Raw genomic sequence first — 57,671 nt, forward strand, 5'->3', positions numbered from 1 at the left:
CTAGCTTCACTGGTAATTGATCGTCGTAAAAAATTATCTCAAATGTAGCTTTAGACTTACTCCGTTATTCCAGTTTTATGGAAAGTTACGCTTTTTTTTAAAGTCACCCTGTATCGATGCCGATAGTTACAAGAAGTAGCTAAACATTAGATTAAGGCTGATCCCTGTTCAGCCCAACAGGTGAGCAAGAATGCATCCAGGACTCCCAGAGCAGCAGTTACCCTGCCAGCACAAGCAATTGTCGAATTATTTTTGCCGGATAGTGAGTTTTTTCATTCTTTTCTTTTTACTCGCCAGTCAAAGCCTGCTTGCTAGCGAGCAGCTGGAAAAGAAAGTAGTCGGAAAAGTGAATAATGATGCAGAACAAAAATTGGAACAGGGTTCATCGACTGCTCTCAATCCAGAACCATTGAAACAAACTTTGGAAAGAAAGGCTCTAGACACAGATACCAGCATGAAAATCAAAATGCTGGTTGAAGCTAACAAGCGCTACTTTGAGTATTTGGAAGCCTCGAGACTGACACATTTACAATGGCCAGACAACAATCTACCAGTCTCTGTGGCTCTACTTCCAATAGTCAATTACTCAGGTATACCAATCGAAAAACGAGAGGCTTCAGTTGACTACTTTGATTACGGCAAAATTCCAGCAGAAATTCATCAACTGTTTGCAGACAACTTGATTGCCAGTCGCTTCTTCAGTTTAGACAAAACAGATCCTGATTATTATATTCAACTGATTATCGACGAATATCGCACCGTTTATCCCTATTCGCCAGACGACAAGTGGTGGCAGAAAAAAAGAGATGAAGTAGACCGAGCTTTCACCGAAGCAAAACCAGCCAACATAAAGTTATCAGTGAAGCTAGTTTCGGCAAATAAACATATTAAACCCTGGGTGGATTCTGTAAAAGTTCGCCTTTCTCACTGCGATCTTAACTCAGTTCCGCAACCACTCACTCAAATGAGCAATCAAAATCTGGCTCTTAGAAACTACCTGACCACTACAACAGGCCAGTCTTTTTTAGCAGCCAGTAACTTTCTAATTTCAAAAGCAATAGAGCGAGTTAAAGCCCAACCAGCTTTCGCGAAAGTAGTATCCAAGTATGGCAATGAAATCACCATACTTAGCGAGCAACACCGCTTTTCCCCGGGAGATAAATTAAAGCTCCACTACCTGAACCACGATGGTCAGCAAATAGCGAAAAGTTTTGGTGAAATAATGGTAATAAAAAGTGAGGGCAATGAATCCTTAACCTACCCTGTCTCCTTGCGCGGTGACCATATAAAAGTGGGTGACCTGGTTTCATTTCGTTCCACTTCGCAACACCACTCTTTGCCGGAGCCGTTTTTTGAATCAACCGGTGAATGTGCGCCAGTAAGCGTTGCACAAGTTAGTGATTAGTAGAAAACACGCTAGCTACAAACAGGACAAGCCGGGCGTGGTTTAAAGCGGATTTCTCTCCAGCTCATATCCATCCCGTCAAAAAGCATTAATCGGCCAGTTACCGTGTGACCAGTTCCCGAAATTAGTTTTATCGCTTCCATCGCCTGCATTGACCCGATAACGCCGACTAACGGGGCAACAACACCGTTCTGCGTACAAGTTTGATCATTAAATGCATCCTCCTCATACAGACACCGATAACAGGGCGTCCCCTGTTCATAGGTATATGTAGAAAGTTGACCTTCCCAACGTATAGCTGCGCCTGAAACCAGTGGCACTCTATAGTTATGGCAGATCCTGTTCAACATAAAACGCGTTGAGAAATTGTCACAACAATCAATCACGACATTGGCTTGCTCAATAAGCGTGCTCATTTCTTCTTCGCCTGGACGATAATTGATAATATTTATTCGGGTTTCCGGGTTTAGACTTAGCGCTGTAATTTTGGCTGACTCAACTTTATCTTTTCCGATGCTTTCAAACTGATGAATAATCTGACGCTGTAGATTCGAGAGATCAACCTTATCGTCATCTATAAGTGTCAACTCGCCAACACCAGCCGCAGCAAGATACATAGCGACAGGAGCACCAAGGCCGCCTAGTCCGATAATCAGAAGATGGGAATTTAACAGCGCTTCCTGACCCGCAATATCGATTTGCGGCAGCATAATTTGTCGACTGTATTTCAGAAGCTGTTCATCTGTAAGCATAAGTACTATCCAGAATAGTCATTATCTATATGTCGCAGGATTGTAACACACCACAAGTTACCCGATCTTGATTCCCGTAATCTTTAACTGTTTCTATTTGTTCGAAATTTGCATCGGCAAATATCCGGGCTACAGCTTGTGCCTGATCATAACCGTGCTCCACCATCAAGGCGCCACCTTTCTTCAAATAATTGCCAGCATGCTTTGCAATATGTCGAATATCATCCAGTCCATTTCCTTCAGCGACTAGCGCACTAGTTGGCTCATATCTGAGATCGCCTCGAGACAGGTGTGGATCTCCAGCGGCAACGTAAGGAGGATTGGAAACAATCAGGTCAAACGAAGATGAATGGCGGGTGCTTTTTGCCACAAAATTTTCCAAATTTGAATACCAGTTACTTTGGAAAAAATTGACGTTTTTAATTCCATTTCTTTCACTGTTCCGTTTAGCCAAAGCAACAGCATGTGAACTATAGTCACAACCGTAAACAAAGTCGGAGCTTCTTTCCGCGGCAATAGCGAGAGCGATAGCTCCGGTTCCTGTACCAAGGTCTAGAATAGTCGCTTGTGATTTGTTATTTAAATATGCTAATGCACGTTCAACTAAAAGCTCTGTTTCAGGACGGGGAATCAGAGTAGAAGGTTCGGTTTCAAGGAGCAAAGTCCAAAAAGCTTTTTCGCCTGTAATATAGGCTACAGGCTCCCCACTTTGCCTACGCATGATCAGACTTTTGAATTCTTCAAGTTGCTCGAGATTGAGCTCTGACTCCGGCCAGGTTTTTAACCAGGTCAAATTTTTCTGTAAAATAAATGAGAGTAAATAACTTGCATCGACAACTGCGTCACTTTTTGAATAGCTTTCTTCTATTTCAGATTGAAGCAGCTGAGCCTCAGCCCAGGCTAAAGACTCTTTGATACTATTTTTCATTTGAATCCAGCGGCTGAAAAGTCTCCAAACAAAATCGTCGCGGTCGGCAAAGACACATGGCTAACTTTTGATCATAATAGGCGGCTTCATTAACAAAAGCGACACAGGCTTCCTCACCATGATAATAAATTGATTCACCAGCGAAAGAGTTAAACAGGCTGTCACCTTCTTTAACTGGTAAAAAATCATTTCCGATCAATTCTGGCGCAATCATTGCGCTGATGTTGCCTTCTTCATCTTGTGGAAAATAGATCCTGTCAAAATAAGTCATTATCTCAAGCGTGGAGGGAAGTTCAAAATGCTCCCCACGATTATATGCCCGGATAAACCTTAACGTCTGTTCAATTGCCGTTTGTGTCTTCTGGTAGATTTGAAAGTCTATCGTCCCTTGAGCAATGGGACCAACTTCAATCACGATACCTTTGTCGGCAATGGAACATAAAAAATGGTGATCGGTCATTAGTTCGGTTTCAGAAGTTATTACAGCTTCAGGAATTTGTTGCTTAAGAAACGCCGCCAGAGACAGGTGAAAAGCATCCTGCTTGATCAACACAATATTGGTTTTCATATTGGCGGTGCTGGTGTGAAGATCGATTATAAAATCGACCCTCGCCTCCCCCTTCGGGCCCAGCATTTGATTGAGCTGCTTCGCAAGACTTTGTTCGTGAGATTTAAGAGAAGGGTTGTTTAAATCCGATATTTTAAAACAGCGGTTCAGATCAACATCCAGATAGCGACGATTGGCTTTCACCGCCTCACTATTGGCAATCATTAGCTCAATTTGGAATTCGGGATACTCCAGGATTTTTTGAGACTTCTGCCAATGGTGAATAAGGTGAACCCCGGTGAGTTCATTTCCATGAGTCCCGCCGACCAGCGCGATAGCACCAACTTTATTACTCATAGCTCTCACCAAAAGCTGTTAGATTACTTTTAAACCAGTAGGCCCCTGACAAACAATTCGACTAATTCTGCTCTGACAAACTGGCTAACTGATCAGCCTGATATTCATTAACCAGAGGCTCGACTACCTGAGCCAGGTCTCCCTGCATAATTTCATCCAGTTTATAAAGAGTCAGGTTAATTCGATGATCGGTCATTCGCCCTTGCGGAAAGTTATAGGTTCGAATTCTTTCTGAACGGTCACCACTTCCCACCAGGCTTTTACGCGCCTCAGATTGTTCTTCATGTGCAGCGGCTTCCTGTGCTGCCAATAAGCGTGACTTAAGCACACTCATCGCCTGAGCCTTGTTCTTATGCTGAGAACGAGCATCCTGGCACTCTACTACCATACCTGTTGGTAAGTGGGTAATCCGGATAGCTGAATCAGTTTTGTTAACGTGCTGGCCTCCTGCACCAGAGGCACGGAAAGTATCAATCCTTAGATCCGCAGGATTAAGCTCAATTTCATCTAACTCATCAGCTTCGGGCATTACCGCCACCGTGCAGGCGGAGGTATGAATTCTCCCCTGAGACTCAGTTTCAGGTACCCTTTGAACACGATGAGCACCTGATTCAAACTTCAGTTTTGAATACACGCTATCACCGGCAATACGACAAATAATTTCTTTATAGCCACCTTGTTCACTGGGGCTTTCATTCATGACTTCAATTTGCCAGCGATTCTTCTCCGCAAAACGGCTATACATTCTGAACAGGTCTCCAACAAAAAGAGCTGCCTCGTCCCCACCGGTACCGGCACGGATTTCCAGAAAAATATTTTTATCGTCATTGGGATCTTTGGGAAGCAGCAGTTTTTGCAATTCCATTTCGGCCGGCTCAACCAGCTTTTTGTTTTCTTTGAAGTCTTCTTCGGCCATTTCTCGCATATCCGGATCCGAATCTTTCAGCATTTCTTCAGCGGTCGCCAGATCTTCAATTATCTGCTTATAGCGGCTGTAAGCAGCAACGACCTCTTCCAGTTGCGCGTATTCTTTGGAAAGCTCTCGGAACTTTTGCTGATCGCTGATTGTTTCAGGATCCCCCAACAAATGACCTACTTCTTCGTGTCTTTCTGTTAGACCATCCAGTTTTCTTACTATCGACTCTTTCATTCTAAACCTTCTAAAACGACGAAGAACCAGAAAAACGTTTATATTCAATTGGTTAGTTTGAAAACTCTGTCGTTTGCCAAGCATGCTATTAGGTTTCTCAGCCCAAATACGACTTTGCTAATTTTTCTGGTTTCTGAAATTTGGCGCTATTTTAACTTAATCGTCACTATTTGGCTTTAAAGAAAAAGCATCAGCAATGATTTCTAGCGCTTCCTGATTGTGTGACTCGCCAGCCTGACGTATCAAACGGCTTGGAGAATGCATAAATTTTTGCATCAATCGATTGGCCAGCTCGGTCATCACTTTCTCCGGACTATCCGAATTTTCAAGCTTTGCCAAAGAGCGGCTTAGTTCGCTGGCCTTAATATCATCGTACTGAGCACGAAATTCTTTCATCAGAGATACGGTGGACAGCGACTTAAGCCAGTTTAAATACTTATGGCAATGAACAGCGATTATATCTCTGGCTTCATTTGCGGCCTCTTCACGAACCTTAAGGTTCTCTTTGATTACATCTTGCATATCATCGACTGTGTACAGATAAATATCCCTTAAATCTGCAACTTCAGGCTCAATATCTCTGGGAACAGCCAAATCCACCATAAAAACCGGCCGGTGTTTACGCTGCTTTATGGCTTTCTCCATCAAACCTTTACCAATAATTGGGACCGGGCTTGCTGTCGAGCTGATAATAATATCGGCATCGGCCACCAGCTCGGGCAGTGATGTCAATCCATGCGCAGTTGCACCAAACTCGTCCGCCAGTTTCTGGGCACGCTCGACCGTACGGTTAGCAACTTTCATCTGGGTAACGCCCTGACGCGACAGATGGCGCGCGGCGAGCTCAATCGTCTCCCCGGCACCAATAAATAATGCCTTAATAGGGGCAAATTCGGCAAATATTCGCTTTGCCAGAGTAACTGCTGCATAGGCAACCGACACAGCACTTTCACCAATCTGGGTATCTGTTCTTACTTGCTTTGCTAATGAAAAGGTTTGCTGAAATAGCCGGTTAAGGTAAAGCCCCATGGTACCTGCATGGTTTGCATAACCATAGGCATCTTTCACCTGTCCTAAAATTTGCGGCTCTCCCAACACCATAGAATCCAGCCCACAAGCCACCCCCATAATATGCTCAATAGCCCTGTCACCTGAATGTAAATAACTGAAATCTTTCAAGTTATCAATACTGAGTCCGTGATGTTGGGCGAGCCAGTCTGAAATTCTTGCCGCCTTGGCTTCCAATGCTTGAGAGTCTTTCTGGCTATGCGGGCAACGGTAGATTATTTCCATTCGATTGCAGGTAGAAATAATCGCGACTTCATCTAGCCCGGCTTCTGACTTGAGCGCACACAGGCTTTCGCTCATTTTATCTGGCGAAAAGGCAACCTTCTCCCTGACTTCTACAGGTGCTGTCTTATGGTTAATCCCGAAAATAGAAACCGGCATAATTGAAATTTATCGATTTTGGAACAAATTATAGTTGTGAGAGTCTACCGATTCCGGTAGAAATAGGTATTGATTGTTATCAAGTGACGGAGTCGGTAACATGGAAACCTTCAATAAATGCTATGATAGCCAGATGAATTTTTGGCGGATTATATCAGACCCGTCTATAAATGCGGAATCGAAATAACACTTGATTTAAAAAGCCAAGGCTAAACGGTCGCTTGCAATGTGGCTGTAGTGACACTAGAACGATGCTCGCTACTTGCGAAACTCAGTAGCCGCTTTAGAAATCAGGTTTTGCAATATAAGAGGCCATTTTGACTCTAAGTTCAATGACTAAGTCCAATATTCAGAGTAAATCAGTACGGCAAATGAGCATGCTTTCGAGCAATCCCCATTATAAGTATTCAAATTTAAGGCTTGCCTGCACGGGGTTGGCCCTGTTGTTGCTTTCCGCCTGTGCGGGCCAATCGGGTGAGACCTTTCAGGCCAAACATCAAGCTTATCAGCTTTCCAGTCCATCAAGTCTGACTGCCAAACAGCGGGCTGATTTATACCAGGCGATTATGGCTGCAGATATGGCGACCTTTAAGCAAGACTACCTGACTGCGACTCGCTACTTCCTTTATGCGGCCAGTATTTCCAAGGAAAAAGAACTCATTCAAAGAAGTATTGAGTCTGCCAGAAATGCTGATGATCCTTTAGGACTGGAGCAAGCGGCGCAAATCTGGCTGGAATTAGAGCCTAATAGTCAACAGGCAAAAACTGTTTTACTGGAAGCTCAGCTTAGCCTGGGAAATACCAGCGCAGCTATCGAAACAACTTTAGAAATATTCGCACAACTCGAAAATGAAGAAGAAAAATATGACTTTTTGAAAATTAACGCGATGGGGCACGCCCCAAGAACAACTAACAGCTACTTGCGTGAATTATTTAATGCTCTTCCAGATAGTACGGCAATTATTACCGCGCATGCCAAGTTCATATTTGATTTGACCCAACAAAACCCAAAAGCCGCTAGCTTATTAGAACGAGGGCGTTTATTGGTAGAACGAGCATTATCACTCGATCCCGGCTTTTTTCCAGCAATCCAGCTAAAATCCCATATTCTTTATCAACTAAGGCAGGATCAGGAAGCAGTCGACTTTCTCAAACAGATTTACCTCGCAAACCCTGAGAACAACAGAATCTCGCATATGCTAGGACAACTTTATTATGACCTGCGCAACTTTCAGGCTAGTGCCAATCATTTTACTGGTTGGCTAAAGGAGCACCCTGAAGATATTGAAGCGCGTTATTATGAAGCTGCCAGTTACTACGCTCTGGGGCAATACCATTTAAGTCTGTCTGGATTTAAAAAGTTACTTGATAAAGGCTTTCGTCCAAATACTGTTGCCTTTTATTGCGGCGATTCAGCACATAAAGCGGAGAATATTGAGCTAGCATTAGATTGTTATTCAAAAGTCGGACAAAGTGAGTTTTTTATAAAGGCAAAAATTCAAACCGCCTCGATTCTGGCGCAAACCGGTAAGGTTGAACAAGCACTAGCCTCATTAAAAGTTGATTCTCAATTAGAAGAAGATGATCAGGTCAAGCTACTCGGTGCGGAAATCAACTTACTCAATCGTTTTCAGTCAAAGGATGACGCCAAAGCCAAACTGGAAACGGCGCTTAAGAACTATCCGGATAACCTGTCTCTTTTACTGAAAAAGATCGAGCTTTACGAGTTAACGCAAGCCCCGAAAAAACTCTATCAGTTGCTCAATCAGGTCAGAGATCTGGTTGAAGCCGGTCCAGAACTCGACCGTTTTGATCTGGCCTCTGCCGCACTATTAAAAAATAACGAACATTATCAACTGGCAATTAACTGGCTCGACCGAGCCATTGAAGAAAAACCGGAAGATAAAGACTTACTATATACTCGAGCCATCTACAAAGAGTCTCTTGCTCTTTATGATGAAATGATCCAGGAATTCAAGTATCTGTTAACACTGTTTCCCGATGACTTAAATATTAAAAACGCGCTAGGCTATACACTGGCCGATACAGGCAAAGATCTCGACTACGCACAAGAGCTTATCGACAGTGCTTTTGAAGGCTTGCCTGACAATGCTGCCGTAATTGACAGTAAAGGCTGGTTGGCTTACCGAAAAGGTGAGTTTGAAATCGCCGAGCAGTTTTTGGTTAAAGCGTTCAAAATGGCACCAAGTGCAGAAGGTGCTGCCCATCTGGGTGAAGTTTTCTGGAAAACAGGCAAGGTTGAATTCGCTAAAGGCGTATGGCGAAAAGGGCTTTCCCTGGATAAAGACAACCGAGTCCTGAACGAAACTCTGGAACGACTGAATATTAATCTGGAATAATTTTTGTTATCTCTCACACATTATTAATAGATTAAGCTCGAACATCAGGCACCACAAATGGACGGAGATCATTCAGTGATGCCGCTATTTTGCTCTTATTAAGGAATTCTTTTGAAATTACCCCTGAATATTTTCCATTTTTTTCTGTCCGTGTGTTTAATACTGATTAGCGGCTGTACACCCAGATCGTCAGTTTATACTGCTGGAATTACACCACTTTCCTCAATAAATCATTGGCAAGTGAAAGCACGAGTTGCGATAAGAACGGAAGAAGAAAGTGTTTCAGCGACTCTAGACTGGAAACAGGCAGCGAGGGATTTTGACTTTCATATCTACGGGATGTTCGGTGCTACCTACGCACACCTGATACAAGAAGGCCATAGTGCAACTTTGAAACTCCCTGAAGAGAAAATATTTAACCATCGGGATGCACAGGTTTTACTCGATGAAATATTAGGCTGGGACTTCCCCATTGACGCCCTTTCATACTGGATTAAAGGCCTGCCTTCTGGAATGAAAAATGAGTCAATAAAGCGAGACGAAGAACAGCACCTTGCTTCTGCCGAATTGAATGGATGGAGAGTAGATTTCAGCCGCTACCAAACCTATTCGGGATATCAGATGCCTAAAATAATCAAAGCCAGTCATCCTCAACTAACCTTAAAGATAGTCGTAAAAGATTGGGAATTTCTTCCTGAAGGCAAACTCTGATAAACCTTAATAGAGAAATGACAATATCGAAAGTTTGAACAAGAAAAATGTAGAGCCAAACGTGGATACCTATTTAAACAATAGTAAAAATGAACAAAGCAGCTATTGGCCGTGTCCGGCTAAACTCAATCTTTTTCTGCACTTTACCGGGCAAAGAAGTGATGGCTATCACGAGTTGCAGAGTGTCTTTCAGTTACTTGATTTTGGTGATCAATTAAAAGTTAACCCAAGAACGGATGGTAAAATAACGTTCGACTGCAATATTGAGGAACTTAAAGGTGATGATAATTTAGTTGTACAAGCGGCCAAAAAGTTGCAATCGATAATTTCGCAAAATTATTCTAAAGGCAAAATGACGTTACCGGGAGCTGATTTATATTTAGAAAAAAGACTTCCTGCCGGCGGTGGTATTGGAGGGGGTAGCTCAGACTGTGCAACAGCACTTGTTGCGCTTAATCACATTTGGCAACTGGAACTCAATCTGGATACCCTGGCCGAAATAGGGCTTTCTCTCGGTGCAGACGTCCCTATATTTGTTCGCGGAAGAACGGCATTTGTCGAAGGTATTGGCGAAAAAATCACCCCCTTCGAGATGCCGGAAATCTGGTATCTGGTTGTGTACCCTGGTTGTCATGTAACCACTTCGAAAATTTTTTCAAATCCCTTATTGACAAGAAATAGCAAAGCCATCACAATACGCGACCTCAACGCACTGGAGCTTCCTTTCAAAGGAAAGAACAGTATGCAGACTTTAGTCTGCAGCGACTATCCAGCGGTGAAATCTGCGCTTGATTGGCTAAATCAGTTTAGTAATCATGCAAGAATGACCGGAAGTGGAAGTTGTTTGTTTTTAGCCTTTGACAAAGAGCAAGAAATGCGTAAAATAGCGTCCCGTTGTGAGTGGTCACACTTTGTGGCTAAAGGAGTTAATATTTCTCCACTTCACAAACGGCTTTTAGAGTTAATCGGTAACGGTTAAAATTAAAAGCAAAGGATGCCAGATAGACTAGAATGAACTAGAATATCTGATACTCAACAGGGGTATCGCCAAGCGGTAAGGCAACGGGTTTTGATCCCGTCATTCGTTGGTTCAAATCCAGCTACCCCTGCCATTTTCTTTGTTTGTTTAACATCTTAAGCAAACCAGATAAAAATCCATTTCGCATAATTCAAAAATCTGATGGCCAACGTAAAATTTCGCTTTAACAAAAATAATAAAGCAGCATTTGCCATCCTGATATATTATTTCTATTCTTTTATTCCAAGCTTTAAGACAATTGGGGTCAAATAATGTCTGATATGATGCTTTTTAGCGGAAACGCTACACCAGAACTCGCTCAAAAGATTGCGAACTACCTGGATATTGATATGGGTAAAGCCAAAGTCGGTCGCTTTAGCGATGGCGAGGTTGCAGTTGAGATTCTGGAAAATGTTCGTGGAATGGACGTTTTCATTGTTCAATCTACCTGTGCCCCTACCAACGAAAGCTTGATGGAGCTGGTTGTGATGGCCGATGCATTGCGCAGAGCTTCAGCCGGCAGAATCACGGCGGTTGTCCCCTATTTTGGTTACGCCCGTCAGGATAGACGAGTCCGTAGTGCCCGGGTACCGATTAGTGCCAAAGTTGTGGCTGATATGATGGCTGTGGTTGGTATTAACCGTGTTTTGACGGTCGACCTGCATGCGGATCAAATCCAGGGATTCTTCGATATTCCGGTTGACAATGTTTACGCAACACCAGTGTTGATTGAACACATTCAGCGAAACTGGTCAGGCGATGAAATAGTGGTTTCTCCTGATGTTGGTGGTGTTGTTCGCGCTCGAGCCGTGGCAAAACGTATGAATGATGCCGAACTGGCTATTATCGACAAGCGCCGTCCGGAAGCGAATAAATCTGAAGTTATGCATATTATCGGTGATGTAGAAGGCAGAGACTGCATCATTCTGGACGATATGGTCGATACCGCGGGAACTTTATGTACTGCAGCTGGAGCACTCAAAGCTAATGGCGCTAAAAGCGTTTCAGCCTATGCCACCCACGCCGTACTTTCAGGTAAGGCAATAGAAAACATTAATAATTCAGTCCTCGACAGACTAGTCATCACTGATACTATCCCGCTTAGCGATGAAGCGAAAAACTGTGATCGTATCACTGTGTTAACTTTGTCAGAAATGCTCGGTGAATCAATTCGACGTGTCAATGAGGAAGAATCTCTTAGCTCAATGTTCATGGACTAGCCAGTTGGGCATATAAAAAGATACTGCAAACCAGTAATTTGACAGCCTATCGGCTGAAAAAGGGTGCCAACAGGCGCCCTTTTTCGTATTAATAGCCCGATTTATCCTATTAACATACAGAATTTTTGCTTTTCACAGGCTGCGACTTGCGCCGAGGCCCGTCTCTGCCTTATAATTCGCCGCCCTTTTTTATCAAGGGACGAAGGCTTTTACTATTTTGGGACTTATTTGTCTCTGTCGAGGCCTGGTATCACTCCCTGTCTGGTCGCGGTCAGGGTTAAATTAATTTTTTGGAGTAATCGAAAATGAGCGATTCATTTGAATTGAATGTTGAACTTCGAGAAGATATGGGGAAAGGTGCGAGCCGCCGCCTACGTCGTCTTGAAGATAAAATCCCGGGTATCATATACGGCGGTGGCAAAAAGCCTCAGCCTATCAGCATTAACCACCCAGAGATCATTAAGCACCTTGAAGAAGAAGCTTTCTACTCTCACATTTTGACCCTTAAAGTTGGTTCAAAATCTGAAAAAGTTATCTTGAAAGACCTTCAGCGTCACCCTTTCAAGCCAAAAGTTACTCACGCTGACTTTATGCGTGTTAAGGCAACAGAAAAACTTCACACTTCGGTTCCTCTTCATTTCTTGAATGAAGATGGCTGCCCAGGTAAGAAAGCTGGCGGTATTATCAGCCACGCAATCACTTCGGTTGAAGTAGCTTGTTTACCAAAAGACCTTCCAGAATTCCTGGAAGTAGATTTGGGTGCGCTGGAACTTGACCAGGTTGTTCATTTATCAGACATTCAGCTACCGAAAGGTGTTGAAATTGTTGAGTTGACTCACGGTGAAGACCACGATCAGGCGATTGTTACAATCCACAAAGGTCGTGCAGCCAAGTCTGCAGACGACGAAGCTGGTGAAGAAGCTGCTGAGTAATCAGTAATCTGCTTTGCACAAAGCTGCAATCGGAACGCTCCTTTTGAGGATGATAGTTCGGGTTGCAGCTTCTTTGTTTTAGCGCTTAATAAAATTGGCTAGAACAATAAAAACAAACGATACAAATATGAGTAAACGCCCATAAGAGTGGATAGTTGAGATGATTAAGCTGATTGTAGGACTGGGAAACCCTGGCCCCGAGTACGCCAAAACCAGGCATAATGCAGGCGTCTGGTATGTCGAAGAAATCGCACGTGCTTATTCAATTGACCTTTCTCTTGAAACCAAGTTTTTTGGCCATACCGGCCGCGGCTTAATTGATGGTAAAGATTGCCGGCTACTCATCCCAAACACCTTTATGAATCTAAGTGGAAAAGCCGTTGGCGCTTTGGCCACTTTCTACAAGATTCTACCTGATGAAATTTTGGTAGCACATGATGAACTGGATATTGATCCTGGAACTGTCAAATTAAAAAAAGGTGGTGGTCATGGTGGTCACAACGGACTAAGAGATATCATTAAATCTCTTGCCAACAACAAAGAATTTTATCGATTGAGAATTGGTATTGGTCATCCTGGAAACAAAAATCAGGTCTCCAATTATGTTCTCGGCAAAGCGCCCGCCGATGAGCAACGCGCTATTGAAGAAAGTATTGACGAAGCCTTAAGACATACGGGCGATATATTGCGCGGTGAGCACAACAAAGTGATGCAGACCATGCATGCGTTTAAAGCATAAGTAACTATTTGCTTCTTCCATTTCTGTGAAATGGGAAAAGTTAAACTGAATTTTGGAGAAATCAAATGGGTATCAAATGTGGCATAGTTGGCCTACCAAATGTAGGTAAGTCAACACTATTCAACGCGCTAACGGATGCAGGTATCGACGCGCAGAATTACCCTTTCTGTACTATCGAACCGAATACTGGCGTAGTGCCTGTGCCTGACGTTCGTCTGGATAAACTCGCTGCAATTGTTAACCCCGAAAAAGTTTTACCAACCACAATGGAGTTTGTTGATATTGCGGGTCTGGTAAAAGGCGCTTCAAAAGGTGAAGGACTGGGAAATCAATTCCTGGCAAATATTCGTGAAACCGATGCGATCGCTCATGTTGTTCGTTGCTTCGAGAACGATGATGTTATTCATGTCGAAAACAAAATTGATCCACTGGACGATATTGAAGTAATCAACACGGAACTGGCATTGGCGGATCTGGAGTCGGTAGAAAAACGAATCCAGAAAAATATTCGTGTTGCCAAGAGTGGAGACAAAGAAGCAAAAGCTTTATTAGAAATTCTGGAAAAGTGTCGCGCACTGCTCGAAGATGGTCAACCAATTCGTTCGGGCGATTGGGATAAAGACGAAGCGAAGCAAATAAAAGGTATGCAGTTCATTACAAGCAAGCCAACCATGTATATCGCCAACGTTAGCGAAGATGGCTTCGAGAATAATCCTTATCTGGATAAGGTTACTGAACTGGCAAAAAATGAAAATGCCAGCGTTGTCGCAGTTTGTGCTTCGATGGAATCAGAAATCGCCGGGCTGGAAGCTGACGAGCAATTAGAATTTCTGGCAGAAATGGGATTGGAAGAACCGGGGTTGAACCGAGTCATTCGTGCCGGCTATGAATTATTAAACCTGCAAACTTATTTTACTGCTGGCGTTAAGGAAGTTCGCGCCTGGACAGTCAAGGTAGGGGCTACCGCGCCGCAAGCAGCCGGGGTCATACATACCGACTTTGAAAAAGGTTTTATTCGCGCCGAGACAGTAAGCTACAATGATTTTATCGAATATAATGGCGAGGCCGGAGCGAAAGAAGCGGGCAAATGGCGCCTTGAAGGAAAAGACTATATTGTCAAAGATGGTGATGTAGTTCACTTCCGCTTCAACGTTTAACAACCGATTAAACACTCAAAAAAGCCCTGTAAAACAGGGCTTTTTTTCTGTCAAACCTGAGCAATCTTAACTAAGCGTTAAACTGTTTAGTCCAGTCAATCTCTCCTGTTCCAACTTTCGGAGAACCACCGCAAAGATGTCAACTTAATTCTAGCGGTAAAACCACACATGCAACCTTATTGCGAATCATTTGCATTATCATAATCATTTACATATAATGCCGCGCGTTAAAATCAATTAATTTGTACTAAGGGAATACCTCAATGTCTCAACGAACCAATCTACTCGCACTTGCAACAAGCCTGATTATCGGCTCCACCACCCAACCTTTAATGGCTGGTGAAAACCTGCTTGGAACTGTTCAAGGTGCAGAAACACTTCCTGAAGGCGCTTATGAACTCTATCAAAAAGTAACTATTCGCTCTGACAAAGGGCAAGGTGACTATCGCGCAACCAACTATGAAACCGAATTAGAATACGGTGCAACCAATAAATTATCCGTTACTGGCTCGCTGAAGATGTTATCACTGGACACAAGCGGTCTGATTATTGATGGCTATCTCCCTAAAGAAAACGATCTTTCCCTGAAAGTTTCCGGTGTCGAAGGAAAATTGAAGTACATGTTCTTAAGTCCCGCAATGGACGATATCGGTTTATCAGGCTCGATTGCTCTAGACTACGACTGGGTTGACCCCCACTCCGGACAGGACAAAGATACATTCTCTCTTGAAACTGCGCTTCAACTTCAAAAGTTTATGCTGGAAGGACAGTTTGTATGGTTGGGTAATTTCGGAATGGAAGCAACCTATGCCAAACGAGATGAGTTGAGTGGACTACCGGCGGATTTTGACTGGCCAACAGAACCTGAAATGGAAATCGAATTCAAACTGGGTACCGGCTTTAGCTACCGTTTTGCACCTAAGTGGTTTGTCGGTTTTGAAGCCTTCTATGAAACAGAGTTTGAAACTGAAGTTGGACAGGAGCGCTGGTCGTTTTTTGCAGGTCCTTCGCTACACTATGGCACAGCCGACTGGTGGTGGACCGTCAGCTGGTTACCTCAGATCAAGGGCGGTGGCGAACAATACGAAGGTCAACTCGATACTGACTTGCATCTAATCGAAAAAACCGAGCAAGAACTTAAACTCAAAGTCGGAATTAATTTCTAGCAACGAGTCGCTTTACTCAAAACTAAATAATTACACAGGCGGAGCTAATCCGCCTTTTGAGTTTTTGTTTTAGTGCAGACATTGCAATTTGCAGGAGAAAAAAGATGAACAATCCGCGATGGAGCCCTTTAGTCATAATACCGGTTAGTGCAGTTTCAATGCCTTCTTACGCCATTGACTATCTGACAGCCGAGGAAGCTCAGCAACAAATATTCTCAAGCGAACATCAATTTGTTGAAACTCCTCTGCTATTGAGTGATGACAACAAAGATCAAATTAAAGATTTATCCGGTGTGCGCCAACGAAAAAATGAACAGAAGTTCTGGAAAGTTATGCAGGGTGATCAGCAAGTTGGCTGGTTTACTGTCGATGATGTTATTGGCAAACATGAATATATTTCTTACGCTGTTGGCATTGACCTGAAAGGCGAAGTGACCGGGGTTGAAATACTAAGCTACCGCGAAACTCACGGAGGTCAGGTAAGACAGGCTGACTGGCGCCAACAGTTTGTCGGAAAGTCACTGCAAGATTCGGTTAAACTGGGTAAGGATATAAACAATATCAGCGGTGCTACACTCAGCTGCCGTAACATTACCGATGGAGTCAAACGTCTTCTGGTGATCCACAAACTATTTTTAATCAGCCAGAAAGTAAGTTAACTTTGAACATGCTACGTCGAGCTCGCCCCTTTCTGGGTACCCTGGTTGAAGTTGGCTTAAGTGACAATGTGGCGCAGGCTCCAGAGATTGCAACGCAAGCACTCGAATCAGCCTATTCAGTCATTGCCGATATTGAAAAACGATTAAGCTTTCATCGGGCAGACAGCGAACTATCCCGGTTAAACCAAAGCCCGGGCCAATGGGTTAAGCTTAGCAGACACGCAACTCGTGTGTTACGACTGGCGAAACAGCTTGGCATGTTAACCGGTGATTACTTTAACTGTACGGTCGGCGGAATACTGGTTAAAAATAAACATCTCCCATTGAATGTGGCACACTCATTTTTTCCACTGGGTTCGAGTTCGGACATTGAAATCAGTCTTGACTCAGTTCGACTGAAACGTCCGGTTTTAGTGACTTTGGATGGTATCGCCAAAGGATATGCGGTTGACCAGGCTGTCGCAATGCTTCGTCGCCACGGTGTCAAAGGAGGCTGGATCAATGCCGGCGGAGATTTACGAGTATTTGGAACAGCAAGATTGAATATTCAACAAAGAGATTACCGGGGACTTCACGGAAATCTTCTTTTAGCAAATAGCGCGCTGGCCAGCTCTCGACTTGCTGAGAAACCAACTCGCGAATTCCCCGCCCAGCTTATTACACAAGGCTTTTTGAAAAGGAAGACACATCAGGTAGCATTGCCAGAGCAAACTTTCTCGCCTAAAGCAGAGCAACAAGAGTCGATCATCAGTGTAAAGGCGGCTAGTGCGTGGCGTGCTGATGCGCTGACTAAAGTTGCGGCGAACCTTCCTCAATCCCAACGCCGGGAAAAAATAGCACAACTCGGCGGTACACTTATTGACTTTAAATCGCTTGCAGAAAATGAAAGGCTCTCACGATATGAAAAAACTGAATGGCTATCCTAACTGGTTTTTCTGGCTGTTAATTTTTACCTCGGTGTTAACGCTGGCCACTGGAGTACTTATGATCCCGGGCGCTCTGGAGTTTAAACTTCAATGGGAAGTCGACTGGCGTCTTAGTGGCGAGCAACGTTTGCCGATGGTTATGCTACACGTCTTGTCTGGCTGGTTACTGCTAATGATTTTAGGCGCCTTATGGCAAGTACATTTGCGTGCAGGTTGGCGACAGCGTAAAAATCATTTGAGCGGAATTACGCTCGCACTTTGTTTATGCGTACTCGCAGTTACCGGTATTGGTCTTTACTATCTGGGATCTGAACTCGGACAAACCATTTCCAGTGTTACTCATAGCGGCACAGGAATATTATTTGGCCTGATAATCGGCTGGCACATCTGGCATGGTGGTCAGATAAGAATGGATAAAAGACGAAAACAATCTGTCAGATTAAATAGTCTACAACCTGGTCTAGTTGCAAAAACGGATGCCGCTTAGGCATCCGCGTTTTAAAGATAGGTTAAAGGCGACTTTTAAACACTGCGTGTTGCCAGCGCCGGCGATATCTGACAAGCTTTTTTAGCCGGTCCAAACACCGCCAGTTGCCCTATAAACCATAATAGCAACATCCCTGCCGGAATATAGTACCAGTCAATTTTAGGCAGGTTTAACATATCGACCAGAACCATATTCAAGCCAATAGTCATCGCAGCACCAACCACCACACCAACACTGGTTATCAGAAAGTTCTCCAACATAAAATAGCGAAGAATATCTTTTTTTCTAGCACCCAATGCGCGCCTTGTCCCTATCTGTTTTTTACGACGGTTAACACTAAAGCTTGCCAGTCCGATAATACCAAGAGCTGTAACAACCGTTAAACAGACAATTAATACTTTTAAAATCGTATTCATACCATTATGCGCTTGATAACTTTCGGTACGAATTTCTTCCATGCTACGAACATTTCGGATCAGACGACCTTTATAATTGGCAAATAATTGCTCCTCAACTTCTTTCATCAATCTGTCACGCTCACCTGGCTCTGTACGTACCATGATTCGTCCCCCGCCGAACAACGTCCGATTGGGTACCAGCAGTGTTCTTTCAACACCGCGCCAACCATTCCACGGAGCCTGCATCTTTTCGACAATGCCAATAATATTGATTGGCTGGGTTTCATTGATATAAACAGTTTTACCGAGTGCCGCCTGCCAGTCACCATCAAAAAGATCTGATGCCAGCGCTTTGGTAACCACCCCTTGCCCTGGCCAGTCGTTTGAGGTTCTTTCTCGCCAAATAATTTCATCGGCAGTGAAATTTCTTCCTGCCAGTAATTTAACGCCAAAAGCATCCACGCCTTGCTCGTCGACAAAATAGATCGCGGTACCAACGCCATCGGCATCAGGTCCAGTTTCTCTGGCCAGTCCCATCGACCAGCCACCACCAGTTAGAGGCGCTGAGTTGGTCTGAACGGCAGCGACTATGCCTGGCATTTTGCGGATGTAATCGAGATCTTCAACAATCCGGGTTTTCTCGTTAAAATCATCAGCAAATCCCATGTAGGAAAAGAGAAAAGTATTCTTCTCATCGATCCCTGATTCGCGCTCCATCTGCCCTTGCCGTTGTTGAATCATAAAAACAGAATTAACAATAATGGTCATAGTCAGAGCAATCTGCAAAGCGATCAACAAAGCACCGGTTTTATTTCGGGATAAAGCACTTAATATCGGTTTAATTTCCATTGTGATACCTCTTTGCTTATTGCGTTTTTAGTTGAACGGCAGGCTGAATATTGCACGCTCGCCAGGTAGGATAGGCACCGGCCAATAGTGCCGAGACTATCGCCAGTAAAATCGCAAAAATCACCATATTGCTATCCAGATAAACCAGGTGCTGAACATTTTTTCCAAACAATGCAGAGACACCTTTCAAACCTCCCCAGGCCAGCCCTAATCCGATAATGCCACCAACAAAACCGATAATGCCTGACTCCATCAAGTGCTGGATAAACAAATTGCGCTTTGAAGCGCCAAGCGCTCTGCGCAATCCAATTTCACCTGATTTAGTGCTAAACTTGGTTAATAGCAACCCGATAGTGTTAAGCAAACAAACCATCAAAAACATCACGGATAACCACATTACAATTTTAGCGCTATCTTGTACCACGCCTTGTAATTCCATCCATTCCATTACATCATTAATTTTATTATTTAACGGACGAGGGAATCGCCCCAGTTCCTTTTGCTGCTTGGCATAGTTATTCAAGAAACCAAGATACTCCTGTTGCTCATTCTCGGTAGGGAGTTCCGCCCAGAACTGTATCCAGACACATTCAGAATTAAGAAACCCTTGAAACCCGTCTTCATCACTTGGCTTCCAGCAGTTAGTGTTCCCCGAGCGAGAAAGTTCGAGACTCGCGATCAAATTAAAAGGAATGTAATAACCTTCTGGTTCTCTGAATGCTCCATTAGTGACATCATAATATTTCGGAATCGGACGATAGTCGTCGAGCACACCGACAACTTTGTACTCTCGCCCTGCAATACGAATAAATTTTCCAACAGAGTTCTCGCCGCCGAAGACTTTTTCATTGGTTTCTTTGCTAAGTACCGTCACCATTTCCAGATTATCGTCACTTTCACGACTCCAACCATTGCCGTATAAAAACGGTGTGCTAAACATGGCAAAAAAATCACCGAAAGTTGCCCGACCTTCAGTTTCGAAAGGTCTAACATCTTCGCCTTCAGGCTCGATTACAGCAAACACTTTACTCATTGCGGTTTGCCTTTTAGCCGGTGCATTTTTCATTAACGCCATAGCGTCCATATAGGTCACCTGATCAGGTAAAATATCCGGTTCACGATAAGGCCGGTTTGGATCCCAGCTGTCCAGCTGGATAGCAAATAGCTGATCACTTTTTTGTGGAACAGGATTTGCTCCCATAGCATAGTTAACGGTAATAGTGGTCATGGAGGCACCAATACCGACTGCGATTGCTGCAACCATCAGAGTACTTAAAATGGGATTACGCTTTATCGACAGCAACGACAATTTAAAATAATAACCTAACATTGATCACTCTCCTTACGCTAACGCAGGCTCATGCAGAGGCATTTCTACTGGTGACTCAACACGACTCACCTCACTCACTTTTCCATCTTTTACTGCGATTGAACGCGGTGCTCTGAGTGCCAGTTTAGGATCATGAGTCACCATAATGATGGTAGTTCCCTTTGAGTTAATATCTTCCAACAATTCCATGACACTTTCTGCCATCGCTGAATCCAGATTTCCGGTGGGCTCATCCGCCAACAGGAAGCGCGGAGAACCAGCCAGTGCGCGTGCAATAGCTACCCTTTGCTGTTGTCCACCAGAAAGTTGTGCAGGAATATGCTTCATGCGATTAGCCAGCCCCACAATATCGAGTGCATTTTCAATTCGCTCTTTTCGTTCTTTGGCATTCATAGAACGATAGCGCAGTGGCACATCCACATTGTCGAATAAATTCAAATCCGGAATCAGATTAAAGCTCTGGAAAATAAATCCAATTTTTTCATTTCGCAATTTTGAACGTTGGTTGTCATTAAGATCTTTTACATCAACCCCGTCGAGAAAATACTCTCCCGCAGTAATGGTTTCCAATAAACCGGCGATATTGAGAAATGTGGTTTTTCCAGAGCCAGAGGGCCCGGTGACTGCAACAAACTCTCCTTCATTAACCTGCAAAGAAAAATCTCTAAGCGCGTGCGTCTCTACAACTTCGGTTCGAAAAACTTTTCGAATATTGTTCATTTTAAGCATTGATATCTCCTGTTACTTATCGATTAATGAGAACGCTATCTGCGCCTTCGAAGGATTCGGTGTTAGAAATAATGATCTGATCGCCTTTTTTCAGTCCCCCCAGAATTTCAACTTGGGCGAGACTTTTGGCACCGGTTTTAATTGCAACTTTCTGCGCAATATCGCCGTCGAGCTTATAAGCAATTCTGCCAGCACCGGCGTCAAGGAACTGTCCCCGCTTAACCATGAGAACGTTTTCTTTTTTCTCAAGAAGAATGCGAGTAGTCAGCTTTTGATTTTGTCTTAATCCTGATGGCGGATTATTATCGAAACGAACTCTTCCAATAACCTGATTGTTCTGAATTTCCGGAGAAATAGAAACCAGCTTCGCCAAGTGCATTTCGTTACCGCTTCGAATTTCCGCGGCCATACCTAGCCCTAAATCGTCGGCATAGGACTCAGGAACGGCAACCTCGACTTCAAACTGACTCAGGTCCACTACAGAAATAACCGGTTGGTTCTTAGCAATTGCCGTCTTTTCTTCAACCACCAGCTGACCAACAATCCCATTCACCGGAGAGCGCAAACGCAAGCCTTCAACCTGTCGAGTCATTTCATCCACGAGTAATTGCTGACGTTGTATTTGTAAGCGCTTGGTCGTAAGTTCAAAGTCCAGACTTTCCTTGTTCAGTTTGGCATCCTGTACCGCATGCTGATGTGCCAGTCTGGCATTTTGTAAATCATCTTGCGCTTTTTCATAATCGATAGTGCTAATAGCATTCCGTTTGTAGGCTTCTTCTGCTCTTCGTTTTTCTCGCTCGGCAGCGTTTAGCGTTACCTTGGCCAGGTCTACAATTTTCTGGTTCTCGAGCGCCTGCTTTTTCGACTGGATAGCTTGGCGGTCTTTATCGATCTCCATGCTTTGCAGTGTTGCTAACTCCTGCTCCAGTTGATTAGTCAGTTCAGGGCTGTCAATTTCCGCCAGAAGTTGCCCCGCTTCCACCTGCTCACCAGCCTGAACCTGAAAAGAGACAGTACCACTGGCATTGGCAAACAGCGTTGGGCTTACCGCGGCAACAACCTTACCCTGCACCGAGACATCGCGAATAAAGTCGCCTCGAGAAACCTCACCGAGTCGAATACGATCATAGGCAACACTATGTTCAGCAGCTGACCAACGAGAAAAAGCCGGGGCAGCAAAAGCCACAGCAACAGCCAGAATAATTCCTCCACCCACAGCATACTTAAAGCCGCGGCCCCTGCCCGACTTTTCCAGGATAATGTCCTGTCCAGAAGTATCAGATATTTTCAAATTGATTCCCCAATCGATGTGTTTGAACAAGTTCTTTAAAAAACGTTAACACTGACTAGTGACGGAGAGGTTTACAAAAAAGTTGGATCGGTAAAAGTAAGCAAATGTTAATCGAGCGAAAAATCGCAGGCTTTTTCTTTGCTGTCACTTTATTGGGTCTATCCTTAAAAGAAGAGAAATATTCTATGCTGCGCCAACAAAATAAACGGAGGGAGCCATGAGTACTCATACCGAACTGGACGAAACCATTAACGATATGGTGGATGATAAACGCGGTATTCTGGCTGCAGATGAGAGTGCACCGACCATCGCCAAACGCTTCGATACCATCGGCGTAGACTCTACTGAAGAAAACCGGCGCTTTTATCGTTCATTGCTGCTGACCACGCCGGGGCTCGGTGAATTTATAAGTGGCGTCATTCTTTTTGAAGAGACCTTGAGCCATAAAACGGATGAAGGCCAAACGATTCCTGAAGCCGCCTGGGCCCAGAAAATAGTTCCCGGTATCAAAGTGGACAAAGGCAAAGGACCGCTTCCCGGTGCGCCCGGCGATATGATTACCTATGGTTTGGACGGTTTGGCCGACAGACTCATAAGCTATAAAGAGCAAGGCGCTCGCTTTGCCAAATGGCGCGAGGTCTACCCGATTAGCGACAAAAACCCAACCCGGCTGGGTCTAACTGCCAATGCCGAAGCCCTCGCAAGATATGCTGCAGTTTGTCAAAGCGTCGGGATAGTGCCTATCGTTGAACCGGAAGTCCTGATGGATGGCGTGCACTCGATTGAGCGAGCCGGAGAAGTCATACAGGCGGTTCTTCACGAGGTTTTCTATGCCCTCTATCGTCATGAGGTAAAACTCGAACAAATGATCCTTAAGCCCAGTATGGTCACACCGGGTAAAGATAGCCCTAAAGCCACACCAGATGCAGTGGCAGAACATACCTTGAAAGTGTTTTACCGTTCAGTACCTGCCGCCGTCCCCAGCATTAACTTTCTGTCAGGGGGACAGGAACCAGAGGAAGCGACTGAAAATTTAAATGCTATCAACCAGTTAGCCAACAGTGCGCCGTGGCAATTAAGCATTTCCTATGGCCGTGCTTTGCAGCAACCAGTTCTCAAGGCATGGGCCGGGGAAGCATCCAATAAAGAGCAGGCACAACAAGCCCTGTTAAAACGTGCTCGACTTAATAGCCTGGCAAGACAGGGTCAGTATGCTCCGGATATGGAATAGTTTCCTTGACCCCCCTCCCCCTGACGAGCGGGAGGGGCATTCAATCACTTTATAAAAATCACTCATAAAAAATTCTACTTTTTCTAGATTTGAGTGTTGACAAAAGCCCCTGAAATCAGCAAAATACGCGCCTCTTGAGCGACAAGTAGTTTTCTTCGACCTGTTCAAGACTGCAGTGGTCCGCAAGCACTGCAACTTTAAGATTGTGGCAAGGTAGCTCAGTTGGTTAGAGCACATCACTCATAATGATGGGGTCGGTGGTTCAAATCCACTCCTTGCTACCATATACGACGAAGGCTAGTGTGATAGTATCCACTAGCCTTTTTTGTTTTCTGAATCTCGTAAGTCCACGGTAAGTCCAGAAGTTGACATTAACTGAAAAAAATCTAAAAAAAACTAAAAATTAATACCAGAACATGGAATTATAGAAACGCCTTGCAATTGACTTATTCAATTAACTAAATACATAGCAATTAGAAAAATAATCCATTTCTATTTTTCTGGACTTTTGCTTCCAAACTTATCTATCTCATCTAATACCAAATAGACATCTGTATAAGGATTTAAGGCAAATGGCTCAGTGTTTTTGGCTGCAGATTCAAGTGACTGAGCATTTAACCGAGCAGCTCGCTCTCTCGCTTGAGGAATTTTATCTTCCAATTTTTTGAATAGTTCCCGGTCTGATTTGCTGTAATCTTTAATTCCTTGCTCCGCTAACTTTGTTTTCAGTGCGCTATTGGAAAGCAAGTCGTCAAAACTAGAATAACAGGGCGGTCCATCCACGAAATGTAGCAAGATCCAGATTTCGAAACATACGTTGGATAGAGCTACCTTAACATTGTTTGTTCTTGCCTTTTGTAACGCGCTTTGGTGATTTTGCTCAGTATATTTTGCAGTAGACTCTCGATCATAAACAACCCAAAAAACATCCCCTTTCGGAGTTGTTCTACTTTTTTTCATTTTTACTGCTTCTTCTACTAGTTGTATTGGTGTATTTTTCTTAGTTTTTTCAATTTTTATTATTTTAAGTCTTCTATTTCCCGGAAAACACTTATTAATGTAACCGTGAAAATAATTGGGCTCTGTTTTCTCACCTTCACAAAAAATATGCAATACAGGTAATAACTTTCTTTTCGACGGCTTCCTCTTCTTCGGCACTTATTTTTCCTCGTCTAGAAAAATAGAAGTTATAGCGTCCATATCTATTCTAGGAATTGCTCCAAATCGACCTTGTGCGTACCATTTCCTAAAGGGACTATCTTGCTTTACGGTTGACTTATCGAACTCAGAAAGTCCAATCAATATTGTTTCCCCATTATTCTTTTCTGTTAACCAAATTTGATCTCTTCTTAAGATCTTAGGAGACATTAAGTTAATATTGTGAGTTGTAAATAACAGTTGAGCATTGTTAACGTTTACTTCAGGCGTATTAAAAAGCTGAATAATGAATTCTGCGATATGCGGATGTAAACTATTATCCAGTTCATCTAAAAGCAGCACTCCTCCGCTCGATAAGGAAGTTAACAGCAATGGCAATAGCTCATACAGCTTTTGAGTTCCAGACGATTCCATTTGCTTTGTAAACTCAATACTTTCACCATTACCACTTTCGTGAAGAAATATAGGCCTAAGTTGTTCAGACTTACTGATTAATCTTTTAATTTCTTCAGGTACTTCTTTTCCGAACTTCAAATTATTATTTTCAGATTCTTCTTCGTCGAACCGAATTCCCGAAATTCCGGTATCTACTTTTGTTAGTATCTTAGATACCTTTTTTACAAAATCAGGCTTGCTCTTCCATTCAAGAACTCCAGCCCTTTCTCCAGTGCCTAACCTGAATATATCACTTCGAAAATAATTGTAGACCTGACGAATTATTTTGGGAGAGTCAGCACTATTTCCAGCCTTAGAAAGATAAGTACTATTCTCAAAAAACGGGTGTTTCTTTTTCCCTCCTTTGTAGTGAGAGCCAAAATAAATATTTTCCCAAGAATCTTCCTCCTGTCTTTTAAAAAGCACTGCTGGATGCGTTGTGGGATAATATGATAATAGTTCGGACAGAATCTTAGTTGAGTTAAACTCAACTTCGTAAACATACCTTAAGCCATTCAATAGGAATTCTATTTCGAATTTGGTGGGTGAGTTTACTGTATCGCTTGACAATTTAAACGGCTCATAGCAAGAAATCGGATCGCCGTCTTTTGAATCCCCAGATAAGCAAATTAAATACCTTAAAGCTTCAATCCCTAACAACAGATTTGACTTTCCGGAAGCGTTTGCCCCATAAACACCAGAAGTCTTTAAAACTGAATACTTATTCCCTTCGATTTGCACGAAGTTTTCACTGAGACGATTACTAGTATGTTCAGCCAAAAAGCTAAATACCTGCTCATTTTTAAAAGAACGAAAATTCTTTAATGAAAAATCAATTATCATTTTAATCTAATTAAACCTTGAATTTCGGCGATTTCAATTCAAAAACGCACTCTTCTTTAGATACTAGCTCTATTTCAGTACGAGAGCAACACCTTAGGCTTATGAGTCATAAAATGCACATGTGCGAAGATACAGTTATTTACAGAACTCCAAGGGGAGAAAATTTGTAGCCCCGATTTTTTCCACTCGCCACTCGTGGAAACGAGTGATTATATTTTGACCTTTAAAAACAACACCTAGAAGTTTTTCAATAAACGAATCACCATACCGAGACTCTTTTATCTCACCTGTAGATGAGTCAAACTTAAAACTGTAATAGGGTCTAAGCGCCTGTTCTTTGCGCTTACAAAAGAATCCCCCCATTAATTCGTTAAATTTACCCCAATTAGCAGAGTCAGCCGCCTTTCTAATTTCTTCAACTTCTTCGGGAAGTTCTTTATCCTCAGGCAAGCGCCTCAATTCGCGCCAAACGGTAACCGAGCATCCACCAATAAACTCAAATTGACGAATCCCCCAAACAGACCGCCATGTATCAACTCGCTGCGCTGCAATAATCGGATCTTCACCATAAGTACCTGAATCGAGATTTGCGCCATCTATGTTCTTACAGATGTACTTTGCTATGTAGCCTGTCGCGCTTCCTATTTCTGGGTCGATTGGCGTAACATCGAGCCGATGCGTACTAGCCCCTTTTTCTTCACCGTCTTCCAATAGCGCATAGTGACGACATATATCAACCATTTCTTTCATCTGTTCAGGACAAACAAATAAAAGCAAATGCCAATGTGGTGTGCCATCATGTTGAGGCTCTGCCACTCGAACTCCTAGTGGTTTGATGTTAGCTCGCTGAAATGCCGCCCGTATACGTTGCCATACTGAATTTAAATATTCTTGAGCGATTCGAGGTGTATATCCTTTCCACTTTGGATTCGGCTTTCCAGTCTTGCTAAACGAACGGTGATATTTAGATGGACATGTGATTGTTAAGAAAACTCCTTTTAATCCAGCTTGATTTGCATAATCTTCTGTCCCTCGTATACGTACCATGAGTTCCGCTCTACGTATAGCTGGATTAGATACGTTCTTGTCTGATAAATCTGCTAACGTAAATCTATCGCCTAACTCGTTAACGGCTTCATGCTCTGAAAGCATTTTCTGACTTCTCGCGACTTGAGCCTTTCGCCTGTTAACGGATGCGTCACTTGCATAAATGCCTTTTTTCCTATTAACGAGATTGGCCGCATGAGCAGAAATCTCAACTTTCCTGTTAACCGATTTTCTCAGTTGTTTCAGCCACCAACTATAGTCTGTCAATCTCGCTAATGTGGTTAAAAGCTTACCTGCTTGCTTAGTGACTTTTCCCAATTCTTTATCGGATATTTCGCCGCTGTAATCCTTAAAAGTAGTAACCTCATCAATGATTGGCATGTTGATGCTTTTAGATTCAGCATACCTTTTTAGCCCTACGTAAACGTTACGTATCGTAACGAGGTCGTATACATATTCGTTAACGGGCTTTTCAACATGACCAATACCTTTGACGGACAATACCGTTAACAACTTAGCCGAGTTAATTTCCCTAGATAGCAGCCTTATTCTATTTGTACAGTGATCAGCGCTAAGTTTAGCTTGGCTTCGTAAATCATCCTCGCCCCATTTCAAATGAGTCTCAAACTGACCTACATCGACACTCGACTTAATTACTCCTACCGCCTGCCTCAAGAATATGTTCGCATCTCTTCTTGAAGGCTGCTTTAAATAATTCGAAATCAGCGAATACTTTAGGTCATTGGGTAAGGCGCTTGTTTGTCCCTCTACCCAAGACTTATCATGAGGGTGAATTTTAACGCTTAAGCTCATAAAGCACCTCTCTTCCTAACGCGCTAATAAAGCACTGATCCCATCGAAGGTTGAAATCATTAAGTTGCTTGAAGAAAATAAATCCATCATCCTTCAAACGAAAGATAATTTTGGCTTGTGGTTTACCACTAAAGTTATCTAGTCCGCTCCACTCTCCTAACTCTTCCGACGGCTCAGTGAGAATTGCCAAATAACGGTTTTCAGCTAGCTCTTGAAGAAATCTTATTTGTGGCTTGGTTAAGCGCTTAACACGATTTTCTATAATTGAATCCATTTTCGGCCTCCTACAACATCCCAATATGCTCAAGCTTGTCGAACTGATTTAGCCAGTTGTCCAAGTCCTCGATGAGATAGCGGACGGAGCGCCCTATTTTTATAAATGGTGGTGCTGGAGTGCGGGACTCACGGTGCCCTTCCATACGCGACTGGCGAAGGTATGAGCGGCTCATACCGATGTATTGAGAAGCTTCCGCTTCTGAAAATGCTCTTTTGTTGTTCATAACCTAACCTCATTAGCTTTTATAGCTCTTAAAGAAAATTGATGAACAAAATTGTACAAAGCAAAATGGATATCACTTCTTATTTGGAATGAATCTTCTTATTTGCCACGCTATTTGGCAGATTAGCTACTAATCTGTCGGCGCAGAAGCTTTTGAGTGCGAGATTATCTGTTGTATCACGTTAAATATTAATGAAAATTGAGAAAAGTCGATATTTTTCTTATTATTTTTAACTATTTTTTCAGCGAATAAAAACTTCCCAAATTCTTTCTTCTTGTCTATAACTCCTTTTCTTTTGAACGACTTTTCATTGAGTTTTATCTGGAAAGCTTCTTCTTTGAAATAATCTTCAATTTCCAAGTCTTTATCTATTATTCTAGGGATTCGGAAAACATATATATTTTCTGGAAGACACTGAATTGGCTCGTCAAAGCCATCCATTTTAACTTCAGAAGTAGCTCCTCGCTTCGCGTGATTTAGTGTTCTTAGTCCTGCACCATCATTGTCTAAAATAATAATTGTAGGATTTTGCGAAGAATTAACTCTAAATAAAGAAAACATTTTCTGGTATTGATCTAAAAACTTAGAAATAGGAGCATTTCCACCACTCAACTCTAATACATCAGCTGCTACTTTAGAGTAATTAAACAGTCCAATGTTTAACTTACCGTCTTTATCTATTAGTTCTCGATGACTATCAGCTAAAGATTCTAGAGCACACTTAAGATAGATCGGGTCGGTTTTACCTTCACATACAATCGTTGGCATCTCATTGACATAAAAGCTCTTAAAGAAAAGAAACTTTTTATACGCTTCTTTTTTTGCTGTTTTTACATTTTCACCTTTTGACTTATTAGTATTATAAGCGTCAATTTGGTATATAAAATCTAGCCGACCATTTAACTGAGAAAGCGTTCCTTCTGCCACTTCTTCAGAATTGTCCTTAATGAAAAAACTACCTGTATTAAAAAGATTCCACAGCATTGCTCTTGTGTCTCTCCAGTAATCAGCCGCAATATTTACCTTCCTATTAACAACTAACCCCGTTACCAGTTGTCGAGAGTTTCGATATAACATTCGTGTTTTACTATCATTAATTTGAAAACGGACTAGCTTCATTATTTTATAGATCTCAGCTCCACAGTCCCAATCTCCCTTGATAGGATCCTGGATAGCTATATCGGCGGGAAATACTTTTTGATTCGTTGAAAAAGTAAGGTCGTCAGCATATCGAGAATAATGACAACCATTTTTCTTCGCTAATTTAAGGAGTTTTACATCGAGTATGTTGCCAATTAAGTTTGAAATAATGGGAGAGCAAGGACTTCCCTGAGGGAGAGAATTATCGAAGCAAGATATCTGAGCGATTATCGTCGCTACTTCGGGCGCCAACTCATAGTTATAGTTCTTAATGAAAAAGCCACGAACCCTTCCGAAATCAAGCGTCCCAAAAAAATCCTTTATATCAAGATTAAAAACATATCTTTTCCGTTTATGAATATTGGCATTCGTTGCTATAGAATGCCCTTTCCTGAAGCCGTGAGATACAGGGTTTACAATCCCTAAATTAGACTCGATTTCTTTTTGACAGTTTTCTAGACGAGATGCGAGCCTACGTTGTAAGCCTTTTAGTGACTTCTCAGGAGCTTTAATTACTCTAGCTTCCTTTGACTTTTTGGAGATTTCGAAAGTTCTGTACTTCAGGTCATCATTAAGCACATATAATAAATAAGACAAATTAGACGGCTTATATCCCAAGTATTCAGCAAATTCTTTAAGGTTGCTACAGGACTTAAGCCTTTCAAGATAACTCATACACCCCTCAAAAATAGAAAACCTAGGGGTACTCCTTTGCAGTCTCATGCGACCAATAGCTCATCGGAATGACTATTCGAGTGGCAATCTGCCTACCATTATTATCTCGCATCGCGATTCGCGATGTAAAATTCTACCCCTAGGCAACAAGCATAATAAAGCCATATTAGGAACTGTCAACATATTCAATAAAAACGCTAATTGTTAATTCTCTGCTGAAGAAACTTTCTACAAGTGGGAATTTTCTTACAGAATGTCTGCTTCTCAATTTTTCTATCGTTAGTTAAGTATATTCTGTCAATTCCTACCTCAACTATAATGCAGTCAGGATCATAGGTTCCTAAGTCTGTATCAAAATCAATTCTTAAAATCTCCCATAGGTCAGAAGGACTGTTGTGTTCATTATTTATACAAAGCAGCTCTATAATTTTTCTGACGGGATCCTTTCTTTTCGAAGCCATATACCATAAGAACTTATTCGGCATACTCTTAATTTCTCTGTCTTCTCTCGAATTATCTGAGTCCAATAGCCCTTCAACATTTTTTCTGGAAAAAAATATGTTTTCTTTTTTGATAACAATTCCAGTCTCTACTCTGTATTCCGGATATTTGCTTCTTAGCTCTCCATTGACGTACTCAGAAATCAAAACTTTACTCTCTGTTTTTAAACCAGTACTAAAAGAATCTAGCAAATCAGCTACCATTGAACTAGAAGTAGCTACTTTCTTGGGGAAAGCACAATATTCGAAGTCCAAGTAAGATTCATCGCTATCTATATACTTCCAAGTACTTAAGTGAGACTCATAGATCCAAGAATCAAATATATCTTCTATTGTCACAACTTTAACTTTTCTTTCGTCAGTTATTCTAAATGATTTGGAAGAAATTACGTTTTTCTTCAAAAAATTATTGAGATCGAAAACTGTTAAATTTATATAACCAGTATATCTAACTTGCGCTTTACCCGCGTAATAAATCCCCCCATCTTGCCTCAAATTTCTATAGGCCAGAAGTAAAGCGTTATCAACTCTTCCATATATTTTCAATTGCTTTTCTTCAACTAGAAACTTGATATCTGAAACATCACAATCTAGCTTCTTACAAACATTCTCAACTGAAAACCAATCTTTTAAATCAAGTATTGTCTTTCCCATTTACTTATCCTAACAATGCTATGGCTTCCGCTTTATGATCTGGCGCTAAATGCGCGTATCTAAGTGTTGTGTTTAAATCAGCATGACCACAAAGCTCTCTAACCGTATTCAAAGGAACGCCTTTCATTACAAGCTTTGAGGCAAAATCGTGCCTCATATCATGCCAGCGAAAATTCTCAATCTCGGCTTTTTTAAGAATGCTTTTCCATGCCTTTTTAACGTTATTAAGTTTCTCACCCGAATGAGAAGGAAAAACCAGAATTGCTTTTTTTGAACACTGGCCGCGCCAATTAATAAAAGTAGCCAACGCGGTAGGGCTCAAAGGAACGTGTCTAACCCTGCTAGATTTGGCTTGCTCAGCCCTTACAGTAAGATAAGGTGACGCGTGGTTCATATGCACATCAGCCCACCTTAAACCTATTGTTTCGCCCTGCCTTAATCCCGTCTTGAGTGACACAATAATCATTGGTGACATGCGGTCGGCATAATAAAACTCATACAGGTCAGGCTTTAACTCATAGCCTCTTTGCTTTCTCCATTGGTTTCCTCTGCTTCTTGCTTCTTTCAGTTCCCCATCCCGCTCTTCCAAGGCAGCAAACAATCGCTCTTCTTCATCTGAATTTAAATAACGAACGAGTGGCGTCCTATTTACTTTGAGCGGTTTAAGCTTTTCCAATGGGTGATGTTCGAGAAAATCCCATTCGACAGCCTTTGATAAAACCGCTCTGAGCGCAGCGACTTGCCGATTAATGGTTGTGGATGCTTTCCCTTCTTTTACTCTCTCTCGCCGCCACTGCTCAATTTTGAGCACATTGATATCTTCGATTGAGGTGGTTAAAAAAGAAGCAAACCGATTTCTAATAACTTGCATGGTATCCCGACCACGCTTTCGGTGAGTCAGAATCCAAGGTTCATACTGCATATCGAGAAAATTTTGTAAGGTCTTAAGCTTCCTAAGTTCAGCCTCTTGCTTAATCTCTTTCTTACGGACTTGAGGATCAATCCCGCGAATAACTTGCGAAGAACACATTTCAGCAGCATCTCTGGCTTGCTGTGGAGTAACACTATTGACCGCTCCTATTCGGTATCGTTTTTTAACCCCTTCCTTGTTCCGATAGGCGAAATAATAGGTCATGGAGCCAGACGGTTGAATCCGAATCAGAAAACCATTCAACTGAGTGTCGACGACCTCATATGGCTTGTCTTTAGGCTCTAAATTCTTGAGAAATGACTTGGTTATTCTTGCTTTCATAATCGCTCTGTAAGTCCACCGTAAGTCCACGGTAAGTCCAATTCTAGTGTATTTGGCTGAACGCTAGATGAACGAAGATGAACAATTATGAATTTTTAAGCTGTTGTTTTACCAGAATATTCTAGAGATAACATGATCTTTTGCGGTACATTTCTGTTCACTTAAATATACCCCTTTTTGACTCTCATAATGATGGGGTCGGTGGTTCAACTCCACTCCTTGCTACCATTATTCTTTGTATTTCAAAGAGTTACGAAACTTTTTGGAGTACATCATAAAACTCACTACTAGCGTAGTGAATATGGAGTGACAAGAACTTCAAGTTTTATGAAATGGTTATTAAAAAGCACCTCTTCGTAGGTGCTTTTTTTATGCCTGAGTTCTATGTCCTCTCCTTTTCCTCATCAGCGCAATATCCAAATTAATGACGTTTTATAATTAAAAACGAACATTGAATAAAGTCAGTAAATCAAATACTCTGCAACCTTAGATTTCTATAGGGATATTTTCTGACAGATAGGCTGTAACTCAAATGATTAGTTTATTCAATAAACAACTCTCAGAACGAAAAATTGAAGAAACCGTTAATAAAGTGATTTCTGCACTTAAAGAAGATAAAACGGATTTAGCATGGAAAGAACTTAGTCCTTTGTTAAAAGCGCAAAAGACTCAAGAAAAAGTAGCCAGCAGCCTGATTCAAATTGTTGAAGAAAATCACCTTTCAATAGAGCAAGGGTTAGAAATTCTCGAATCAATTTATAACGAACATAAAGACAATATAAAAATTGTTAGCAATATCGGAGATGCGCTAGAAAGTGTCCGAGATATTGACCAACTAAATATAAGTCCTCCAGAGCATCCTTTATTTAATTCTGTCGTTAACACCCTAATAAAAGCGCTTGAAGACTGTAACCCTAAAGACGAAGAACTAATACTAAGTGGACTTTCTACTGCAACTAGAATGATGGGGCGACAGTACGATTCTGTTGCAGAAAGTAGCTATTTTAGATTAACAGAACTAGATCCTGATTATGCACCCTACCATTATTGCTATGGATTATTTTGTAAGACTAGGGGAATGTTTAAGGAAGGAATGTCCGCTAACCAAAAAGCAGCAAGCCTTGTAGAAGAGAATATAGATAGCTATCAATGGAATCTGGGGATTTGCGCTACTGGAGCGGGTGAAGCAGAAGTGGCTCTCAAAGTCTGGAAAGATATGGGGAATAAAATAGAAATAGGACGATTCAACCTACCCGATGGTGGCTATCCCGACTGCAAAGTTAGACTCGCTGAAAGACCGCTTGCTGAACGGGACTCTGGAAATGATAGTCCAGGCCTTGAAGAAACTATTTGGATTGAAAGGCTCAGTCCTTGTCACGGCATAATTCGCAGTGTCTTGTATCAAGACTTAGGCATAGACTATGGTGATGTAGTGCTGATGGATGGCGCTCCTATTACTTACCATACTTATGGAGAACAACAAATCCCAGTATTTCCACACTTAGCCACTTTGGTTAAAAGTGATTATAATTTTTTTGATTTTGCCGCAACACAAGAGCACGAAGGACAAGTTCGAGATATAAGTACTTCTCTATCAAAGGATGCTGTTGTTTATTCCCATACTGAAAACTATCAAGTGTTGTGTGCTACCTGCTGGAGAGATCCAAATAAGGATCACACGGATCATCAAAAAGAAGAAAAGCATGTAGTAACAGGTAGAATAGCCGCTCCAGCCGACATCCAACCGTCAGAACTTTTAGACCAAATTGATAAAGCTATAAGTGAGTTGGAAAATTGTAAAATATATTCGCCTCAACTCTGCGAGTTAGCGGGTCAAATTGAAAGAGCGGAAGTAGAAAAACGCAGATATGATATGCTTGTCAGAAATTAGCAGCGTTAGTTTTTTAACTTATTTTATCTAGGAGTTCGTGAAGTGATTCCAATTAAAAAACCAACCGATAAGTATGTTATTGATATATTAACCGAGTTCCTAAATGGAACTTGGTCTCACGATGACTTGAATAATTGGCACACCGAACTTTACAAAAATTACTGTAAAAAATACCCTGGCTGTATATCATTCGAAACGGAATCCAGAACCGCTCATTTTTTACTTTACTCTTTAATTTACATAAACGATTCGAAAGATGTTTATCTTGAGAAAGAATCTGCTCACTTTATAAGAAATGAAGATATTGCCGACTATATAAAAGAATTAAAGAAAATTGACTGTACTGACTCTAATGGAAAAATAAAAAGAGTTTACATGCATGAAATTGAGCGAAGTGATGAACCTAGCATCCCATTAGTATCACTGTCCCCCTGCAACAAAGACTTGATTGATAGCTTTGGCGTTTTCTTTAGACGTGGGATTATTGATGACTTAGCAGAACGAATGGAGTATTGCGCCATAAAATTTGAAGGCACATATTTCTTTGCAGATTATTCTCATGACCGACAAGAATGCCAATTTACAATTTCGAGCTTAAAAAGCAATGAGAAAAAATTAGCCAATCTCCTTAAATATCTAGGCATTAGTAGTAGTGGTGTCGATTGGATTAACAACGAAGCTTTCCAGAGTAAAACCGAACTCTGGCGTCTAGATGATAATGACAATGATTTTCTAATGGATTCTTTCGATACTTTCTTGGAAGCAGATTTAACTAGACTATATTACGAACAAAAAGGTCACAAGCAAACTTACTATACAAAAACGATAAGTCTACCTCAGCCAAATAATTAAAGTACTAAACAGGTATATATAGAAAATGAGCGATAAAAAAGCATTAAAAATATTGTTCAACAAGTATTGGAGTCCAGCTAAAGGATGGCAAAAAAATAAAGTCACAGAAGAAGATTATTTGTATGCTAAAGCAGCGGGCGTTATGTTCGATGATATTACCACAGAACATGAAAAAACAGTTCAAAAAGCAATAGATGTGTGTGATTCTATTGGCAAACAGAAAGTTGTTGATGCCTTTGTTTCTAGCCTGTCTAGTAGAAGGCTAGAACTTCGATCAGCTTTAAGCAGCTATGCTTGCGGTCAAAACTTACCTAGCCATAAATTCATGCAAAGCGATATAAACAGTTTTTCCAAAATCTGTCAGTTTTGTACTGAATCTTCAATTGATGAAAAGTCAGATTTAAATGTTTTGAACTTTGAAAGACATAAATTTGGAGGTGTTAGACATCTTCAGCCAAACTATATTTGGCTGGATTTGATGTTACTAGGTAAAGAGAACATTCAAGAGCCTTCAAGTGAAGATATAGAGTTATTAAAAGGAATTTTAGGTTCTCTAGAATCGCTGGTAGAAGGAAAACTATCTGATGCTGAAAAATCATTTAAGTCTATCATTAAAAGCAATAAGAATGAGCGTGTGGGCATCATATCAGCATTAGGGTACTGCGGAATTTTAGAAGTACCCGACTATCCAAGTTTTCATCAGAAATATATTCCTTTTTTCGAAAGGCGATATTCAAGTAATTCTCGTTCAGATTGGCCATTTCCAGCCGATTTGTGGGTGCCATCACTCGGCCTAAATAAAGAAAGTATTAGTTATTGGTTTGGTAAATATATTTAGTTCGCTTTGTAAGGAGTATAATTTAACTCAACATCTTGTATTTCAGTTTTTAGAAAATCCAATGACTTAGTTGAAATAGCTGCTGATTCTAGATTAATTCGTTTTAATCCTTTTAGCAGTTCACTTAGATTTGGAATGTTTCTTAATAAATCAATAGTAGAGTCATTTGTCGAACCTCCATTTAGGTCGACTTCCGTGACAACGCCGTTTTCTATTTTGAGACTGTATTGAGGAGCAGAAACAGTATGACGAAGCAAGCGAGACAATACTTCTATATCGCAGCTAGGCTCTGGCATTTCTGGAAGCTCAGGACCAGCAAGGTGAATGGTGTTCACTTCAAACCAATACTCAGATTCACTTTGAACAAAAACTATAGGCTTAAGAACATTTAATTGTACACAAGCCTCCTTCAACGTCATTATTCGCTTGTTGATGGCATCATTTATTAATTCATCAAACTTTTCTTCATTTTCAGGTAAACAAGCAGTTTCATAGTCTTTTTCAAACTCAGCAACAGTGAGCCATTCTTCATTCCAATTTGATTCGTCGATTATGAAATGCTGTGGTTCATCATAGCTTTCAAGTTCAGAGATCGACTTAGGGTAATGAAAAGGTATTTGTAATTGGCAAGGAAAAACGGCAATTTGACCATCATCGCTACACCCAACTATGTATGCTTGATTATATTCAGTAGATAAAGTCTCTTCGCTTCTTTTTATTTCACTTTTAAGAAACTCGATGATTTCAGTCATTCATAATCCTTTGATTTATTTCTATCTAATTATCTTCGTAAATCAGCTTATCCGCTTCTCTAAATGAGTATACCTTCAGGCTCAACGTTATAAGTCACTTCGCAATCACAAAAACCACCATTCGCCCAAAGTGCCGCAATTACTTCTGATTTGTCGAGTTTCGTTTGTGACAACCAGGTCTCAGTCAGAGCCATAGTATGATCGCAGCCTTTCGTTTGAAGCTCTTCATCGAGAAAGTCTAGTAGTTCATTTAATTCATCTTCAGATAATGGCATCCAAACGGTTGTATTTGAATCAGCCCCAAATAAAGAATATGGGTCTCCATCAACCAACAAAGCCCAATCATCTTTGATTCCCAGAAAGTCGAAGAATGCTGATACAGCTCTAAAGTCTACCGCATTTTTACTGCACCAGCCTTTAACAGCCGTATAATCATGCGAGTGACCATTTTCAACAATATGCTTGCCGACAAACCGATATAAATCTACATACTCATGCTTAGAAATAGGTGATTTTTCAAGCTTTTCCTTTTCTCGCTTCTCGATTTCTGCCTTAATAGCGGCTTCTCTTTGCTGCTTTTTTGAGAGTTTAACCATCCCTTCTAAACCACACTGATTAATTGTTATTTTTAAGATATTCACGATTATAGGTGAATTTGTTCGAATCAGATACAGAGTTTTCTAGTGTCTAAACTAGACTTAATCCTTGTCTCTGCATATCTTGCTTAACAATATCTAATGTTTCTTCAAATAGCTCGGTATATTTACCTTCTTTATCTAAACTACGACCGAATTCAATTTCATCAATCAAATCTTTCGGACTTTCATCAGGAGCATAAAGAACGCCTGTAGGCCACTCATGAGTAGCATAACCGAGTTGATTAGCAATACTGTTTAATAATGACTTGCGAATATCATCATTTGAAGAATCTAACTTAAAGCTCTGCTTAAGTAAGAAATAATCTGATTTATAGTCTATTTGCTCATGAAGTTTCTCAGACGAATAAATATTTTGAATCGTTTCAGCTAACCAATACAATGCCCAAGGATCATTCTTTAGATACCCTTCTTTTAGATATGGAAAAATTACTCTATCGTAGAGTTCATGCCTGACTTTGTGTCCATAGTCTCTCTGCTCTAAATAGTCTTTTACCCACAACTTCTCCTCGTCACCACCGTCAAACGATTCAACGAACTGTTTTATATGTTGGGAAGCTTGTTTCTTTAAGCCAAGATTCTTAGCTTCTTCATATTTTTTAAAAAATTCTATTTGCATAACTTTCTCAAAAAAGCCTATCGACCATAGTTCTGTACTGCATCACACAGCAATGCTTCAATAACTGCTTTACTCGTTGACTGACCTTTATAAGGGGCTACTCCACCTTCATTGTAAAGCCAGTAATATGAGAAACAAACTCACTAGGAATATAGCAAGTGTCATCCCAAGGAAGGCTAGAACCATCCTGAACAACTCTACATGCATCTAACATTTTCCAAAGTCCTATGTATCTTTGTGGGGGTTCGCTAAGCAATTGTTGTAAATGGTGAGCATCTGAGCATTTACGAGCATTGGGTTGAGCTTCACCTTTTAGTAGCTCTAATAAATCAAAAAAAGTATTAACAATCATAAGTTGTCTCCTTCAGTTTTTTTAAGCGTGCAGAAGCCCGTTCAGGCTTATGCTGAATTTTTAATTTGTTCGGTTTGTGATCTAAGAGTTAATAATTGATCGAGTTAATCGAAGAGAATTAGTGGGTAAAGAGTTGACATTTTTGCACCTGTTTATTAGCCTTGACACATCAAGCTTAGTAGGCAAGGTGTAACCTGTAAAGCATTGATTTTAAAGGTTATATTATAATATATAGAAGTTATATTATCGTATAGAAATACTATTATATAACCTCTTTTAGTGGTGCTGGATGCAGCTCGATTTTTAACTAAAAAACATAACTCCTCCGACCAGCTAGGCGGTAATCCCTAAATAACTGCGAAATAAAAAGAACACCATTGATCTAAATACTTTATTTAATAGAACGATATGTTAAATTACTCTCCAAAATAATTTTAAACACTTCCTTTTCAGATCTATTTTTTTAAGTATTTGACGAAAAAGGACTTTTGGGAGTAATAATGGTAGACAATTTCTCTTCTACAGCCTCATTTCTGTGGTCTGTAGCCGATCTTCTTCGTGGTGATTTCAAGCAAAGCCAATATGGGCGAATAATCCTTCCTTTTACGCTTTTAAGGCGTTTGGAGTGTGTTTTAGAAGAAACCAAGCCGAATGTATTAAAAATGTACGATTCGGTGAAGGATAAACCCGTTGAGGCACAAGAGAAGATTCTGATTCATGCTGCCAAGTTGAGTTTTTACAATACCTCCAAAATGGATTTAAACAAGCTTGGTGAAACGGCTGTAGCCCAAAACTTAGAAAGTTATGTTCAATCATTTAGTCCAAACGCTCGTGAGATCTTTGAGCATTTTGACTTCTTTAACACTATCGACAAGCTCGATGAAGCCGATTTGCTCTATAAAGTAGCCAAGCGATTTGCCACTACTGATCTCCATCCTCAAACCATTGATAATTATCACATGGGCTTAGTGTTTGAAGAATTGATCAGACGGTTTGCAGAAAGTTCAAATGAAACCGCAGGGGAACACTTTACCCCAAGGGATATTGTTCGTTTAACCACTTCGCTTGTATTTTGTAACGATGATGATTTACTTACTCAAGCGGGTTTAGTGCGAAGCATTTACGATCCTACCGCTGGAACTGGTGGTTTCTTATCTTCTGGTATGGAGTATGTGCATGAACTCAATGATAAAGCGGCACTTTCTGCTTTTGGTCAGGAGTTAAATCCAGAGTCCTATGCTATCTGTAAAGCCGATATGCTGATCAAAGGTCAGAAGGTCGATAATATTAAATTGGGTAATACGCTTTCTGACGATCAACTACCAGCCGAAAAATTTGATTATATGCTTTCTAATCCTCCTTTCGGTGTTGATTGGAAAAAGGTGCAAAAGAAGATCAATGATGAGCATAAAGACAAGGGCTATGACGGTCGATTTGGTGCTGGTTTGCCACGAGTTTCCGATGGTTCATTATTATTCTTAATGCACTTGGTCAGTAAAATGCGTCCGAAGCATGATGGTGGTTCACGTATTGGTATTATCTTAAATGGTTCTCCATTATTTACGGGTGGTGCTGGTAGTGGTGAAAGTGAAATCAGGCGTTTCATTTTAGAAAATGATCTATTAGAAGCGATTATTGCACTGCCTACCGATATGTTCTACAACACAGGTATTTCAACCTATGTTTGGATTTTGTCTAACCATAAATTGAGTGAAAGAAAAGGCAAAGTACAATTAATTAATGCAGCCAAAGAGCGTGAAAAAACAGGTGGTAGAGGAAGAAGTGGCGGCACTGAATCTGATACTCCTGTTGAAAATGTATTTTACGAGGCAATGCGGAAGTCATTAGGCAGTAAACGAAAAATGCTAACGGAAGATAGCATTGAAACTATTGTTAAAACTTACGGTCAGTTTGCCGAAAGTGAATTTAGTAAAATATTTGATTATAAAGATTTTGGTTATAGACGTATTACGGTTGAAAGACCGCTAAAACTGGCATTTGAAGTAACCGAAGAAAAGTTTGATTCTTATTGCAATGATTATGCTGAAAGAATCCAAAAGAAAGATCCACATTTAACTATCGAACTGTCACCACCAGCAGGTTATAGCGTATTGCAAGATTTGATTGGCAAAGAGAAAATATTAAGCCGTACTGAATTTTTTGATCTATTTGAAGAAAAGCTATCAGCAGCAGAGAAAAAACAGATTTGTAAGTATTTTGGTGAGCAAGATGACAATGCTGAAACTTGTTTATTTGAGTCAGGTAAACAAAAAGGCGAGCCAGAGCCTAATCCCGATTTAAGAGACAATGAGAATGTGCCATTAAATGAATCGGTGCAAGATTATTTTGAGCGTGAAGTATTACCCCATGTGCCTGATGCTTGGATTGATGAGTCAAAAGTTGATGATAAGGATGGTGAAGTCGGTATTGTGGGTTATGAAATACCTTTTAATCGTCATTTTTATGTGTATCAGCCGCCAAGAAGTTTGGAAGAAATTGATGCGGAGTTAGATGCCGTTTCTAAAGATATTATGAGTTTGCTGCAAGAGGTACACTCATAATGTCTGAGGTATTTAAAAAATATCCAAAGTATAAGGATTCATCTATAGAATGGCTGGACGAGATTCCTACACATTGGACCACCACTAAACTTAAATATCAAGGTGAAGCAATTATTGGCTTAACCTATAGCCCCGATGACGTAGTAGAGGCTGAAAGTGATTCAGCTACATTAGTGCTGCGTTCTTCAAATGTTCAGAATCAAAAAATCACGTTAACAGATAATGTTTTTGTAAATAAGGAAATACCAGAAAAATTGAAAACAAAGTTGGACGATATTCTTATTTGTTCAAGAAATGGAAGTAGAGCACTTATTGGTAAGAATGCGAGAATTGATAGTAATTCAGCAGGAATGACATTTGGTGCATTCATGACCATTTTCAGAAGCAAATATAACTATTATTTATCACATGTGTTTAATTCCAAATTATTTGAATATCAATCAGGTTCATTTCTTACATCAACTATCAATCAGTTAACGACAGGAAACCTTAATAGTTTTGAAATTCCTTTCCCTCCAGATGAGGAACTGAAATCAATAGCTGCCTTCCTAGATCACGAAACAGCCAAAATAGACACTTTAATCGCCAAACAAGAAAAGCTAATTGAACTATTAAAAGAAAAACGCCAAGCGGTTATTTCTCATGCTGTGACTAAAGGTTTAAATCCAGATGCACCTATGAAAGATTCAGGTGTTGAGTGGTTAGGTGAAGTGCCTGAGCATTGGGAAACAAAATCACTTAAATATTTAGTTAAAACTAGAAAAGGAGTTGCTTTCAAGTCCTCAGATTTTGCCGACCAAGGCACAAGAGTAGTTAAAGCTAGTGATATCAAACAACTAACAATTAGAACTTCAGAGGTATATTTACCTACTAGTTTTGTTTTTAAATATCCAAAAGCTGTCTTAAAAGTAAACAATATAATACTGAGTACGGTAGGGAGTAACCCTGATGTAATAAATAGTGCTGTTGGGCAAGTAGGTAAAGTGCCTAAAGAGCTTGATGGGACGCTACTGAATCAAAATACCGTAGTTTTTGAGCCTCTGAATAATCATCTTAATACTCAGTTTCTTTTTTATTTCTTACAAACAAGAGCATACAGAGATCACTTAGATTTGCATGCACACGGAACAGCGAATCAATCTAGTTTAAATGTAACTGATATGCTTGAATTCAGATTTTCACTTCCTCCATTAGGTGAACAAAATCAAATAGCAAGCTACTTAAATAATTTTATAGATAAGGCAAAAACACTAGAGCACAGATCTCAAACAAAAATATCTCTTTTAAAAGAAAGAAAAATAGCTCTTATTTCTGCTGCTGTAACAGGAAAAATTGATGTAAGAAGTTGGCAAGGTGGTTAGGAAATGGGAAATTTAAAAGCTGAATTTGCTCTATTATATTTTATTATCGATCACATGGATGAAAACGGATTAACTTATAAGCTAGTAGATTTTTCCATCGATGAATCAATGACCGAAGAAGTAAATAATAAATTTAAAACCAGCTTTACTTTAGACGAGCTTGAAAAAGCAACAGATAAATGTCTATCCCACGAATGGGTAAACTACCGAGCAATGGGGCAAAAATACGGATTCTTGGGAATTACTCAAAAAGGCGTTGGCGTGGCAAGATCTAAACGAAAGTCTGATGAACTAAAAAGTCAAAGAAGTTGGTTTAAGAAGTTTTCTGATTATATTGAAGATCATAAAGGTGTATTTATATTAATTGGCTCTATAGTCGCATTAGTGACACTTAGTTTAAAAATATTTGGTGAATAAAATGGAAGATAAAACATTTAATATTTCTTTGAAATGTCTATTTTGTGACTCTCCACTGCAAGGAGATGCTGACAAGGAGTTTAAGTCTGGTGATCTAATAGAATGTTTAGAATGCCACGAACATAATGATTATGACGCTTTAATGGATATTGCGATTGAAGAAGGGAAAGAGAAAGTGGCTGAATATGCAAAGGATGAAATAGAAAAGTCACTCAAGAAACTTTTTAAGTAGTATGGTGGCTGCGATATGAGCGATATTAAACTATTTAGCATAACAAACAATGAAAACAACAGAGTTAAAGAGTTAACTGGAAAATCGGCTAAGCTAGAAAAAGATCTTCAGTTGTTAATTGAAGATCAAATGGATGTATTTTTAGGTGTTAGCTTTCTTGCCACTGAATATAGTACGGGAAAAACTCATAAAGGCAGAATAGATTCTTTGGGATTAGATGAGAACTACTGCCCTGTAATAGTTGAGTATAAACGCCACAGTAATGAAAATGTGATAAATCAGGGCTTATTTTATCTTGATTGGTTGCTTGACCACCAAGCAGAATTTAAATGGTTGGTAATGGACAAATTAGGGAAGGAAGTCGCTGAAAATATCGAGTGGTCTGGAACTCGGCTGATATGTATAGCTAATGATTTTAATAAGTATGATGAACACGCTGTACAACAAATTCATCGTAATATTGACTTAATGCGCTATAGATACTTTGGCGATGACTTGTTATTACTTGAGCTAGTAAATGCTCAATCGGTAAATGAAGTTAAGAAATCATCTAATATCGAGTATACAGATCCTTCCGAAGAAGGTATCCATAACAATTCAACTTCAAGAAAAACTGCCAGAAAAGACACTCATCAAGATAGAATTTCGCAAGCAGATGAAGATCTTTTAAAGCTTTACAATTCTATTTGCGACTTTTCCGATAGCCTTGGAGATGAGGTTCAGCGGAAAGAGCTAAAATTTTACACTGCATTTAAAAAAATCAAGAACTTCATAAGTATTCAGGTATGGGCGCCAAAAAATGATCCTTCACTGCGATTATATCTAAAACTAGATCCAGATACGGTTGAGTTGATAGAAGACAAAGTGAATGATGCTCGTAATAAGGGACATTGGGGAACAGGCGATCTGGAAATTATTATTCGCAATGCTGATGATATAGAGAGTGTTAAACCATTAATTGAAAGAAGTTATCAGGAAAACTAGATGCTTTATAAATATCGCTCTTTAGATAACTTCCAATTCATATTAGATATTCTCGTTAATCAACGTTTATATGCAACAAGTTTTGATGAAATGAATGACCCAATGGAAGGTCATTACACTCATTCAAATAATATGACTCCTGAAATTATTGGAGACTTTGATAGATATTATAAAGAAATTAAAATTTGCTCACTAAGTAAGGAAAAGAATGAGCCTTTAATGTGGGCGCATTACGCTGATGGTGCTAGAGGTATCGTTATTGGTGTGGAGCTTGAGAAGAGCACGGACTTTAGAGAAGTTAAATATGACGGACCTTCATTTTTGCTAGCCAACAAAGCCAGTTCAAAAGAGCGAGCGAAAAATGTATTGCGCTATAAAAAATGATTTTTGGAGTTATGAAGAAGAAGTAAGAGTTTTCATTGATACAGGTAATTATATCAATGTTGATGTTAAGGAAGTGATTTTTGGTGAGAAGGTTGATAGAGCTAGAAAATCATTGTTAAAAAAGATAATTAAAAACTTAGATTACAAGTTAGATGTAATTGAAAAAGGGATGGAATAATGTCTAGTAAAGCCCAAGAGTTAGTTTTTCAAAATGACATTCTCGACCAGATGCAATCACATGGTTGGTTGCAAGGTGAATCGAAAAAATATAATAAAGAACTGGCGTTATATCCTGAAGATTTAATCGCTTTTATCAAGAATACTCAGCCTGAACAGTGGGATAAGTACACCAAGATTCACCCGAAAAAAACAGAGGAAGCTTTTCTTAAAACTGTAGTTCGAGATCTGTCAGCGAACAATAAGGGAACTCTCTGGGCATTAAGGAATTTAATTAAAGACAGAGGAGCAAAATTTAGCCTTTGCGCTTTCAAGCCTGATCACGGATTAAACCCTGACGCTATCACACGATATGAAAATAATATTTTAAGAGTTGTACCAGAGCTAGTTTACTCCCCAAATAATTATGAAGGACGTATTGATTTAGTCTTATTTGTAAATGGTATTCCAGTAGCAACTTTAGAATTAAAATCTGAATTTAAGCAGGCATTGGATAATGCCAAAATTCAGTATATGAAGGATCGCCAGCCCAAAGATCCGAAAACCAAGAAGCCTGAGCCTCTGCTAACTTTTAAACGTGGGGCTTTAGTTCACTTTGCGGTGAGCCAATACAATGTGGCAATGACAACACGCCTTGCTGGAAAAAGTACCTTCTTCTTACCATTTGATCAGGGTACTGAGGATGGTGCCTCAGGCAACGATACTCCTGAGTCTGGTTATCCCACCGCCTATTTATGGAACGAAATTTTTAAAAAAGATAACCTGCTAACCATTTTAGGGCGATATATTCATCTTGAAGTCAAGGAAGTTGAGCAGTTAGACGGTAGTATTAAAAAGAAAGAAACATTAATTTTCCCCAGATACCACCAGTGGTCAGCCGTTTCAACTTTGCTTGAAACCGTTGAAAAAGAAGGCACAGGCGAGAAATACTTAATTCAGCATAGTGCAGGTTCAGGTAAATCCAACTCAATTGCTTGGCTATCTCATCAACTCGCTTCACTCCATTATTATTCCAATCATGAAGAATTAGATAAACAGGTTGGTGATAAAGTTTTTGATTCGGTTATTGTTATTACCGATAGGACAGTCCTAGATAGCCAATTGCAAGATACAATATATCAGTTCGATCACAACGAAGGGATGATTGCTCGAATTAATCGAGAAGAAGCTCAAGGTAGTAAATCCAGCCAATTAGCAGGTGAATTAAAAGCCAGTACCTCCATTATTATTGTAACTATTCAAACCTTTCCACACGTATTAGAAGCCATTAGAAAAGATTCGACACTCGCTGGTCGTAGCTTCGCTGTAATTGCCGATGAAGCACATTCTAGCCAAACAGGTACAACCGCAAGAAAACTGCGTGAAGTTCTAATGACAGAGCAATTAGAGGACGAACAGGAATTAGACTCGGAAGATATTTTAAGGCTGTCGCTAGAAGCAAGAAAAGGCTCAAAAAATATTAGTTATTTTGCTTTTACTGCTACTCCTAAAGGCAAGACATTAGAATTATTTGGCCGCAGACCCGATCAAGAAAGTCCTGCTAGTGATGAAAATAAACCAGAGCCATTTCATGTTTACTCGATGCGCCAAGCAATTGAAGAAGGTTTTATACTGGATGTTTTGCAAAACTACACGAGCTATCGTGTAGCTTATCAATTAGCACACCAAAATCCAGAATCAGATAAAGAAGTGGATAGTAAGAAAGCCGCTTCAAAAGTCGCTAAATGGGTACGTTTACACCCTCATAATATCGCCCAAAAAGTAGAAACTATCATTGAGCATTTTAACCACAAGGTAAAACACCTGCTAGGTGGTGAAGCGAAAGCAATGGTAGTGACTTCAAGCCGTTTAGAAGCAGTACGCTACAAGCTTGCATTTGATAAATATGTAGCAAATAAAGGCTATTCTAACGTTAACGCAATGGTAGCTTTTTCTGGTGAGGTCAATGATCCTGATATTCCTGATTCAGCCTTTACCGAAAACAACATGAATCCTAACCTTAAAGGTCGGGATATGCGTAAAGCATTTGATACCAATGATTATCAAGTGATGTTGGTTGCCAACAAATTCCAAACGGGATTTGACCAACCTAAGTTGGTAGCAATGTATGTGGATAAGCCACTTAAAAGCGTGGAGTGTATCCAGACACTTTCTAGGTTAAATAGAACTTATAAGGGCAAAGATAAAACTTTTGTCTTGGATTTTGTTAATGACCCTGAAGAAATTTTAAAAGAATTTAAAGTTTATTATCAAACTGCGCAACTAGCTGAAGTAGCCGATCCCAACCTTGTTTATGACATTATGGAAAAGCTTAATAGCGTGGGGATTTATCAATGGTCAGAAGTTGAAAACTTTGTAGAAGCCTATAATGACAAAAGAAGTAAACAAGATAAATTAGCCAATATTTGTAAACCTGCGGTTGATAGATTTGCTATTCGCTACAAAGAAGCAACCGATGTGCTTAATATTGCCAAAGCGGAACTGGATAAAGCTAAACAATCTAATAATGATAAGCAGATCAAACACGCAGAAAATAGCGTTAAAAATGCCAAAGAAGCTCGTGATGTATTGGAGATATTCAAGAAAGATCTCAATTCTTTCTGCCGTTTTTATGAGTTCAGTTCACAGATTGTAGACTTTGATGATTTTGATTTAGAGAAACTCAGTATCTACGCTAAACACCTATACCCATTGTTACGATTAGATACCTTGCAAGATAATATCGATTTGTCAGACATTGCCATGACTCATTATCGCTTGCATGAGCAAAGAGAAGCAGATTTACAGCTAGGTCATAAAATTGGCGAAGAACCGCCAAGCTACCTGCCACCAACAAAGGAAGGGACTGGCGCAGTACCTAAAGATCCTAAAACCGAGTTTCTGCATGATATTTTAAGCCGTATGAATGACATTTTTGTTGAAGATGGTTTTTCCGAAGGTGATAAGCTCAACTATGCCAATACTCTGGCTTCGAAAGTTGCTGAAGATGAAGTCGCTGTTGAACAAGCTAAAAACAATAGTAAAGAACAAGCCATGCTAGGCCAATTTCCAGAGGCAATTAATAAAGCCATAATCGAGAGTATGGGTGTACATGAGAAAATGGCTACACTAGCCTTATCTAATGATGATGTTGCTAAAGGGCTTGCCAGTTTAGTCTATGACATGGTGATTAAAGGATTTGGTAAGGATAACAACAACCAAAGGCAAGAAGGATGATAATAGGTTTATTTTTAAAACACATTAAAGCTTACAAAGGGATAAATTTTATTCCTATCGGTGAAAAATATAAGTTTGTTAGTTATATCGGAGAGAACGGCTCAGGTAAAAGTTCGATCTTAGAAGCTCTAGATTCATATTTTAACTACAAACAATACCCGCTTAACAAAGCTGCTTTAAACGATGGTATTACAACTTCAGGAAATGAACCATTTATTGCTCCGATATTCTTAATCGAAAAATCTAGAGTTTCTAAGCAAAAGAAAGAATTCGAGAAAGTTAGCAATATTTTTTGGAGCATACAAAAGAAAGGGCTTACTTCGGGAGCACAAAACTCAATGAAGGAGTTTTTTGAAATAAGAGACTCTTTGAAAAAACATGGTGACTATAGCCAAGAAACACACTATCTTATTTTGGCTGGCGAAAACAATCTAAATGCTACACCAAAGTTATCTTTTGCTAGCTTTCAAGGAGAAGAACCATTTTTAATCAACTTTTTCAATCTTAATAAAAACTATTTTGAAGTTTTACCAACCGAAGAGAAAAAGCCAAAAATTAGAGAAATGAGGGAAGATCTGCTTAAGCTTCTCGACACCAAAGATTGGAAATCATTTTCCATAAACCTTAAAGAACTATTTTCTTATGTATACCTCCCTGTAGAAATTGAAGTCGAAAGTTTTACAAAAATTGAGACTAACGAAATGCAAAAAATCTTTGATAAAAGATTAAAAAATGAAATAAAAAAGGCATTGCAAGGCGTAAATTTTGATAACGCAGGCGGTATAAACAAAAATTTAGATAAGTTTGTTTCCGAAATAGAGAGCATCTTAAATAATGAATATTGTTATGATACGGGGCAAAAACGAAATAATAGTGTTACCAAACTAGATCTAGTAAACAAAATTTTAGAAGTTTATTTTCAGAAACGGATTTTAAATAAGAATAACAATGGAACACTAACAAAAGTAAGTGAGTTGAGTGCTGGTGAAAAAAGGCAAGCTCTAATCAACCTTGTTTACGCTTTCCTAAAAAGAGAAGTTAAACGAGACAAAATGGTTATCATTGGTATAGATGAGCCTGAAAATTCATTGCATACGGCTTTGTGCTATGACCAATTTGAAAAACTTAAAGATATTTCTCATTTTAATCAAGTGTTAATAACAACTCACTGGTATGGTTTTCTTCCAGTAGTTAGCGAAGGCTATGGAAATTTTTTAACGCTTGTTAATGATAAAGTTAGTTTCGAGTCTTATGATCTCTATGATTATAGAGCAAAGGTCAAACAAGATATAAAAGATACGAAAAACAGATACCCTAGTGATTTCATATTGAAGAGCACTTACGACCTCGTACAATCAATTTTTTATTCACTGAAGAAAAATACTCCTTATAACTGGATAATTTGCGAGGGAGTTAGTGAAAAAATTTATTTTGAGTACTTTTTCAAAGATGAGCTTGTAGAAAAAAATCTTAGAATTCTTCCGATGGGTGGTCAAGCACATGTGATAAGGCTATATAAATATCTTGAAACTCCTATGAATGAAGATACATGTGAAGGTAAAGTATACTGCCTAGTAGATACGGACATCCAAAGATGTGAAGAGATAAACAATGGAACTAAACGCTTAGCAATAAGAAGGTTGAGTAACAAAAATAGCGTAAAGTCAACAGAGCTACTTAAACTTTTGGACAACGATACTTATCCGACAGATATAGAACAATCATTAAATCCTCTGATTTTTCAAAAAACAATTGCTGAACTATCAACTGAAGCAAAGTACCAGATAACCAATATTGAAGATGAAAAAGGAAATTCGGACTTTATCAAAAACTTTAAAAATTTGGAGATCGAAAATTATTTTAAGGAAGCGAATGGTGATAACAAAATCGAGTTTGCAAAAAAGTATATTGATATAGTAGAGAAAGAAGAGAATAACGAACAGTTCACACCAAAATGGGTTGAGGAAATTAGAACGTTTTTCAACTGATAGGTTTATTTTTAACTTTATTTGAGATTGCTTTCTTCAAATTTTTATGCAGGAACTCAACTTTTAACCAAACAAAATCGCACAAGTTTGCTCTATAAAATAGAGCATTCAACTCAAAATATCTTTAGATACTCTTTATAATATTGTGAACTACGTCACATTTTGATTTTTAAGTTTTAATCTGATTTTCTCAAATTTTGTGCATTTTTTAATTCAAATTATTTTTATATAACAAACACCATTTGATTTCTGGCTAAATTAAATCTAGACCAGACCAGCAAACGGTTAGATCAATTTCAACGCATTTTTATTGTTATATCATCCTATAAATTTCTTATATCTTCCTATAAAGAGCACCTTCAAAAATATATTATAATACTGCTTTTTATTCTTATTTTACAACAACTTAGCCGTTTGCCTTTTTGAGGTTTTTCATTAATCTTAATTACGTAACCAAGGCCAATCCAGGAAAAACCTGGCAATTTCAATAACCAGGTTTTAACTTAGGAATGGCTGAAAGACGGGGTAAGAGTATGTTAATCAGTGAAGTTCATTATTGTTTCAAAGCAGCAAGCTCTAGTCGCTGCACGAACATCAATATCCATATGTTGGTGGGAGGCCGTGTATGAGAAACCTGCAACCACGAGGCTTGAGACTTAAAGATGTACTTCACTATTGCGGCATGTCTGAACCTTATTTTAACAAGCTAATTAGACCACACCTCAAAGAAGTAAAATTTAGTTCTCAGGGAATACTTTTTGATAAAGAAGAGATAGATAGATTTCTGGATTTTTATTTCAACGAGAATGGTAAAGTTAAAGGAGATCAAAAGTGGAAAAATCCAAAACAAAACCAACTAAAAAGCATCCAGTCAAAGGTATCCAATGGAAGTGTGGAAAGTGGCATATTGACAAACAAATCCTTGGAAGACGAATTAACAAAACTCTTGGAGTAACCTGCCCCAAAGAAGCAGAGGATATGTTTTATGAGATCGTCAGTAAAGTTAATAGAGCAGTACGACTTGGAGAGTCATTGGTTGAATATACTGTAATGCACGCTTTTACTCAGTATTTAAGAGAAGCAACTCATAAATCTGTAGAAAATGACAAACGAGCGATTAAGAGAATGCTCCCATTCATAGGTAAGATAGAGTTAAGAAAAATACATAACTCTCATCCAGACTTGCTCAAATTCATTAAACATGAGCAAACAAGAGAAGTAAAAAACTCTAGCCGTAAAGGAGTTTCAAACAGGTCAATTAATAGAGACTTGTCTATTTTAAAAAGATGTCTGAATTTATCCGTTAGACGCTGGAGAGATCCTGAGTCAGGTTTACCATGGCTACCAATGCTGCCACCTGAGATAGTTCCTCTTCCAACTAGAAAAGTTGATGATAATTTTGTTGGCCATGAATCACTAAAGCCGTATATCCTTAACTATAGCGATGAAGAGAGATTTATGAAGAAACTTCCTGACTGGTTAAAACCTCTGGTAAATGTTGCCGTAAATACTGGGGCAAGAGATCAAGAGCTTTGTAAACTAAAATGGAGTGATGAAGTTTATATTGAAGAAATAAATACAAGTGTTTTTGTTATTCCAGCCCTTAAAAGTAAAAATGGTAAGACTAAGTTAATCGTACTAAATAGTAATGCTAGGCAATCTATTGAAGGGCAGCGTGGACTAGATGATACATGGGTTTTCCCCTCATCAATAAAGAAAAATACTCCAGTATCGAAAATTCGCTGTAAATCTTTTATCAAAGCATGGAAAGAGAGCAACCTTCCATCGAGAGAGCAAGGCTATTATTCAGGTCCACACTGTCTTCGGCATACTTTTGCTTCAAGATTGAGAAAATGCGGTTCTGACATTGAAACAAGGCGAGATTTGCTAGGTCATGGAAATCAAAATATTACGGAATTATATTCTGATGCAGACATTCAGTATTTAGTTGACCAGACCGAAAAAATTGTTAAGAAAACAAAGTCAACCTATGCAAGTCATTTAAAGTTGCTAGCATAACAAATAGCAGAATTCTCAAATCCTGTACTTCCTGTTAAAAGTTAGCTTTTTGTAGAAATATCATTCTTCGTGAGTGCTACAAAAGTTAACTTTTGGGAATGCACATAGTCACTACTTAACAATCAGTCTAAAATTTCATTTTTTGCATTTATAATCAAATTCGCTACTTTTAAATCAGTTTCCTTATCAGTTCCCATTCCCATATTCTGAGTCGCTGTAGAGTTTAAACTAGCCGCAATATGAAAAGCATCTTTACCTTCAATTGCCAATCGGAATAAATGTGGCACGTAAGAATCATACTCATCATCCCACTCATCTTCTTCGTTGTATACCCCAATTGGGTCCCAATCTTTCCAAAGTATTCTGGAAATTCGCTTATATAGCTCTTTTTGCTTTGAATTTAACTTAGTCATATTATTTTGGATCAAGAAGAACTATTGACGATATTTCACCGCTGAGAATTAAAGGAATGTCCAATAGCTTAATTTCGAACCACCACTCCTTTTCATTCTCGTCAAAGTAACTGAATAAAAAGCATCGCTCTGTAGCATCATAACCGCCACAATATTTAGGTGATTGAAACATATCGCAAGACTCTATTAACGACCAGTCTTCATCTGTCTTATTTTCAGATCTAATCTCATTGAGTATTTGCAATAACTCATAATTGATTTTTAGAATTCTTTGAGCTTCAACGTCTGCATTCATAAAATTTTACTCATCGTCTAGTAAAGCGGGAGTTACTCTGCTGGCGACAAGATAGTTTTTTAGCCTTTAATTCCTCTTTCAACAAAGCAATTTCTAAGTCCAACTTTTCATCTAGTTTGGGTTGAATTCTCTTTTCCCAAGCTTGGAATCCCCAACCAGCAATAACCAATCCGATCATGGCGGATGTAAACAAAAAGTACATAAAAGTCTTCTTGTCTAATTTGGTGATTTTTATTAGTTCTTCAATCCTTTTTAATTGATCCGAGTCGGCTTTAGTTGGTTTTGCCAGTCTTTCTATTTTCGTGGACTCTTCAAACCACTTTAGAACTCTTTCATTTGTACTATTTTGCACATAAACCGATGTAACCAGTGATGCAATAAACACAACAAGGCCAAATCCAGCATAAAACTTATGAACACTATCCGTTGCTATTGGTATATTTGGATTCATCTTTCATCCCTAATCGATAAAATGTATTGTCTTTATTAAGAAACCTTATAACAGTTTCTCCAGAAATTTCGGTCTTCCAATGTGAGCTTTTGTCCCCATCCATGATTGTCAGTAAAGAGTGAAAATTTGAACGGAGTTAACGCAGGAAGCTCACTTACATTACTCGTCAATAACACGGCTTCCAATGCTTTCATCGACAACTCATGCTCCGCAGCGCCCCAGAAGCTTCCCCATAAAATCTCTATCACTCCTTCGACCATTCTTCGAAATTGAGTCTCGTCTATCCCTGATTTATTTAGAACTGAAATTAGATTATCTGAAGCACTGTCACCTAATCCAAAATTTACAAGCTCGGGACGAGAGCTTTCCCACGGTTCAAACTGATCTGGTCCATCAATTAATGGCCATTGCCATAAATAGTCGGACATTTCGTTGGCTAAATTTAGTTCTAAATTGTTATCAGAGCAAAACCTTTCGAAAACAATTAAAGCGATAGCCATCCTAGCGGTAAGTGAAAGCTCCTTACAAGATTCCAAGTATTTATCTATATTTTCCATTGTGTTTTATTCTGCAATTATAATTAGTGTAAGCTATGTTTAGTCAATATCATCAGCATCATCACAACTCGCCCATTCTTTCATGTCGGGAAGAACTGTTTTCGCCACAAATTCAAAAACGTCCTCGTATTCCTCACAAACTATGTCCCATTTTTTGTCGCTCGAAGAATTAAACGTTGGATGAAAATAAATGACATTTTCACCAACTATTCCATCTATGACTTCTAAACCTGCAAAATCATCACAGTCTTGACGACTAGCAAAAACAAAGACGTCTCTACCTTTTACATCTTCATTTGCAAACGCTTTAGACGCAGAACGAAACTCCTCTTCTTTTTCTAGAAAATGCCAAGGAGTAAAACTTTGTAAGTTTTGAACTAAAAACCATCTTAAAGAATTTGGCCAATCTTGATTAATTAATTCACGTTCCATTGTCACCTCAAAATAACTACGGAAAATTATGCTGCTTCATTCTCTAACTCTGACATACAACTTTGATAATCATCTAGCGCAAACTCTAAAGCAGGTACTTGATCATACCATTCCACATCCAAGCCAATTTTAGGTGGGCTTTGCAAATCAGTTTTATCTAAACCTAATCTGTGCCATATAATACTCGTGTCCGTGGTTTCGATGTCTGCAACTATTACTGTACATGAAAAATCTTGGTCATCTGGACATACTAATATTGGGCCTACAGTTCTATTTCCAACAGAGGGAAAAGACTTATCAATAGCAATTTGTCTTTCATCTGAGTTATCTAACCAGGAAATAGCAGGAACTAAACCAATGTGGTTTTCATCTTTTAGAATACTTTCTAAGAACACATCCAAAGGAGTTCCATCTACAGCAATAACTAAGTGCTCAGTAGCCGCAAATTTGGACTTATAATCTAATGCTTCAATTTTATTCATTTATCTTAAGTTATAGTAAAGGCTCTATTTTGGTTGCAGACCTATCATCTACATCAATTGTCCCATATTTCATAATAAATTCAATAAGTTATATGGGATTCATTCCATATCTATTATTTATTAGCTAAGTCATTATTTTTTCTTAATTATTTGGTTTAAGAATGTTAATGTAAAGTCAATTAATAACCTAAATCTCAGTAAACTCTCACCAGTAGTTATTTGAAAATGGAAAATAAGCAGGGTGAAATGGAAGAATACGAAAAACTAATAGAAATCTCCCCTCCGTGGTACGTGTCGAATATTAAAGTTTCGAGGGAAGTTAATTTTGGTATCCCTAAGTTTGAGGTATCAATCACTAATGACAAAGAATCTAATTGCTTCACTATGAAAGGTGCTAATGATTTGGACATAATTCCAGCAATATATCAAAGTGAAAGAGTAGTAATATCAAAAGAATTAGGGTGCTTTAGAGAGTTTGGTTCGATAAGGGTTGAGTGCTTTGATGATGGTGACTATTCAGAATATTGGTGCGACCATTTCGAGAACGCCTAATCTCTAAAAGTTAGATGTAACAGACTAAGCAAAAATTCGAACAAAATAATAAGGACCTTATATGAGAGATCCAGCAAGAATTGATGAAATTCTCATTCTAATAAACAGGATTTGGACAGAAGAACCTGATATCAGGTTCATGCAGTTAATATATAACTTACAGAGGGAATTCTCTTCACTTAATAACGGACTTGGTAAAGTAGAAGAAAAAGTAGACGATAGCTATTCGATAGTTGGATTCGATCTGTTTAATTTAGAAGATGATAAATTCTTAGAGTTCCTAGAAAATAAGGTTAAGTATGAAGTTTGAAACATCAGAATACTCAGTCGAGCTGATCGATGAATCAAATAGACTGTATGATTCCAGCGAAAATACATCTTCATATCTGTTTAAATATAATATCGAAGAGGAATTTCAACCATCTTCTGTTTATGGTGTTCGCTGTCGACAAAGTGATTCTAGCTGCTTAATTTCCTCTGGTGGTGGTGCCAGTGCGCTCACAAAGTACTCGGCAATAATTAGGAATTCCGAGTTATGGATCATTGTTGGAGATCAAATGGTCTGCCTAGAACTTCCCTCGCTCAGCTTAAAATGGAAACAAAAAGTCGATTCAGCAACTTGCTTTCAGTTGTTTCCATCACCTGATAATGAAGGATTAATCATTCACGGAGAGTTAGAGATATCTAAAGTGTCCTTTACGGGAGATATACTATGGTCAACCTCTGGCAAAGACATATTTTCTGGGGATTTCAGGGTTTATGACGATTATGTGGAAGCAATAGACTTTAATGGGGAGGTTTATCGTATCTCTGTAAAAGATGGTACTTCTGAATTACTTCAAAGTTAATCTGAATATTTATGATAAATAAAGCAATCATCATAGCGGTTATTTTCATACTAACGGGCTGCACGTCTCTCAGAATGGGTGAGAATGTTCTATTCATTTCAGGGGATCTAGTCAATCATAAATCTGAGGAATGCTCCATTCACCTTCTATATGAATCTGAGAATACAGCGAGTAGCTTTAATATTCGTCAGATTACGGGGAAATTCACTGAGGATTTTGTCATAGCCCCAAACAATGCGACCTATACAGCTAAAGTAGTGTGCGATGGAAAAGTTGTTCTTCAACAAACAGCTAGTTACCCAAGCAAAGCAGAGTTATTCAATCTTGGAGTTATACAATAACTAGTAATCTAAAAATTTTTACTAGGTTCCAAAATCGAGAATAATTGTAGTGACTCTGGAGTTTTGGAGTTATGGGCGGTTATCGTAAGTTATTGATTGTTATAGGACTGGTGAAAAACAATCAAAAATAAAACCCTTTAATATCAACATGTTATATTTGCTTGTTTAGCTCATAATGATGGGGTCGGTGGTTCAACTCCACTCCTTGCTACCATATTCAGAAAAGCCCTCTTTTGAGGGCTTTTTTGTGTGTGACGAAAATTCCTTGAATTAGCCCTCAAACCTATAACAACAAATTCACTTCGTAGAGTAGTTTTTGAATGCTCTGCCGGGAATCCATTACCGCCAACAGCATTACAGTGCGATTTTCTTCATCGACGGCGAAAAAGATTAAATTATGTTTGTCTACCATCAATTGACGATAGCGGGTAATCCCCAGCTCTATTAATCTCTCACTGATTGGTACGCTTAGCGGGCTGGTTGTTAGTTTGGTCTCGATAGAAGATCTTATGGATTGCCTGGTTTTGTCGGCCAATTTTTTCGAGTGCTTTTTTTCCAGAAAAAAACAAAGCCGCTGCAAGCTCAGTTTAAAAACCGGCGAAGCGGTAATTTGATAGTTCATTTATCGTTATTCTTCGCCGAAAACTTCATCAAGGCTCAATGTTTCTTTTTGTGCAGAATGCTCCGCTAATGTAAGCAGCTTTAATAAAGCCAAAGATTCTTGTTGGAATTCATAATCGTCGACGTCTTGAACTACGTACTTCGCTTTGCCATTTTGCGTGATCACTAGCGGCTCATTAACCTCAAGGCGGTTGGCATTCTCTTTGAGGTAGGTAAGTGTTTCTGTACGCATAACCAGTCCTTATTCAGTCTGTATTTAGACTGATTATAGGCTTTTTACTATTCATACTCAAATATATGATTAGGATCTATACAAAATCAGGATTTTATTCGACTGGTTGAAACTTGTTTTCCTTAAAAGTGTGAAAATTCCTATAAAAACAGAATCTTAAACGATAGAAAGCCACTCGTTTAAGAAATTTAGAGATATAATTCAAATACTTTGTCAGGTTCGACCCCGCTTGTCCGTACAAGGTAGCAATGCAAGAGCAGGCACTAGACATTTGGAATTAAGAGACTGCATTGCAAGCTGCTGTAGAAATAATGATAAATTAGGTGGAGAGGACTCATTT

At 39.6% G+C, this 57,671-nt stretch carries 59 protein-coding genes and 2 tRNA genes (1 of these 61 cut by a window edge); 32 read left to right on the plus strand and 29 right to left on the minus strand.

The window, feature by feature from the left end; genetic code table 11:
- Positions 1 to 48, plus strand: the end of a protein-coding gene (locus tag IYN84_RS17740; protein ID WP_196140603.1) for a DUF1631 family protein. Its footprint begins 1,812 nt before the window's first position; the window shows 48 of its 1,860 coding nt (coding positions 1,813–1,860); its start codon lies off the left edge, out of view; it ends in the stop codon at positions 46 to 48.
- A gap of 142 nt (positions 49 to 190) precedes the next feature.
- Positions 191 to 1,405 (plus strand): hypothetical protein, encoded by a 1,215-nt coding sequence (locus tag IYN84_RS17745; RefSeq protein ID WP_196140604.1) that lies wholly within the window; start codon positions 191 to 193, stop codon positions 1,403 to 1,405.
- Positions 1,406 to 1,416: 11 nt separating this feature from the next.
- Here IYN84_RS17745 and IYN84_RS17750 read toward each other — a convergent pair whose 3' ends face one another.
- The 5 genes from IYN84_RS17750 to hemA form a co-directional block, all read right to left on the minus strand.
- Positions 1,417 to 2,157, minus strand: coding sequence for a molybdopterin-synthase adenylyltransferase MoeB (locus IYN84_RS17750; RefSeq protein WP_196140605.1), 741 nt, complete (start codon positions 2,155 to 2,157; stop codon positions 1,417 to 1,419).
- A 25-nt stretch (positions 2,158 to 2,182) separates the two neighbouring features.
- Positions 2,183 to 3,085, minus strand: a complete 903-nt coding sequence (gene prmC / locus IYN84_RS17755; RefSeq protein WP_196140606.1) for a peptide chain release factor N(5)-glutamine methyltransferase — start codon at positions 3,083 to 3,085, stop codon at positions 2,183 to 2,185.
- Complete coding sequence (locus IYN84_RS17760) at positions 3,075 to 3,989, minus strand: aspartoacylase (protein WP_196140607.1); 915 nt, start codon at positions 3,987 to 3,989, stop codon at positions 3,075 to 3,077. Before IYN84_RS17760 ends, prmC begins: the two co-directional genes overlap by 11 nt.
- A gap of 61 nt (positions 3,990 to 4,050) precedes the next feature.
- Positions 4,051 to 5,139, minus strand: a complete 1,089-nt coding sequence (prfA, locus tag IYN84_RS17765) for a peptide chain release factor 1 (protein WP_196140608.1) — start codon at positions 5,137 to 5,139, stop codon at positions 4,051 to 4,053.
- 156 nt (positions 5,140 to 5,295) lie between these two features.
- On the minus strand, positions 5,296 to 6,588 hold the full coding sequence (hemA, locus tag IYN84_RS17770) for a glutamyl-tRNA reductase (RefSeq protein WP_196140609.1): 1,293 nt from the start codon (positions 6,586 to 6,588) through the stop codon (positions 5,296 to 5,298).
- A gap of 317 nt (positions 6,589 to 6,905) precedes the next feature.
- Here hemA and IYN84_RS17775 point away from each other — a divergent pair, with 317 nt between their 5' ends.
- From IYN84_RS17775 to IYN84_RS17830, 12 genes are all read left to right on the plus strand, one after another.
- Entirely contained in the window at positions 6,906 to 8,948 is a 2,043-nt protein-coding gene (locus tag IYN84_RS17775) for a tetratricopeptide repeat protein (protein ID WP_196140610.1), read from the plus strand.
- A gap of 111 nt (positions 8,949 to 9,059) precedes the next feature.
- Complete coding sequence (gene lolB / locus IYN84_RS17780; RefSeq protein ID WP_196140611.1) at positions 9,060 to 9,659, plus strand: lipoprotein insertase outer membrane protein LolB; 600 nt, start codon at positions 9,060 to 9,062, stop codon at positions 9,657 to 9,659.
- 61 nt (positions 9,660 to 9,720) lie between these two features.
- Entirely contained in the window at positions 9,721 to 10,638 is a 918-nt protein-coding gene (ispE, locus tag IYN84_RS17785) for a 4-(cytidine 5'-diphospho)-2-C-methyl-D-erythritol kinase (protein WP_196140612.1), read from the plus strand.
- 58 nt (positions 10,639 to 10,696) lie between these two features.
- Positions 10,697 to 10,771, plus strand: a tRNA-Gln gene (locus IYN84_RS17790).
- Positions 10,772 to 10,949: 178 nt separating this feature from the next.
- Positions 10,950 to 11,897, plus strand: a complete 948-nt coding sequence (locus IYN84_RS17795) for a ribose-phosphate pyrophosphokinase (protein WP_196140613.1) — start codon at positions 10,950 to 10,952, stop codon at positions 11,895 to 11,897.
- Between the two features lie 305 nt (positions 11,898 to 12,202).
- On the plus strand, positions 12,203 to 12,829 hold the full coding sequence (locus IYN84_RS17800; RefSeq protein WP_196140614.1) for a 50S ribosomal protein L25/general stress protein Ctc: 627 nt from the start codon (positions 12,203 to 12,205) through the stop codon (positions 12,827 to 12,829).
- A 160-nt stretch (positions 12,830 to 12,989) separates the two neighbouring features.
- Positions 12,990 to 13,568 carry an aminoacyl-tRNA hydrolase gene (gene pth, locus IYN84_RS17805; RefSeq protein WP_210330681.1) on the plus strand — a complete coding sequence of 193 codons (579 nt, stop codon included), beginning with the start codon at positions 12,990 to 12,992 and terminating at the stop codon, positions 13,566 to 13,568.
- 65 nt (positions 13,569 to 13,633) lie between these two features.
- Positions 13,634 to 14,725 carry a redox-regulated ATPase YchF gene (gene ychF / locus IYN84_RS17810; protein WP_196140615.1) on the plus strand — a complete coding sequence of 364 codons (1,092 nt, stop codon included), beginning with the start codon at positions 13,634 to 13,636 and terminating at the stop codon, positions 14,723 to 14,725.
- 263 nt (positions 14,726 to 14,988) lie between these two features.
- Positions 14,989 to 15,891 (plus strand): DUF6662 family protein, encoded by a 903-nt coding sequence (locus IYN84_RS17815; RefSeq protein ID WP_196140616.1) that lies wholly within the window; start codon positions 14,989 to 14,991, stop codon positions 15,889 to 15,891.
- A 104-nt stretch (positions 15,892 to 15,995) separates the two neighbouring features.
- Positions 15,996 to 16,550 carry an FMN-binding protein gene (locus tag IYN84_RS17820; RefSeq protein WP_196140617.1) on the plus strand — a complete coding sequence of 185 codons (555 nt, stop codon included), beginning with the start codon at positions 15,996 to 15,998 and terminating at the stop codon, positions 16,548 to 16,550.
- 8 nt (positions 16,551 to 16,558) lie between these two features.
- Positions 16,559 to 17,476 (plus strand): FAD:protein FMN transferase, encoded by a 918-nt coding sequence (locus IYN84_RS17825; protein WP_196140686.1) that lies wholly within the window; start codon positions 16,559 to 16,561, stop codon positions 17,474 to 17,476.
- Positions 17,451 to 17,963, plus strand: a complete 513-nt coding sequence (locus tag IYN84_RS17830; protein WP_196140618.1) for a hypothetical protein — start codon at positions 17,451 to 17,453, stop codon at positions 17,961 to 17,963. Before IYN84_RS17825 ends, IYN84_RS17830 begins: the two co-directional genes overlap by 26 nt.
- A 35-nt stretch (positions 17,964 to 17,998) precedes the next feature.
- Here IYN84_RS17830 and IYN84_RS17835 read toward each other — a convergent pair whose 3' ends face one another.
- From IYN84_RS17835 to IYN84_RS17850, 4 genes are read right to left on the minus strand one after another with little or no spacing between them, the layout of a single operon-like run.
- The gene (locus IYN84_RS17835) at positions 17,999 to 19,210 is read right to left on the minus strand and encodes an ABC transporter permease (RefSeq protein ID WP_196140619.1); all 1,212 of its coding nucleotides are present in this window, start codon (positions 19,208 to 19,210) and stop codon (positions 17,999 to 18,001) included.
- A 16-nt stretch (positions 19,211 to 19,226) separates the two neighbouring features.
- Positions 19,227 to 20,540, minus strand: a complete 1,314-nt coding sequence (locus tag IYN84_RS17840; protein WP_196140620.1) for an ABC transporter permease — start codon at positions 20,538 to 20,540, stop codon at positions 19,227 to 19,229.
- Between the two features lie 12 nt (positions 20,541 to 20,552).
- Positions 20,553 to 21,269 carry an ABC transporter ATP-binding protein gene (locus IYN84_RS17845; RefSeq protein ID WP_196140621.1) on the minus strand — a complete coding sequence of 239 codons (717 nt, stop codon included), beginning with the start codon at positions 21,267 to 21,269 and terminating at the stop codon, positions 20,553 to 20,555.
- 16 nt (positions 21,270 to 21,285) lie between these two features.
- Positions 21,286 to 22,560 carry an efflux RND transporter periplasmic adaptor subunit gene (locus IYN84_RS17850; RefSeq protein ID WP_196140622.1) on the minus strand — a complete coding sequence of 425 codons (1,275 nt, stop codon included), beginning with the start codon at positions 22,558 to 22,560 and terminating at the stop codon, positions 21,286 to 21,288.
- 217 nt (positions 22,561 to 22,777) lie between these two features.
- Here IYN84_RS17850 and IYN84_RS17855 point away from each other — a divergent pair, with 217 nt between their 5' ends.
- Together IYN84_RS17855 and IYN84_RS17860 are read left to right on the plus strand one after the other, a co-directional pair.
- Positions 22,778 to 23,791: a class I fructose-bisphosphate aldolase gene (locus IYN84_RS17855; RefSeq protein WP_196140623.1), complete on the plus strand. Its 1,014-nt coding sequence runs from the start codon at positions 22,778 to 22,780 to the stop codon at positions 23,789 to 23,791.
- 207 nt (positions 23,792 to 23,998) lie between these two features.
- Positions 23,999 to 24,075 (plus strand) — tRNA-Met (locus tag IYN84_RS17860).
- 208 nt (positions 24,076 to 24,283) lie between these two features.
- On the opposite strand, the gene IYN84_RS17865 is transcribed toward IYN84_RS17860, so the two are convergent.
- From IYN84_RS17865 to IYN84_RS17900, 8 genes are all read right to left on the minus strand, one after another.
- Positions 24,284 to 24,949 carry an RloB family protein gene (locus tag IYN84_RS17865; RefSeq protein ID WP_196140624.1) on the minus strand — a complete coding sequence of 222 codons (666 nt, stop codon included), beginning with the start codon at positions 24,947 to 24,949 and terminating at the stop codon, positions 24,284 to 24,286.
- On the minus strand, positions 24,950 to 26,227 hold the full coding sequence (locus IYN84_RS17870) for an ATP/GTP-binding protein (RefSeq protein ID WP_196140625.1): 1,278 nt from the start codon (positions 26,225 to 26,227) through the stop codon (positions 24,950 to 24,952).
- A 135-nt stretch (positions 26,228 to 26,362) separates the two neighbouring features.
- The gene (locus IYN84_RS17875; protein ID WP_196140626.1) at positions 26,363 to 28,087 is read right to left on the minus strand and encodes a replication endonuclease; all 1,725 of its coding nucleotides are present in this window, start codon (positions 28,085 to 28,087) and stop codon (positions 26,363 to 26,365) included.
- Positions 28,071 to 28,361 carry a hypothetical protein gene (locus tag IYN84_RS17880; RefSeq protein WP_196140627.1) on the minus strand — a complete coding sequence of 97 codons (291 nt, stop codon included), beginning with the start codon at positions 28,359 to 28,361 and terminating at the stop codon, positions 28,071 to 28,073. Before IYN84_RS17880 ends, IYN84_RS17875 begins: the two co-directional genes overlap by 17 nt.
- A 10-nt stretch (positions 28,362 to 28,371) precedes the next feature.
- On the minus strand, positions 28,372 to 28,587 hold the full coding sequence (locus tag IYN84_RS17885) for an AlpA family transcriptional regulator (RefSeq protein ID WP_196140628.1): 216 nt from the start codon (positions 28,585 to 28,587) through the stop codon (positions 28,372 to 28,374).
- A gap of 129 nt (positions 28,588 to 28,716) precedes the next feature.
- The gene (locus IYN84_RS17890; RefSeq protein ID WP_196140629.1) at positions 28,717 to 30,402 is read right to left on the minus strand and encodes a retron Ec67 family RNA-directed DNA polymerase/endonuclease; all 1,686 of its coding nucleotides are present in this window, start codon (positions 30,400 to 30,402) and stop codon (positions 28,717 to 28,719) included.
- A gap of 197 nt (positions 30,403 to 30,599) precedes the next feature.
- The gene (locus tag IYN84_RS17895; protein ID WP_196140630.1) at positions 30,600 to 31,556 is read right to left on the minus strand and encodes a hypothetical protein; all 957 of its coding nucleotides are present in this window, start codon (positions 31,554 to 31,556) and stop codon (positions 30,600 to 30,602) included.
- 4 nt (positions 31,557 to 31,560) lie between these two features.
- On the minus strand, positions 31,561 to 32,808 hold the full coding sequence (locus tag IYN84_RS17900) for a site-specific integrase (protein ID WP_196140631.1): 1,248 nt from the start codon (positions 32,806 to 32,808) through the stop codon (positions 31,561 to 31,563).
- A 532-nt stretch (positions 32,809 to 33,340) separates the two neighbouring features.
- On the opposite strand from IYN84_RS17900, the gene IYN84_RS17905 reads away from it, so the two are divergent.
- Genes IYN84_RS17905 through IYN84_RS17915 form a run of 3 tightly spaced genes read left to right on the plus strand, consistent with a single transcriptional unit; the run spans position 33,341 to position 36,389 of the window.
- A complete protein-coding gene (locus IYN84_RS17905) occupies positions 33,341 to 34,699 on the plus strand; it encodes a prenyltransferase (protein ID WP_196140632.1) in 1,359 nt (452 codons plus the stop codon).
- Positions 34,700 to 34,741: 42 nt separating this feature from the next.
- Entirely contained in the window at positions 34,742 to 35,551 is an 810-nt protein-coding gene (locus tag IYN84_RS17910) for a hypothetical protein (protein WP_196140633.1), read from the plus strand.
- A gap of 25 nt (positions 35,552 to 35,576) precedes the next feature.
- Positions 35,577 to 36,389: a hypothetical protein gene (locus IYN84_RS17915; RefSeq protein ID WP_196140634.1), complete on the plus strand. Its 813-nt coding sequence runs from the start codon at positions 35,577 to 35,579 to the stop codon at positions 36,387 to 36,389.
- Here IYN84_RS17915 and IYN84_RS17920 read toward each other — a convergent pair.
- The 4 genes from IYN84_RS17920 to IYN84_RS17935 form a co-directional block, all read right to left on the minus strand.
- Positions 36,386 to 37,141, minus strand: a complete 756-nt coding sequence (locus IYN84_RS17920; protein ID WP_196140635.1) for a hypothetical protein — start codon at positions 37,139 to 37,141, stop codon at positions 36,386 to 36,388. The genes IYN84_RS17915 and IYN84_RS17920 overlap by 4 nt on opposite strands.
- Before the next feature lie 59 nt (positions 37,142 to 37,200).
- Positions 37,201 to 37,737, minus strand: a complete 537-nt coding sequence (locus IYN84_RS17925; protein ID WP_196140636.1) for a DUF2695 domain-containing protein — start codon at positions 37,735 to 37,737, stop codon at positions 37,201 to 37,203.
- 91 nt (positions 37,738 to 37,828) lie between these two features.
- Entirely contained in the window at positions 37,829 to 38,416 is a 588-nt protein-coding gene (locus IYN84_RS17930; RefSeq protein ID WP_196140637.1) for a hypothetical protein, read from the minus strand.
- Positions 38,417 to 38,513: 97 nt separating this feature from the next.
- Entirely contained in the window at positions 38,514 to 38,768 is a 255-nt protein-coding gene (locus IYN84_RS17935; RefSeq protein ID WP_196140638.1) for a hypothetical protein, read from the minus strand.
- A 500-nt stretch (positions 38,769 to 39,268) separates the two neighbouring features.
- On the opposite strand from IYN84_RS17935, the gene IYN84_RS17940 reads away from it, so the two are divergent.
- From IYN84_RS17940 to IYN84_RS21755, 10 genes are all read left to right on the plus strand, one after another.
- The gene (locus tag IYN84_RS17940) at positions 39,269 to 41,329 is read left to right on the plus strand and encodes a class I SAM-dependent DNA methyltransferase (protein WP_196140639.1); all 2,061 of its coding nucleotides are present in this window, start codon (positions 39,269 to 39,271) and stop codon (positions 41,327 to 41,329) included.
- On the plus strand, positions 41,329 to 42,690 hold the full coding sequence (locus IYN84_RS17945; protein ID WP_196140640.1) for a restriction endonuclease subunit S: 1,362 nt from the start codon (positions 41,329 to 41,331) through the stop codon (positions 42,688 to 42,690). The genes IYN84_RS17940 and IYN84_RS17945 overlap by 1 nt, the downstream gene beginning before the upstream one ends.
- Before the next feature lie 3 nt (positions 42,691 to 42,693).
- A complete protein-coding gene (locus tag IYN84_RS17950; protein WP_196140641.1) occupies positions 42,694 to 43,107 on the plus strand; it encodes a hypothetical protein in 414 nt (137 codons plus the stop codon).
- Position 43,108: 1 nt separating this feature from the next.
- The gene (locus IYN84_RS17955) at positions 43,109 to 43,339 is read left to right on the plus strand and encodes a hypothetical protein (RefSeq protein ID WP_196140642.1); all 231 of its coding nucleotides are present in this window, start codon (positions 43,109 to 43,111) and stop codon (positions 43,337 to 43,339) included.
- 15 nt (positions 43,340 to 43,354) lie between these two features.
- Positions 43,355 to 44,323 carry a DUF5655 domain-containing protein gene (locus tag IYN84_RS17960; protein WP_196140643.1) on the plus strand — a complete coding sequence of 323 codons (969 nt, stop codon included), beginning with the start codon at positions 43,355 to 43,357 and terminating at the stop codon, positions 44,321 to 44,323.
- Positions 44,324 to 44,707 (plus strand): hypothetical protein, encoded by a 384-nt coding sequence (locus tag IYN84_RS17965; RefSeq protein WP_196140644.1) that lies wholly within the window; start codon positions 44,324 to 44,326, stop codon positions 44,705 to 44,707.
- Positions 44,685 to 44,885, plus strand: coding sequence for a hypothetical protein (locus IYN84_RS17970; RefSeq protein WP_196140645.1), 201 nt, complete (start codon positions 44,685 to 44,687; stop codon positions 44,883 to 44,885). Before IYN84_RS17965 ends, IYN84_RS17970 begins: the two co-directional genes overlap by 23 nt.
- Positions 44,885 to 48,100 (plus strand): type I restriction endonuclease subunit R, encoded by a 3,216-nt coding sequence (locus IYN84_RS17975; RefSeq protein ID WP_196140646.1) that lies wholly within the window; start codon positions 44,885 to 44,887, stop codon positions 48,098 to 48,100. Before IYN84_RS17970 ends, IYN84_RS17975 begins: the two co-directional genes overlap by 1 nt.
- The gene (locus tag IYN84_RS17980; protein WP_196140647.1) at positions 48,097 to 50,088 is read left to right on the plus strand and encodes an AAA family ATPase; all 1,992 of its coding nucleotides are present in this window, start codon (positions 48,097 to 48,099) and stop codon (positions 50,086 to 50,088) included. The genes IYN84_RS17975 and IYN84_RS17980 overlap by 4 nt, the downstream gene beginning before the upstream one ends.
- Before the next feature lie 831 nt (positions 50,089 to 50,919).
- A complete protein-coding gene (locus IYN84_RS21755) occupies positions 50,920 to 52,107 on the plus strand; it encodes a tyrosine-type recombinase/integrase (protein WP_196140648.1) in 1,188 nt (395 codons plus the stop codon).
- Between the two features lie 122 nt (positions 52,108 to 52,229).
- Here IYN84_RS21755 and IYN84_RS17990 read toward each other — a convergent pair whose 3' ends face one another.
- The 6 genes from IYN84_RS17990 to IYN84_RS18015 form a co-directional block, all read right to left on the minus strand.
- A complete protein-coding gene (locus IYN84_RS17990) occupies positions 52,230 to 52,520 on the minus strand; it encodes a hypothetical protein (protein WP_196140649.1) in 291 nt (96 codons plus the stop codon).
- A gap of 1 nt (position 52,521) precedes the next feature.
- Positions 52,522 to 52,815, minus strand: a complete 294-nt coding sequence (locus tag IYN84_RS17995; protein WP_196140650.1) for a hypothetical protein — start codon at positions 52,813 to 52,815, stop codon at positions 52,522 to 52,524.
- 10 nt (positions 52,816 to 52,825) lie between these two features.
- Positions 52,826 to 53,266: a hypothetical protein gene (locus tag IYN84_RS18000; RefSeq protein ID WP_196140651.1), complete on the minus strand. Its 441-nt coding sequence runs from the start codon at positions 53,264 to 53,266 to the stop codon at positions 52,826 to 52,828.
- 35 nt (positions 53,267 to 53,301) lie between these two features.
- Entirely contained in the window at positions 53,302 to 53,694 is a 393-nt protein-coding gene (locus IYN84_RS18005; RefSeq protein ID WP_210330685.1) for a hypothetical protein, read from the minus strand.
- A 168-nt stretch (positions 53,695 to 53,862) separates the two neighbouring features.
- Positions 53,863 to 54,255 carry a hypothetical protein gene (locus tag IYN84_RS18010; protein ID WP_196140653.1) on the minus strand — a complete coding sequence of 131 codons (393 nt, stop codon included), beginning with the start codon at positions 54,253 to 54,255 and terminating at the stop codon, positions 53,863 to 53,865.
- Between the two features lie 26 nt (positions 54,256 to 54,281).
- Positions 54,282 to 54,737, minus strand: a complete 456-nt coding sequence (locus tag IYN84_RS18015) for a hypothetical protein (protein ID WP_196140654.1) — start codon at positions 54,735 to 54,737, stop codon at positions 54,282 to 54,284.
- A gap of 225 nt (positions 54,738 to 54,962) precedes the next feature.
- On the opposite strand from IYN84_RS18015, the gene IYN84_RS18020 reads away from it, so the two are divergent.
- From IYN84_RS18020 to IYN84_RS18030, 3 genes are all read left to right on the plus strand, one after another.
- Positions 54,963 to 55,289, plus strand: a complete 327-nt coding sequence (locus IYN84_RS18020) for a hypothetical protein (protein ID WP_196140655.1) — start codon at positions 54,963 to 54,965, stop codon at positions 55,287 to 55,289.
- 61 nt (positions 55,290 to 55,350) lie between these two features.
- The gene (locus tag IYN84_RS18025) at positions 55,351 to 55,599 is read left to right on the plus strand and encodes a DUF1040 family protein (protein ID WP_196140656.1); all 249 of its coding nucleotides are present in this window, start codon (positions 55,351 to 55,353) and stop codon (positions 55,597 to 55,599) included.
- Positions 55,589 to 56,137, plus strand: coding sequence for a hypothetical protein (locus tag IYN84_RS18030; RefSeq protein WP_196140657.1), 549 nt, complete (start codon positions 55,589 to 55,591; stop codon positions 56,135 to 56,137). The genes IYN84_RS18025 and IYN84_RS18030 overlap by 11 nt, the downstream gene beginning before the upstream one ends.
- 624 nt (positions 56,138 to 56,761) lie before the next feature.
- Here the strand turns inward: IYN84_RS18030 and IYN84_RS18035 are convergent.
- Together IYN84_RS18035 and IYN84_RS18040 are read right to left on the minus strand one after the other, a co-directional pair.
- Positions 56,762 to 57,100: a hypothetical protein gene (locus IYN84_RS18035; RefSeq protein ID WP_196140658.1), complete on the minus strand. Its 339-nt coding sequence runs from the start codon at positions 57,098 to 57,100 to the stop codon at positions 56,762 to 56,764.
- Positions 57,101 to 57,106: 6 nt separating this feature from the next.
- Positions 57,107 to 57,331 carry a type II toxin-antitoxin system Phd/YefM family antitoxin gene (locus tag IYN84_RS18040; protein ID WP_196140659.1) on the minus strand — a complete coding sequence of 75 codons (225 nt, stop codon included), beginning with the start codon at positions 57,329 to 57,331 and terminating at the stop codon, positions 57,107 to 57,109.
- Positions 57,332 to 57,671: the final 340 nt, after the last annotated feature.

This window comes from Aliikangiella sp. G2MR2-5 (assembly GCF_015687155.1).
In the GTDB taxonomy this organism is placed as follows: Bacteria; Pseudomonadota; Gammaproteobacteria; order Enterobacterales; family Kangiellaceae; genus Aliikangiella.

Bases quoted from the DNA above. Each gene is read 5' to 3' on its own strand.
- IYN84_RS17870 (WP_196140625.1), bottom strand. From the start codon at position 26,227: ATGATAATTGATTTTTCATTAAAGAATTTTCGTTCTTTTAAAAATGAG.
- IYN84_RS17885 (WP_196140628.1), bottom strand. From the start codon at position 28,587: ATGAACAACAAAAGAGCATTTTCAGAAGCGGAAGCTTCTCAATACATC.
- IYN84_RS17955 (WP_196140642.1), top strand. From the start codon at position 43,109: ATGGAAGATAAAACATTTAATATTTCTTTGAAATGTCTATTTTGTGAC.
- IYN84_RS17855 (WP_196140623.1), top strand. From the start codon at position 22,778: ATGAGTACTCATACCGAACTGGACGAAACCATTAACGATATGGTGGAT.
- pth (WP_210330681.1), top strand. From the start codon at position 12,990: ATGATTAAGCTGATTGTAGGACTGGGAAACCCTGGCCCCGAGTACGCC.
- IYN84_RS17750 (WP_196140605.1), bottom strand. From the start codon at position 2,157: ATGCTTACAGATGAACAGCTTCTGAAATACAGTCGACAAATTATGCTG.
- IYN84_RS18030 (WP_196140657.1), top strand. From the start codon at position 55,589: ATGAAGTTTGAAACATCAGAATACTCAGTCGAGCTGATCGATGAATCA.
- IYN84_RS17965 (WP_196140644.1), top strand. From the start codon at position 44,324: ATGCTTTATAAATATCGCTCTTTAGATAACTTCCAATTCATATTAGAT.
- IYN84_RS17975 (WP_196140646.1), top strand. From the start codon at position 44,885: ATGTCTAGTAAAGCCCAAGAGTTAGTTTTTCAAAATGACATTCTCGAC.
- IYN84_RS17880 (WP_196140627.1), bottom strand. From the start codon at position 28,361: ATGGATTCAATTATAGAAAATCGTGTTAAGCGCTTAACCAAGCCACAA.
- IYN84_RS17760 (WP_196140607.1), bottom strand. From the start codon at position 3,989: ATGAGTAATAAAGTTGGTGCTATCGCGCTGGTCGGCGGGACTCATGGA.
- IYN84_RS18025 (WP_196140656.1), top strand. From the start codon at position 55,351: ATGAGAGATCCAGCAAGAATTGATGAAATTCTCATTCTAATAAACAGG.
- IYN84_RS17900 (WP_196140631.1), bottom strand. From the start codon at position 32,808: ATGAAAGCAAGAATAACCAAGTCATTTCTCAAGAATTTAGAGCCTAAA.
- IYN84_RS18015 (WP_196140654.1), bottom strand. From the start codon at position 54,737: ATGAATAAAATTGAAGCATTAGATTATAAGTCCAAATTTGCGGCTACT.
- ychF (WP_196140615.1), top strand. From the start codon at position 13,634: ATGGGTATCAAATGTGGCATAGTTGGCCTACCAAATGTAGGTAAGTCA.
- IYN84_RS18020 (WP_196140655.1), top strand. From the start codon at position 54,963: ATGGAAAATAAGCAGGGTGAAATGGAAGAATACGAAAAACTAATAGAA.
- IYN84_RS18010 (WP_196140653.1), bottom strand. From the start codon at position 54,255: ATGGAACGTGAATTAATTAATCAAGATTGGCCAAATTCTTTAAGATGG.
- IYN84_RS17890 (WP_196140629.1), bottom strand. From the start codon at position 30,402: ATGAGTTATCTTGAAAGGCTTAAGTCCTGTAGCAACCTTAAAGAATTT.
- IYN84_RS17930 (WP_196140637.1), bottom strand. From the start codon at position 38,416: ATGCAAATAGAATTTTTTAAAAAATATGAAGAAGCTAAGAATCTTGGC.
- IYN84_RS17895 (WP_196140630.1), bottom strand. From the start codon at position 31,556: ATGGGAAAGACAATACTTGATTTAAAAGATTGGTTTTCAGTTGAGAAT.
- IYN84_RS17905 (WP_196140632.1), top strand. From the start codon at position 33,341: ATGATTAGTTTATTCAATAAACAACTCTCAGAACGAAAAATTGAAGAA.
- IYN84_RS17995 (WP_196140650.1), bottom strand. From the start codon at position 52,815: ATGAATGCAGACGTTGAAGCTCAAAGAATTCTAAAAATCAATTATGAG.
- IYN84_RS18035 (WP_196140658.1), bottom strand. From the start codon at position 57,100: ATGAACTATCAAATTACCGCTTCGCCGGTTTTTAAACTGAGCTTGCAG.
- IYN84_RS17935 (WP_196140638.1), bottom strand. From the start codon at position 38,768: ATGATTGTTAATACTTTTTTTGATTTATTAGAGCTACTAAAAGGTGAA.
- IYN84_RS18040 (WP_196140659.1), bottom strand. From the start codon at position 57,331: ATGCGTACAGAAACACTTACCTACCTCAAAGAGAATGCCAACCGCCTT.
- IYN84_RS17925 (WP_196140636.1), bottom strand. From the start codon at position 37,737: ATGGTTAAACTCTCAAAAAAGCAGCAAAGAGAAGCCGCTATTAAGGCA.
- IYN84_RS17835 (WP_196140619.1), bottom strand. From the start codon at position 19,210: ATGGAAATTAAACCGATATTAAGTGCTTTATCCCGAAATAAAACCGGT.
- IYN84_RS17915 (WP_196140634.1), top strand. From the start codon at position 35,577: ATGAGCGATAAAAAAGCATTAAAAATATTGTTCAACAAGTATTGGAGT.
- IYN84_RS17840 (WP_196140620.1), bottom strand. From the start codon at position 20,540: ATGTTAGGTTATTATTTTAAATTGTCGTTGCTGTCGATAAAGCGTAAT.
- IYN84_RS17945 (WP_196140640.1), top strand. From the start codon at position 41,329: ATGTCTGAGGTATTTAAAAAATATCCAAAGTATAAGGATTCATCTATA.
- hemA (WP_196140609.1), bottom strand. From the start codon at position 6,588: ATGCCGGTTTCTATTTTCGGGATTAACCATAAGACAGCACCTGTAGAA.
- IYN84_RS17950 (WP_196140641.1), top strand. From the start codon at position 42,694: ATGGGAAATTTAAAAGCTGAATTTGCTCTATTATATTTTATTATCGAT.
- IYN84_RS17875 (WP_196140626.1), bottom strand. From the start codon at position 28,087: ATGAGCTTAAGCGTTAAAATTCACCCTCATGATAAGTCTTGGGTAGAG.
- IYN84_RS18000 (WP_196140651.1), bottom strand. From the start codon at position 53,266: ATGAATCCAAATATACCAATAGCAACGGATAGTGTTCATAAGTTTTAT.
- IYN84_RS17980 (WP_196140647.1), top strand. From the start codon at position 48,097: ATGATAATAGGTTTATTTTTAAAACACATTAAAGCTTACAAAGGGATA.
- IYN84_RS18005 (WP_210330685.1), bottom strand. From the start codon at position 53,694: ATGTCCGACTATTTATGGCAATGGCCATTAATTGATGGACCAGATCAG.
- IYN84_RS17970 (WP_196140645.1), top strand. From the start codon at position 44,685: ATGTATTGCGCTATAAAAAATGATTTTTGGAGTTATGAAGAAGAAGTA.
- IYN84_RS17940 (WP_196140639.1), top strand. From the start codon at position 39,269: ATGGTAGACAATTTCTCTTCTACAGCCTCATTTCTGTGGTCTGTAGCC.
- IYN84_RS17960 (WP_196140643.1), top strand. From the start codon at position 43,355: ATGAGCGATATTAAACTATTTAGCATAACAAACAATGAAAACAACAGA.
- IYN84_RS17920 (WP_196140635.1), bottom strand. From the start codon at position 37,141: ATGACTGAAATCATCGAGTTTCTTAAAAGTGAAATAAAAAGAAGCGAA.
- IYN84_RS17830 (WP_196140618.1), top strand. From the start codon at position 17,451: ATGAAAAAACTGAATGGCTATCCTAACTGGTTTTTCTGGCTGTTAATT.
- IYN84_RS17825 (WP_196140686.1), top strand. From the start codon at position 16,559: ATGCTACGTCGAGCTCGCCCCTTTCTGGGTACCCTGGTTGAAGTTGGC.
- prmC (WP_196140606.1), bottom strand. From the start codon at position 3,085: ATGAAAAATAGTATCAAAGAGTCTTTAGCCTGGGCTGAGGCTCAGCTG.
- IYN84_RS17845 (WP_196140621.1), bottom strand. From the start codon at position 21,269: ATGCTTAAAATGAACAATATTCGAAAAGTTTTTCGAACCGAAGTTGTA.
- IYN84_RS17795 (WP_196140613.1), top strand. From the start codon at position 10,950: ATGTCTGATATGATGCTTTTTAGCGGAAACGCTACACCAGAACTCGCT.
- IYN84_RS17815 (WP_196140616.1), top strand. From the start codon at position 14,989: ATGTCTCAACGAACCAATCTACTCGCACTTGCAACAAGCCTGATTATC.
- IYN84_RS17990 (WP_196140649.1), bottom strand. From the start codon at position 52,520: ATGACTAAGTTAAATTCAAAGCAAAAAGAGCTATATAAGCGAATTTCC.
- IYN84_RS17820 (WP_196140617.1), top strand. From the start codon at position 15,996: ATGAACAATCCGCGATGGAGCCCTTTAGTCATAATACCGGTTAGTGCA.
- IYN84_RS17800 (WP_196140614.1), top strand. From the start codon at position 12,203: ATGAGCGATTCATTTGAATTGAATGTTGAACTTCGAGAAGATATGGGG.
- prfA (WP_196140608.1), bottom strand. From the start codon at position 5,139: ATGAAAGAGTCGATAGTAAGAAAACTGGATGGTCTAACAGAAAGACAC.
- IYN84_RS17745 (WP_196140604.1), top strand. From the start codon at position 191: ATGCATCCAGGACTCCCAGAGCAGCAGTTACCCTGCCAGCACAAGCAA.